The organism is Paenibacillus sp. USDA918EY (assembly GCF_009870825.1).
Lineage (GTDB): Bacteria > Bacillota > Bacilli > Paenibacillales > Paenibacillaceae > Paenibacillus_AQ > Paenibacillus_AQ albilobatus.
Window position 1 is genome coordinate 115,053 of sequence record NZ_WTWY01000014.1, and the last position, 44,459, is coordinate 159,511.

At 54.4% G+C, this 44,459-nt stretch carries 49 protein-coding genes and 1 pseudogene (1 of these 50 only partly in view); 39 read left to right on the forward strand and 11 right to left on the reverse strand.

All coding sequences use genetic code 11. The annotated features are described in order from the left end of the window. Positions 1–1,107 carry the 3' end of a glutamate synthase large subunit gene (gltB, locus tag GQY55_RS23130; RefSeq protein ID WP_160044277.1) on the forward strand. 3,492 nt of this gene lie to the left of the window's left edge, so 1,107 of the gene's 4,599 nt are visible here — the last part of the coding sequence; the start codon falls outside the window, past its left edge; its stop codon occupies positions 1,105–1,107. Between the two features lie 274 nt (positions 1,108–1,381). Beyond that, positions 1,382–1,567, forward strand: coding sequence for a hypothetical protein (locus GQY55_RS23135; protein ID WP_160044278.1), 186 nt, complete (start codon positions 1,382–1,384; stop codon positions 1,565–1,567). A 183-nt stretch (positions 1,568–1,750) separates the two neighbouring features. Here GQY55_RS23135 and GQY55_RS23140 read toward each other — a convergent pair whose 3' ends face one another. Further along, on the reverse strand, positions 1,751–2,119 hold the full coding sequence (locus GQY55_RS23140) for a helix-turn-helix domain-containing protein (RefSeq protein WP_160044279.1): 369 nt from the start codon (positions 2,117–2,119) through the stop codon (positions 1,751–1,753). A gap of 386 nt (positions 2,120–2,505) precedes the next feature. Between GQY55_RS23140 and GQY55_RS23145 the strand changes: the two genes are divergently transcribed. From GQY55_RS23145 to GQY55_RS23165, 5 genes are all read left to right on the forward strand, one after another. Beyond that, positions 2,506–2,934 carry a hypothetical protein gene (locus tag GQY55_RS23145; protein ID WP_160044280.1) on the forward strand — a complete coding sequence of 143 codons (429 nt, stop codon included), beginning with the start codon at positions 2,506–2,508 and terminating at the stop codon, positions 2,932–2,934. 246 nt (positions 2,935–3,180) lie between these two features. Then, on the forward strand, positions 3,181–3,870 hold the full coding sequence (locus GQY55_RS23150) for a sugar transferase (protein WP_160044281.1): 690 nt from the start codon (positions 3,181–3,183) through the stop codon (positions 3,868–3,870). 49 nt (positions 3,871–3,919) lie between these two features. Further along, positions 3,920–4,900, forward strand: a complete 981-nt coding sequence (locus GQY55_RS23155) for an LCP family glycopolymer transferase (protein WP_160044282.1) — start codon at positions 3,920–3,922, stop codon at positions 4,898–4,900. 426 nt (positions 4,901–5,326) lie between these two features. Next, entirely contained in the window at positions 5,327–6,238 is a 912-nt protein-coding gene (locus tag GQY55_RS23160; RefSeq protein ID WP_160044283.1) for an ABC transporter ATP-binding protein, read from the forward strand. Beyond that, complete coding sequence (locus GQY55_RS23165) at positions 6,231–7,013, forward strand: ABC transporter permease (RefSeq protein ID WP_160044284.1); 783 nt, start codon at positions 6,231–6,233, stop codon at positions 7,011–7,013. Before GQY55_RS23160 ends, GQY55_RS23165 begins: the two co-directional genes overlap by 8 nt. 128 nt (positions 7,014–7,141) lie before the next feature. Here the strand turns inward: GQY55_RS23165 and GQY55_RS23170 are convergent, their stop codons facing one another. Both GQY55_RS23170 and GQY55_RS23175 read right to left on the reverse strand, forming a co-directional pair. Then, on the reverse strand, positions 7,142–7,561 hold the full coding sequence (locus GQY55_RS23170; RefSeq protein WP_236575810.1) for a bactofilin family protein: 420 nt from the start codon (positions 7,559–7,561) through the stop codon (positions 7,142–7,144). A gap of 13 nt (positions 7,562–7,574) precedes the next feature. After that, the gene (locus GQY55_RS23175) at positions 7,575–8,585 is read right to left on the reverse strand and encodes a M23 family metallopeptidase (protein ID WP_160044286.1); all 1,011 of its coding nucleotides are present in this window, start codon (positions 8,583–8,585) and stop codon (positions 7,575–7,577) included. A gap of 204 nt (positions 8,586–8,789) precedes the next feature. On the opposite strand from GQY55_RS23175, the gene cls reads away from it, so the two are divergent. Then, positions 8,790–10,220: a cardiolipin synthase gene (cls, locus tag GQY55_RS23180; RefSeq protein ID WP_160044287.1), complete on the forward strand. Its 1,431-nt coding sequence runs from the start codon at positions 8,790–8,792 to the stop codon at positions 10,218–10,220. A gap of 15 nt (positions 10,221–10,235) precedes the next feature. On the opposite strand, the gene GQY55_RS23185 is transcribed toward cls, so the two are convergent. Continuing rightward, on the reverse strand, positions 10,236–10,559 hold the full coding sequence (locus GQY55_RS23185) for a YnfA family protein (RefSeq protein ID WP_160044288.1): 324 nt from the start codon (positions 10,557–10,559) through the stop codon (positions 10,236–10,238). A 142-nt stretch (positions 10,560–10,701) separates the two neighbouring features. Here GQY55_RS23185 and GQY55_RS23190 point away from each other — a divergent pair, with 142 nt between their 5' ends. Beyond that, the gene (locus tag GQY55_RS23190) at positions 10,702–11,625 is read left to right on the forward strand and encodes a YitT family protein (RefSeq protein WP_160044289.1); all 924 of its coding nucleotides are present in this window, start codon (positions 10,702–10,704) and stop codon (positions 11,623–11,625) included. A 22-nt stretch (positions 11,626–11,647) separates the two neighbouring features. Here GQY55_RS23190 and ligD read toward each other — a convergent pair whose 3' ends face one another. The 3 genes from ligD to ku all read right to left on the reverse strand — a co-directional run bounded on the left by ligD (position 11,648) and on the right by ku (position 14,666). Beyond that, positions 11,648–12,550, reverse strand: coding sequence for a non-homologous end-joining DNA ligase (gene ligD / locus GQY55_RS23195; protein ID WP_160044290.1), 903 nt, complete (start codon positions 12,548–12,550; stop codon positions 11,648–11,650). A gap of 232 nt (positions 12,551–12,782) precedes the next feature. Then, complete coding sequence (locus GQY55_RS23200; RefSeq protein ID WP_160044291.1) at positions 12,783–13,724, reverse strand: ATP-dependent DNA ligase; 942 nt, start codon at positions 13,722–13,724, stop codon at positions 12,783–12,785. A gap of 24 nt (positions 13,725–13,748) precedes the next feature. Then, positions 13,749–14,666: a non-homologous end joining protein Ku gene (gene ku / locus GQY55_RS23205; protein ID WP_160044292.1), complete on the reverse strand. Its 918-nt coding sequence runs from the start codon at positions 14,664–14,666 to the stop codon at positions 13,749–13,751. Between the two features lie 202 nt (positions 14,667–14,868). Here ku and GQY55_RS23210 point away from each other — a divergent pair, with 202 nt between their 5' ends. The 3 genes from GQY55_RS23210 (at position 14,869) to GQY55_RS23220 (ending at position 16,782) form a co-directional block, all read left to right on the forward strand. Beyond that, a complete protein-coding gene (locus tag GQY55_RS23210; protein ID WP_160044293.1) occupies positions 14,869–15,162 on the forward strand; it encodes a hypothetical protein in 294 nt (97 codons plus the stop codon). Between the two features lie 65 nt (positions 15,163–15,227). Beyond that, positions 15,228–15,410, forward strand: coding sequence for an H-type small acid-soluble spore protein (locus GQY55_RS23215; RefSeq protein WP_160044294.1), 183 nt, complete (start codon positions 15,228–15,230; stop codon positions 15,408–15,410). 292 nt (positions 15,411–15,702) lie between these two features. Continuing rightward, complete coding sequence (locus tag GQY55_RS23220; protein ID WP_236575811.1) at positions 15,703–16,782, forward strand: alpha/beta hydrolase family protein; 1,080 nt, start codon at positions 15,703–15,705, stop codon at positions 16,780–16,782. Between the two features lie 58 nt (positions 16,783–16,840). Here GQY55_RS23220 and GQY55_RS23225 read toward each other — a convergent pair whose 3' ends face one another. Continuing rightward, on the reverse strand, positions 16,841–17,383 hold the full coding sequence (locus GQY55_RS23225) for a GNAT family N-acetyltransferase (protein WP_160044295.1): 543 nt from the start codon (positions 17,381–17,383) through the stop codon (positions 16,841–16,843). Positions 17,384–17,655: 272 nt separating this feature from the next. Here GQY55_RS23225 and GQY55_RS23230 point away from each other — a divergent pair, with 272 nt between their 5' ends. The 14 genes and pseudogenes from GQY55_RS23230 to GQY55_RS23290 all read left to right on the forward strand — a co-directional run bounded on the left by GQY55_RS23230 (position 17,656) and on the right by GQY55_RS23290 (position 30,822). Continuing rightward, positions 17,656–18,534, forward strand: coding sequence for a LysR family transcriptional regulator (locus GQY55_RS23230; protein WP_160044296.1), 879 nt, complete (start codon positions 17,656–17,658; stop codon positions 18,532–18,534). 128 nt (positions 18,535–18,662) lie between these two features. Beyond that, the gene (locus GQY55_RS23235) at positions 18,663–19,505 is read left to right on the forward strand and encodes a transporter substrate-binding domain-containing protein (protein ID WP_160044297.1); all 843 of its coding nucleotides are present in this window, start codon (positions 18,663–18,665) and stop codon (positions 19,503–19,505) included. A gap of 43 nt (positions 19,506–19,548) precedes the next feature. Continuing rightward, on the forward strand, positions 19,549–20,334 hold the full coding sequence (locus GQY55_RS23240; protein ID WP_160044298.1) for an amino acid ABC transporter permease: 786 nt from the start codon (positions 19,549–19,551) through the stop codon (positions 20,332–20,334). Then, positions 20,331–21,041, forward strand: a complete 711-nt coding sequence (locus tag GQY55_RS23245; RefSeq protein ID WP_160044299.1) for an amino acid ABC transporter permease — start codon at positions 20,331–20,333, stop codon at positions 21,039–21,041. The genes GQY55_RS23240 and GQY55_RS23245 overlap by 4 nt, the downstream gene beginning before the upstream one ends. Continuing rightward, positions 21,038–21,790: an amino acid ABC transporter ATP-binding protein gene (locus tag GQY55_RS23250; protein WP_160044300.1), complete on the forward strand. Its 753-nt coding sequence runs from the start codon at positions 21,038–21,040 to the stop codon at positions 21,788–21,790. The genes GQY55_RS23245 and GQY55_RS23250 overlap by 4 nt, the downstream gene beginning before the upstream one ends. 12 nt (positions 21,791–21,802) lie before the next feature. Further along, positions 21,803–22,819, forward strand: a complete 1,017-nt coding sequence (locus GQY55_RS23255; RefSeq protein WP_160044301.1) for an LLM class flavin-dependent oxidoreductase — start codon at positions 21,803–21,805, stop codon at positions 22,817–22,819. 76 nt (positions 22,820–22,895) lie between these two features. After that, positions 22,896–24,077 carry a M20 peptidase aminoacylase family protein gene (locus GQY55_RS23260; protein ID WP_160044302.1) on the forward strand — a complete coding sequence of 394 codons (1,182 nt, stop codon included), beginning with the start codon at positions 22,896–22,898 and terminating at the stop codon, positions 24,075–24,077. 50 nt (positions 24,078–24,127) lie between these two features. Beyond that, positions 24,128–24,565 (forward strand): annotated as a pseudogene (locus tag GQY55_RS31985) (FAD-dependent oxidoreductase); the annotation flags it as partial. A 61-nt stretch (positions 24,566–24,626) separates the two neighbouring features. Next, positions 24,627–25,253, forward strand: a complete 627-nt coding sequence (locus tag GQY55_RS31990) for an FAD-dependent oxidoreductase (protein WP_306434058.1) — start codon at positions 24,627–24,629, stop codon at positions 25,251–25,253. After that, positions 25,254–25,733 (forward strand): DinB family protein, encoded by a 480-nt coding sequence (locus GQY55_RS23270; protein WP_160044303.1) that lies wholly within the window; start codon positions 25,254–25,256, stop codon positions 25,731–25,733. A 53-nt stretch (positions 25,734–25,786) separates the two neighbouring features. Next, complete coding sequence (locus tag GQY55_RS23275) at positions 25,787–27,124, forward strand: LLM class flavin-dependent oxidoreductase (RefSeq protein WP_160044304.1); 1,338 nt, start codon at positions 25,787–25,789, stop codon at positions 27,122–27,124. Positions 27,125–27,416: 292 nt separating this feature from the next. Further along, complete coding sequence (gene ssuE, locus GQY55_RS23280; RefSeq protein ID WP_160044305.1) at positions 27,417–27,989, forward strand: NADPH-dependent FMN reductase; 573 nt, start codon at positions 27,417–27,419, stop codon at positions 27,987–27,989. A 130-nt stretch (positions 27,990–28,119) separates the two neighbouring features. Continuing rightward, on the forward strand, positions 28,120–29,205 hold the full coding sequence (locus tag GQY55_RS23285) for an LLM class flavin-dependent oxidoreductase (RefSeq protein WP_160044306.1): 1,086 nt from the start codon (positions 28,120–28,122) through the stop codon (positions 29,203–29,205). Between the two features lie 783 nt (positions 29,206–29,988). Continuing rightward, positions 29,989–30,822 carry a DUF2785 domain-containing protein gene (locus GQY55_RS23290; RefSeq protein WP_160044307.1) on the forward strand — a complete coding sequence of 278 codons (834 nt, stop codon included), beginning with the start codon at positions 29,989–29,991 and terminating at the stop codon, positions 30,820–30,822. 90 nt (positions 30,823–30,912) lie between these two features. Here the strand turns inward: GQY55_RS23290 and GQY55_RS23295 are convergent, their stop codons facing one another. Further along, positions 30,913–31,650: an alpha/beta fold hydrolase gene (locus GQY55_RS23295; protein ID WP_160044308.1), complete on the reverse strand. Its 738-nt coding sequence runs from the start codon at positions 31,648–31,650 to the stop codon at positions 30,913–30,915. A 283-nt stretch (positions 31,651–31,933) separates the two neighbouring features. Between GQY55_RS23295 and tsaE the strand changes: the two genes are divergently transcribed. The 5 genes from tsaE to GQY55_RS31590 are packed head-to-tail and all read left to right on the forward strand — an operon-like array spanning position 31,934 to position 35,010. After that, positions 31,934–32,419 (forward strand): tRNA (adenosine(37)-N6)-threonylcarbamoyltransferase complex ATPase subunit type 1 TsaE, encoded by a 486-nt coding sequence (gene tsaE, locus GQY55_RS23300; RefSeq protein ID WP_160044329.1) that lies wholly within the window; start codon positions 31,934–31,936, stop codon positions 32,417–32,419. Next, entirely contained in the window at positions 32,416–33,186 is a 771-nt protein-coding gene (gene tsaB / locus GQY55_RS23305) for a tRNA (adenosine(37)-N6)-threonylcarbamoyltransferase complex dimerization subunit type 1 TsaB (protein WP_160044309.1), read from the forward strand. The genes tsaE and tsaB overlap by 4 nt, the downstream gene beginning before the upstream one ends. A gap of 20 nt (positions 33,187–33,206) precedes the next feature. Then, positions 33,207–33,719: a ribosomal protein S18-alanine N-acetyltransferase gene (gene rimI, locus GQY55_RS23310; RefSeq protein WP_160044310.1), complete on the forward strand. Its 513-nt coding sequence runs from the start codon at positions 33,207–33,209 to the stop codon at positions 33,717–33,719. Continuing rightward, on the forward strand, positions 33,719–34,765 hold the full coding sequence (tsaD, locus tag GQY55_RS23315; RefSeq protein ID WP_160044311.1) for a tRNA (adenosine(37)-N6)-threonylcarbamoyltransferase complex transferase subunit TsaD: 1,047 nt from the start codon (positions 33,719–33,721) through the stop codon (positions 34,763–34,765). Before rimI ends, tsaD begins: the two co-directional genes overlap by 1 nt. Positions 34,766–34,794: 29 nt before the next feature. After that, positions 34,795–35,010, forward strand: a complete 216-nt coding sequence (locus GQY55_RS31590; RefSeq protein WP_236575812.1) for a hypothetical protein — start codon at positions 34,795–34,797, stop codon at positions 35,008–35,010. Between the two features lie 456 nt (positions 35,011–35,466). Here the strand turns inward: GQY55_RS31590 and GQY55_RS23320 are convergent, their stop codons facing one another. Beyond that, positions 35,467–37,416 carry an ABC-F family ATP-binding cassette domain-containing protein gene (locus tag GQY55_RS23320; RefSeq protein ID WP_160044312.1) on the reverse strand — a complete coding sequence of 650 codons (1,950 nt, stop codon included), beginning with the start codon at positions 37,414–37,416 and terminating at the stop codon, positions 35,467–35,469. 236 nt (positions 37,417–37,652) lie between these two features. Between GQY55_RS23320 and GQY55_RS31850 the strand changes: the two genes are divergently transcribed. The 8 genes from GQY55_RS31850 (at position 37,653) to groL (ending at position 43,219) form a co-directional block, all read left to right on the forward strand. Then, positions 37,653–37,787: a hypothetical protein gene (locus tag GQY55_RS31850; RefSeq protein WP_268895058.1), complete on the forward strand. Its 135-nt coding sequence runs from the start codon at positions 37,653–37,655 to the stop codon at positions 37,785–37,787. 25 nt (positions 37,788–37,812) lie between these two features. Next, positions 37,813–38,466 (forward strand): 5-formyltetrahydrofolate cyclo-ligase, encoded by a 654-nt coding sequence (locus GQY55_RS23325; protein WP_236575814.1) that lies wholly within the window; start codon positions 37,813–37,815, stop codon positions 38,464–38,466. Further along, positions 38,447–38,920, forward strand: coding sequence for a cyclic pyranopterin monophosphate synthase MoaC (gene moaC, locus GQY55_RS23330; protein ID WP_160044314.1), 474 nt, complete (start codon positions 38,447–38,449; stop codon positions 38,918–38,920). Before GQY55_RS23325 ends, moaC begins: the two co-directional genes overlap by 20 nt. A gap of 194 nt (positions 38,921–39,114) precedes the next feature. Continuing rightward, entirely contained in the window at positions 39,115–39,600 is a 486-nt protein-coding gene (locus GQY55_RS23335; RefSeq protein WP_036709137.1) for a MogA/MoaB family molybdenum cofactor biosynthesis protein, read from the forward strand. A gap of 151 nt (positions 39,601–39,751) precedes the next feature. Next, positions 39,752–40,021 (forward strand): twin-arginine translocase TatA/TatE family subunit, encoded by a 270-nt coding sequence (locus GQY55_RS23340; RefSeq protein WP_160044330.1) that lies wholly within the window; start codon positions 39,752–39,754, stop codon positions 40,019–40,021. Between the two features lie 89 nt (positions 40,022–40,110). Then, positions 40,111–40,884 carry a twin-arginine translocase subunit TatC gene (gene tatC, locus GQY55_RS23345; RefSeq protein WP_160044315.1) on the forward strand — a complete coding sequence of 258 codons (774 nt, stop codon included), beginning with the start codon at positions 40,111–40,113 and terminating at the stop codon, positions 40,882–40,884. Positions 40,885–41,258: 374 nt separating this feature from the next. Next, positions 41,259–41,540: a co-chaperone GroES gene (gene groES / locus GQY55_RS23350; RefSeq protein ID WP_160044316.1), complete on the forward strand. Its 282-nt coding sequence runs from the start codon at positions 41,259–41,261 to the stop codon at positions 41,538–41,540. 59 nt (positions 41,541–41,599) lie between these two features. Continuing rightward, positions 41,600–43,219, forward strand: a complete 1,620-nt coding sequence (groL, locus tag GQY55_RS23355) for a chaperonin GroEL (RefSeq protein ID WP_160044317.1) — start codon at positions 41,600–41,602, stop codon at positions 43,217–43,219. A gap of 86 nt (positions 43,220–43,305) precedes the next feature. Here the strand turns inward: groL and GQY55_RS23360 are convergent, their stop codons facing one another. Then, positions 43,306–44,457, reverse strand: coding sequence for a tyrosine-type recombinase/integrase (locus GQY55_RS23360; protein WP_160044318.1), 1,152 nt, complete (start codon positions 44,455–44,457; stop codon positions 43,306–43,308). Positions 44,458–44,459 lie beyond the last annotated feature (2 nt).

The window sequence follows — 44,459 nt, forward strand, 5'->3', positions numbered from 1 at the left end:
GTCAACTTCATGAGATTTGTGGCCGAAGATCTGCGCGAGCTCATGGCTGAGCTCGGGTTCCGCACCGTTCAGGAAATGATCGGCCGGACCGACTGCCTCGATACCGAAGCCGCGAGCGACCACTGGAAACGGAGCGGCATCGATTTGTCGGCGCTGCTGCACACGCCGGAAATTCCGGAAAACAGCACGCGTTACAACAGCAAAAAGCAAAATCACGGCTTGGAGGAAACGCTGGATATGCGCGAGCTGCTCGCTCTCGCTGAGCCGGCGCTCGAAACCGGCACAGCGGTTCAAGGAACGCTTCCGATCACGAACGTGGACCGGGCCGTCGGCACGATTCTGGGCAGTGAAGTGACGCGGAAATACGGAGCGGCGGGCCTTCCGGAGGATACGATTTCGTTTACGTTTACGGGCACGGCGGGCCAGAGCTTCGGGGCGTTTGTTCCGAAAGGCATGACCTTGACGGTCGTGGGCGACGCCAACGACTATACGGGCAAAGGACTTTCCGGCGGCAAGCTGATCGTGAAGCCGTCCGACAAAGCGACCTTTAAAGCCGAAGAAAATATCATTATCGGCAACACCGCCTTTTACGGGGCGACCGGCGGAGAGGCGTACATCAACGGGATTGCCGGCGAACGTTTTGCCGTCCGCAACTCGGGGGCTTCGGTCGTCGTGGAAGGCGTGGGCGACCATGGATGCGAATATATGACGGGCGGGCGCGTGGTTGTGCTCGGCGGCACGGGACGCAACTTTGCGGCCGGTATGTCCGGCGGCATCGCCTACGTCTACGATCCGGAGAATACCTTCATCCAGCGCTGCAACCTGGAAATGGTGCTGCTGGAGCGGGTTGAGGAAGCCGAGGAAGAGGAAGAATTGAAGCGGCTGATTCAGAAGCACGTAACCTACACCGGCAGCGCCGCGGGGCAAAATGTGCTGGAAAACTGGAATCAATGCCTGCAGCAATTCGTGCGGGTCATTCCGAAAGATTACAAACGAATGACGCAGCATATCCGCAAGGTGCAGGAAAAAGGCCTGACCGGCGAAGCGGCGCTTATGGCGGCATTCGAAGCCAACATGCGCGAGCTTGCCAGAACCGGCAGTCAATAAGTCATAATATTTTCATGAACGTGTAGGCTTGGCCATCACCGGGTCTGTGATTTTGGCCCCGAAAGGGGACAGAGATCGCAGACCCATTTTTTTCGACAAAAATAGAACTGTATTTCCGAGACAAACTCTCCATCAGACGACAGCATCATGACCGGAGTTGGGATATAATAAAAAAGTCCTATCCTCTGTGGTCATTGCGACCTTCCTATCGAGGATAAGACGATGATCTGATCTTATAGCGAACAAATCGATGAGTGGAGCGAGGGTATCTTCGATGAGAGATGAGAAGGAGTTTGGTAGCGAAGCACGGACCGATGGCGAGCATCCGGCACAGATCCGTTTGGATATCCTTAAAGTGCTGGAGCAATGCGGGATACACCCCGACAACTGGCATCATTACTGTAAGCAGCAGAATCGTTTGGTAAGATCGGATTCCATCCGGTTCAATCCATCCGGTTAACGTCGCCTGCAGCTCCCCGGGTCCGTGACTCCATCAGCCATATCGTTCAAAACGTTGGATCTGCCTATTTGTCGTACAGAATCATGAAAAACGATTATAGAATCCCTCATCCATTATCTTTTAAAACGCATACATTCTATAATCTTGAAAACCTCAGCGGCCGGCGCTGAGGTCTTTTTCCGTTTATTTCATGGCGCGTTCCATCCGAACGAAAGCGATGAAACGTTTGGCTTCATCTTCCGTAAGGCTGCGGCCGTCGACGGTCAAATTAAAGCGCTCCAGCAAATCGGCATCGGAAAGCTCCAATTGATCCACAAACTCCCGAACTTCGGGGTCCATCACCAGCTTCGGCTGGTTCGTGCGGCCGATCAAATAATCGATAGACACCTCGAACTTGTCGGCAAGCTTGGTCAATATTTCAAAATCAGGTTTGCGGCGGTTCTTTTCATAATGGGAGAGTGCGGCTCTCGTAATGCCAATCGATTGGGCTAATTCCTCTTGAGTCCATCCTCTTTGATCCCGCAATTCTGCGATGCGATTCTCGTGATTCATGAATTAACCTCCTCTGATTGCCTACAAAATGCTGAATCCAAGCAACATAAAGTATCAAATATCTCCATTAAATATTGATCGCCGGGGCTGCCGGCTCATGTTCCTATGTCGATCGGCATGCATGTATGCATAAAAAAATCGTCGACCGAGCGCGACTTTTCGCGGATGAAAAGGCAGCATCAAGCATGATGATCGCAATTTTCCCGCTTTTGCCGCTGCTCTCTTTTCATTGATTTTCAATGGAAAAAGGGATTGACTAGTTACAAAATGTATCGTAAAGTAAAACTTGTGATTGATACTAAATGTATCCATTTGGAAACGAATTGTATCATTACGAAGTGTAGTTCGAAATTCTTATTTTTATACCGCAAGGCAGGGACGGTGCCATGAATATATTAACGGCGCACGGCATACATCTTCAAATGCATGTATCCATTCATCAGATCGCTGAAACTCCCGTCGTCTTGAACCGGTCCCGCCCGGTCGTATTATGGGAAGTGGAATCCCGGACCCTCGTGTTTATCAGCGATTTGGACTTTCCGCTTCTGCCGGAAATACGGCTTTGCTTCGACATTGCCTGCGAAGGGAAGCCGATCTGCCGAACGTACGGCAAGCTTCTCTGGAAAGAGGACAGCCTGTCGGATGCAAGGCTTTACGGGGTCCTTCTGGATCCCGATCAGCACGGGGAGGTGAACATGGCGAAACAAATCACCCGCACCGTCATGGGCGGCAGAGTCCGGCTGCAAAACTATGAACATTACACAGATTTCCTGGACAATAAGGGAAGCGGCCAAATCTTTGATGTATTTACATAGAAATGCTGCATGAAAGCGAAAGAAAAAATCCGCGTTTCGCGGAAAAAAGTATGAATGGGATAAAGTCATTTTACTATATTTATCAAAGCGCTGCATAGTGCTTTTGCCCGAAAACCCCCAATTAAATAAGCGAGGGATGGATCTTGAAGCGTATCATATATTTCGAACGAAACCATACCGTGATGGATAAAGCCACGTTTCCCCTAACCACTCTTCTGTCCGATGCCGCAGGCCGATAGGTCCTTCATGAATCAAATCAATCCGTTAAAAAACACGTTGGAAACCGGTCGTCAGTTCGATGTCATTCCGTTATTCGAAATAAAGAACAGAAATTGGTTTTGGTTCGTGAAACGAATGCAGGATATCGTCTTATCCCTTCTCGGGCTTATTTTGCTGTCTCCGCTTTTGCTGCTGGTGGCACTGATGATCAAGGCGGAGAGCCCGAAAGGAGCCGTCATTTTCGCCCAGACCCGCGTCGGAAAAAACGGGAAGCCGTTCAAAATGTACAAATTCCGCTCGATGGTTGCGGATGCCGAGGCGATGCTCGGGGATTTGATGGACAAAAACGAAATCAGCGGCGCGATGTTTAAAATCAAAAACGATCCGAGAGTTACCCGTATCGGGCGTTTGATCCGCAAGACCAGCCTGGATGAGCTGCCGCAGCTTGTCAACGTGCTGAAGGGGGACATGAGCCTGGTCGGACCCAGACCCCCGCTGCCGAGGGAAGTAGCCGATTATACCTCCTACGACATGATGAGGCTGCTCGTTGTGCCCGGCTGCACCGGATTATGGCAGATCAGCGGCAGAAACCACGTCGGGTTCCGGGAAATGGTGGAACTTGATCTGGAGTACATAAGGAATCAATCGTTTATAAAAGATATCGTCATTCTGTGCAAAACCGTAAAGGTGCTGTTCGGAGCCAACAATGCTTATTAATGAACCAAGGGCCGGGCGACAATCGCGTGGAAAGGAGGGGCTTTGATCGATGAAAAAATGGGTTCTCATCCTCTCTTCCGTGTCGATCGTCGCCGTTTTGGGGATCGCCGGGTATGCCGCGCACCTCTATCAATCGGTCAAAACGACCGCGCACAAAATCTATGAAAGCAGGGATGGACAGATCGAGCCGGTGCCGGTCGGCAAGGAAGGAAGCGGCGTTCGGAGCGCCGCGGCAGGGGCGAAATCCGCGGAACCGGCCGGTATCCCCCAGACCAAGACGGTTCCCTTCGACCTGAAGGATAAGAAGCCGTTTACCGTGCTTGTGCTGGGCGTCGATCAGCGCGAACACGATCGGGGAAGATCGGACGCGATGATTTTTTTGACGGTCAACCCGGCCAAGCAGAGCATCCTCATGTTTAACATTCCGCGGGATACGCGGACGGAAATCGTCGGTCACGGCACCGTGGACAAAATCAACCACGCTTACGCTTTTGGCGGCGTCAACATGTCGGTGAAGACCGTGGAACGTTTCCTCGATTATCCGGTGAACTACTACGTAAAGGTCAACATGGAAGGGTTCGCGCGGATCATTGACTCGCTTGGCGGCGTCGAGGTCGACAATCCTTTTGCTTTCTATTATGAAGGCCATCAGTTTGACAAAGGCGAGCTGCGTTTAAAAGGGGAAGAAGCTTTGCTGTATTCGAGAATGCGGTATGACGATCCGCGCGGCGATATGGGAAGAAACGCAAGGCAACGCCAAATATTGCAGCAGGTCATCAAAAATTCGCTGAACATCGCCACCGTAACCAAAATCGAATCGCTGCTGGACGAAGTGGCGGACAGCGTCAAAACCGACATTACGTTTGAGGATATGAAAACCTTTTTGACCGATTACAGAACGGATCTGAAAAAAATCGACCAGGTGGAAATCGGCGGCCAGGGGCAGCGGATCAAAGGCATTTGGTACTACCTGGTGAGCGATAAGGAAAGAAGCCGGATTCATCAATTGATCAAGGCGCATTTGGAGTAAGCCGAACGACGACCGGGATACGTCAATCCCGGCGTTTTTTTGTTTTTGGCGCAAGCGGCTTGACAGCAGGCGGCGATTGAGGTAGATTTCTGGTAATGATACATTTTGTAACTTTAACGTTTTAAAGTTGATACAATTGATTTTGGAGGCAATTCGTCGGGTAAATGTGGACTAGAGACCCAAGGAGAGGAAGGCGGTTCCATTGAAAAATCTGCAGTACGTCTATTGCTTGTGCTGTGAGAGTATCGTACCGGCATCGGGCACCATGGTTGTTTTCCGGACCGGATATTACCGGAGTACGATTCCTTTGGGCTGCTGTGAACATTGTCATTGCCAGGGGGAAAAAGAGAATAATTACCAATATATGGGGCATCTGCGTCACGGATGTGTTAAAATGGGGGGATAACCTACGAAGGAGTGAAGCGAATGCAGCTTGAACCGGTAGTTCGGCTGGAGGGGGTAACCAAGCGGGTTTCCTCCAGAACGCTGGTCGAAAACGTTACGCTCGACATTCCGCCCGGCCAGGTATACGGATTTTTGGGACCCAACGGCGCCGGAAAAACGACGACCATTCGGATGATGGTTGGTTTGACCTCCATCAGTCAAGGAGATATCAAAATATGCGGTTACAGCATTAAGGAGCATTTTGAGAAGGCTGTCGCCAATGTGGGAGCCATCGTTGAAAACCCGGAGATGTACAAGTTTTTGTCGGGATACCAAAATTTGCGCCATTTCGCGCGCATGATGAAGGGGATTACCGATGAACGAATCGAAGAGGTGGTCCGTCTCGTCGGCCTCGGCAACCGGATCCACGACAAGGTGCGGACGTATTCGCTGGGGATGCGGCAGCGTTTGGGGGTGGCCCAGGCGATACTGCACCGGCCGAAGCTGCTCATTTTGGACGAGCCTACCAACGGCCTTGACCCGCAAGGAATCCGGGAGCTCCGCGATTATTTGCGCCGCCTGTGCCGGGAGGAGGGGACGACCGTATTCGTCTCCAGCCATCTGCTGTCGGAAATGGAGCTGATGTGCGACAACGTGGCCATCATCCAAAACGGGCGGCTGATCGATGTCAGATCGCTTAAAAACGGCGGCGACAGCGGAGCGGAAGCGGCGGAAACGGGATTTACGGTAGATGACCCGGAGCGGGCGGCAGCGATTCTGCAAGGCGGCACCGTGCAGGGAAGCCTCCTCACCCTGAGGCTGACCCGCGATCAGATTCCCGAGGTGAACGCCCGGCTGGTTCAAGCGGGCATCAAGGTGTACGGCATACAAGCCGTGACCCGGTCGCTGGAAGATCAGTTCCTGGAAATGACGGGAGGCGATCCGATTGGGTAACTTTTTCAGCCTTGTGCGAAACGAAAACATGAAAATTTACCGGCGCGCCCGGACATGGGTCATGCTGGCCATTTTGGCGTTCTGCAACGCGATCCTGCCGATTCTTTTTTACATGGTCGATTCGGGCGGGCAAACCTCGCTTTGGGACAGCGTGATTTTGACCGTTTCGTTTACGTTTTATCTGTGCACGATTTTTTCGGTCATCGTCGCGGCGGATTCGGTCGCAGGGGAATTTTCCTGGGGGACGATCAAGCTGCTGCTGATCCGGCCGTGGAGCCGGTCCAAAATTTTGCTGTCCAAGTACATTTCGGTGATTCTGTTCAGCCTGCTTTGCACGCTGCTGCTTGCCGCGGTCGCGGTTTTGGCTTCAAGCGTCCTGTTCGGAAGCGGCGGGGAAAGCAACCTGATCGCACCGGATAGGAGCGGGCTTGTGTTTACGTTCCAATATCTCCTTTGCGATTACGTCAATTTGTTCATGACGGTGGCGATTGCGTTTATGATTTCGACCGTGTTCCGTGCCGGGGGCCTGTCCATCGGGCTGGCGCTGTTCATCATGTTCGCCAAGGGCATTTTTGCACGCTTGTTCAGCCCGGAACGTTACGAATGGGCGAAATACCTTTTGTTTACGCACATGGACCTTTCGGATTACCTGAAGTCGGATGTGGGACCGGGCGGGGTAACCCTTGGTTTTTCCCTGGCGGTGCTTGCCGCATATTATATTCTCTTTATGGCCGTTTCTTGGTACGTCTTCCACAAAAGGGACGTTGCCGCATAACAATCGAAAAGCCCGGCTTCAGCTGCGTGTGTTCATAAGCACACCCCGCTGCGGCGGGCTTTTTTTAATGATGGAAAATGACGTATAAGTTTCAAGCGTGAGGAGCTGACGCCGCGGCTCCGATGCCTTCAGCCCGCTTCCGACTCCAAAAGGTGTACCTCGCCTGCGCCCGCGGTATCCTGACGCTCGTCCTGCTTGGGTTCCATTTTGCTGGAACCGTTAAGAATTCCGCCTTCGGCGATGACAAGGGAAGCAGCGGCGAGCACGTTGCCGAACATTTGGCCGGTCGAAGTGATCGTCAGCCTGCCTTCCGCTTGCACGTCTCCATACACTTTTCCCGCAATGACGACTTCCCTTGCGCTGATGTCGGACCTGGCCTCGGCATGCTCGCCGACGGTGACGCAGGCGGTGCTTTCGATGACGCCGTTGAATTTCCCTTCGATGCGCACGTTGGCCTGGCAGGCCAGGGCGCCTTCAACCTCGGTGCCTCTCCCGATCAGCGAATCGGTGGGCGCGGTATTTTTTTTGGACGATTTCGATCTGCTCAACATAAAACCCTCCTTAATTGAACTCGGAACTTTCCGGACGGATGTACGGGAGCGGATTGACCGGTCTATCCTGTTTGACGACCTGGAAATGCAGATGGGGGCCGGTACTGCGGCCGGTCGAGCCGAGAAGGGCGATTTTGTCGCCTTTGTCGACCGATTCGCCTTCTTTGACCAGAACTTTGCTGAGGTGCATGTACCAGGTCTGCAGCCCGTTCGGGTGTTCGATCACGACATACCTGCCGCGCGCGCCGCTTTGGTCGGCGGTGGTCACCTTTCCCGCACCCGCCGCGTACACAGGCCCGCCGTTGTCCCCGGCGATGTCGATCCCGGCATGGAAGGCGGCTTTGCCCGTGAAGGGATCGGTCCGGTAGCCGAAGCTCGACGTCATCACACGGGACTCGGTCGGCCATAACGTCGGATTGCCCGCGATCAGCCGCTGCGTTTCCTGTGCCTTTTGCAGCGTATCGGGGACCGTGCTTTCCATCGTTTTCAGCAGCTCCTGAATTTCCTGAAAGTCGTCTTTCGTCTCCTGGGCCAGATCCAGCATCTCATTATCGTGCACGGCAATAAACTCGCCCCCGATATGCTGCGAAGCATCCCAGGACAGGGAAGACGCTTTATCCGCGGAATCGCCCGTAATCATGCCGGTGCCGTGTTTTTCGATAAACTGCTGAAGCTGCTGCTCCAATTCGTCCACGCGCTGCATCTTAAGCTGCATATCTTTGGCCTGCGTCGACAGCTTGATGATTTCGTTTTGCAGCCGTTCGATGGATTGCTCGCGGCTGTTCACCGAGCTTTGAAGCTGGAGGCTCTTTGCGTTTTCCAGGGAGACCTTCTGCTCCAATTGGGAAATGACCTGGGAGGAGTGGGCTTGCAGGGCAAGGATGAGACCGGACAATGAGAGAACTGCGGCGGCGGGCACGGCCATCAACAGCGGCTTGGACAGATGGATCTGCTTCACCGAATGCTGGGCGTCCCGCATGACCAGGAGTGTCATACGTCGGTTGGCGGATGCACTTTTCATGGCAGCTCCTTTCCGTATCGTCATGATACTTGTCTTATAATCTATGTATTCGGGAGAGGCGCCAAACATGTCTAAAATGTCACCTTTTTCCTCTTGCCCGCCCGGCCGCCATGGGGCCGCGTTTTTGAATAAAGAGGGTTCGGTTTGGTCAATGATGGATAAGTAACCGATTCAAGCGCAGGTTTTGGGGAAGGAGGGGGTTCTATGGTATGGTTGCTGCTCGTATTTATCGTTTTTATTTTTCAAATGGCGACGATCCTGCTGCTGGAGTTCCGCAATCCTTCCAAAACGGTTGCCTGGATGTTCATCTTATTTTGCTGCCCGATGATCGGTTTCGTCGTTTATTATTTCGTGGCTCGCGATTACAAAGCCCGCAAACGGCTGCGAACCCGGGGTTCGCAATTGTTCAGGCAAATCCGGGCGTTGATTTGGAGCAGGGCCGTTACGGTTAAAGGTATCGAAGAGATGCATAACCCCGAGTTCCGGCATCAGGAGCGGCTGTTCAATTTGCTGTCACGCCTGTCGGAGAGTCCGATTACGGGCTGCAACAGAAGCCGGGTGCTGACCGATGGCGAAGCAACGTTCGGCGCGATGCTGAAGGCGATGGAAGCCGCCAAAGACCACATCCACATTGAGTTTTATATTTTCAGGCATGATGAGATCGGAACGCGATTCCAGGAGATCATGATCCGGAAAGCGAAGGAAGGCGTCAAAGTGCGGTTCATGTGCGACGGTCTGGGCAGCTGCAAGCTGAAGCGGGAATTCGTGGACAAGCTGAAGGAGGCGGGAGTGGAGTTTTATTTGTTCCTTCCGCCGCTGCTCGCCTTTCTGGACCGGCGCATCAACTACCGGAACCACCGGAAAATCATCGTGGTGGACGGCGTCAAGGGATTCGTGGGCGGCATCAACGTCGGGGACGATTATTTGGGCAAATACCCGAAAATGGGCTATTGGAGGGATACGCATCTGGAGATCGAAGGGGACGCCGTTTATTTTTTGCAAAACGTGTTTTTGAACGACTGGCAGCTGGCTTCCGGGGAGAAAATCGCCGACCCCGCGCTGTTTCCGGAGCATCATTGCGGCGGGGACGAGCAGATCCAAATCGTCAGCAGCGGTCCGGACCAAGCGTGGAACGCCATTCAGGAGTTTTGTTTTACGGCCATTTCCGTTGCGAAAAAAAGAATCTGGATCGCCTCGCCGTATTTCATTCCGGACCCGGGCATTTACGAAGGGCTGAAAACCGCCGCCGTCAGCGGCGTCGATGTGCGGATCATGATTCCGTGGAGAGCCGACTCCAGGCTGGTGCATCTGGCTTCGCTGTCCTACGTGGAGGAGCTGCTGCTCGCAGGCGTCCGTTTTTTTCAATACCAAAAAGGCTTCATCCATGCCAAAGTGCTGATCGTCGACGATTTGCTGGCTTCGGTCGGCACCGCCAATATGGACATGCGCAGCTTTTTTTGCAATTTCGAGCTGACCGCGGCGCTGTATGAGCAGTCGGCCATCGACAGGCTCACGGTTGATTTTGAGAAGGATATGAAGGTATGCCGGGAAATGACGAAAAGGGAGTTTCAGCGCAGACCCTTTCTGCATAAAAAAGCGGAGATGCTGTGCCGCATACTGTCCCCGCTTCTATAATGCCCCATTCGCCTTTCAGGAGCGGGGAGCCCACAGGATAACGGATACGCCGACCAAGCAAAGCGCCGCTCCGATCCAATCGTAGAGATCCGGGGTGTTTTTGTCGATGCCCCAGCCCCAGAGCAGGGCAAGGATGATAAAGACGCCTCCGTATGCGGCATACACGCGCCCGAAGGAAGGGAAGTGCTGCAGCGTCGGAATGATGCCGTACAATATGAGCACGGCCGCGCCGACAAGCCCGTACCACCAAGGTTTGGATTCCCGGATCCAAAGCCATACCAGATAACCTCCGCCGATTTCCGCCAGTCCGGCTGCCAAAAACAAAAATAGTGATCTCATGACAGAAAATCTCCCATTCACGTTAATACTTAGCTTAAAACTATGATATAATATATAAGAAGAATATTCATGAAAAACTCGACGGGGGAGCGTTCGGTTTTATTCATAATCATACCAAATTGATAAGAATCGGGGGAATTCGATGGCTGGAACTTCTAACACCCAAACCGCGGAACACGCCAAAATTCCGCATGGAAAGCAGCAACCGTTAAACGCACCGACTTCTAAACTCAAGGTTTTATCCCGGATCATCGTCATGCTCATCGGGGCCGGGCTGGTCTCGGTCGCGCTTGAAATTTTTCTCGTCAACAACAACATTATCGATGGCGGAATTACCGGCATCTCCATTATGTTGTCCCACCTCTTTCATTTGCCGCTTGGCATCTTTCTGACGTTACTCAATCTTCCTTTCCTGTTTCTCGGTTATAAGCAAATCGGCAAAACCTTTGCGTTTTCAACGCTGGCAGCCGTTCTCGTCATGTCGGTCGGCACCGCTTTGCTTGCGCCCGTCAAGCCGATTACTTTCGATCCGCTGCTTGCCGCCATCTTCGGCGGGGTGATTCTCGGAGCCGGCGTAGGCCTTGTTATCCGTGCAGGGGGTTCGACGGACGGCAGTGAAATCGTCGCGATCCTCCTTAACAAAAAAACGCCGTTTTCCGTCGGCGAGATCATCATGTTCATCAACGTGTTTATTCTGACGAGCGCGGGTTTCGTGTTCGGCTGGAACAACGCCATGTACTCGCTGATCGCCTATTTCATCGCCTTTAAAGTGATTGATATCACCAACGAAGGCATCGACCAATCGAAATCGGTATGGATCATCAGCGACAAATACAAAGAGATTGGCGATGCGCTGACCCAACGCCTCGGCCGCGGCGTAACTTACCTTGAGGGCGAAGGAGCCTACTCCGGGGACAGTAAAAAGGTCATTTTCGTCGTCATTACCCGCCTTGAGGAAGCCAAGCTCAAGTCCATCGTCGGGGATTGGGACCCGGACGCCTTTCTTGCGGTTGGTAATATCCATGACGTTAAGGGCGGCAGGTTCAAGAAAAAAGATATCCATTAGCGGCATTCAGAAGCCCGGAAGTTTATCTTCCGGGCTTTGTTGCGTTCAGATGGCGGAGAACCTGCTCCACCGGCTGCGGCGGAAGGGCGGCGATGAGATCGCCGGTTTCCTGCAGCCGCTCCTCGATGTTCAGCAGGTGGAAATCGAGCGGCGACACGTTGCTGTCGACCTCTTCCCAATAAAGCGGCGTGGATACGGTCGCGCCGGGACGTGCGCGCGGAGTGTACGGAGCGGCAAGCGTTTTGCCGTGATAATGCTGCAAATAATCGAAATAAATTTTGTCTTCGCGGTTTTTTTTCAGCCGCTCCAATGTAAACAAGTCCGGATGTTTTTCCGTGACAAACCGGCCGACGAAATGGCCGATGACCCGGAGCTCGTCGAAAGTGATGCCTTGATTGATCGGCACGATAATTTGGATGCCGGTGGCGCCGGAGGTTTTGGGCACGGAAGCAAGTCCCAGCGAGTTCAGCACTTTGCCGACGATGGAGGCGGCCTCCATAATCCTCGGTTCCTCCTCGAGCGACGGGTCCAGGTCGATCATCCATTCGCAGGGAAGGGCGCTCCCAGCATAATGAAGGGAAGGATGGAATTCCAAGGCGGCCAGGTTGCCAAGCCAGAGCAGCTCGGGCAGCCCGTTCAGCAAAATGTAATGGATGCCGTCCTGCTCGGCTGTTTTTACGAAGTCCGGGAGCGGATCGGGGGCGTTTTTTTGGTAAAAAAATTCGCCGGGAACGCCGTGAGGATAACGGATCGTCGTCAGCAGCCGATTTCGGCAGTAACGCAGCAGATAAGGAGCCAGCGCCGCCAACTTTTGCAAATACATCGCTTTGGTGATGCCCATCTCGGGCCAGAGCGGCTTGTCCGGGTTCGTGATGGGAATGTCATGGCCTTCAATGTTGATGGAGCCTTTAATCGTTCGCGGCATGGGTGTACCTCCGTAAAAAGTTTGTTGCCGGGTGTCCCTTTGAACCGCCCGATTGTTATACGTTTAGAAACCGGCGCCCGGGAAAAGAGGTGTCCTTTGAAACGATGAATGAGGACTGAAATAAGAGAATAGCTTGCGACAAAGGTAAGGCAGCGATTCATGTGGTGTTTTCCACGGAACGTTTTCTCCCTGCGCCATGAAGACGGTATTTCGCCGAAGATTTCATCGCCTCTTACTGATTCAGCCTGCAGTCTTCGGGCGCGGCGTCGACAAAAGCCTGGATGCTCGGCTGCCGCAGCGTTCCGTAAGCCGTCCATTCCAAAAAATTGACTTTGACGACCCACTCGGGGCGGATCCATACCGCCCCTTTGTGGCGTTCCGGCAGGTTGGCAAAGGGGCGCTCTTTCAGCGTCATGCCGGCTGCTTCCTCCGTGATTCTCCGCCAATCCGCTACGCCCAGCTTTCCGGTTCCCGCGTGGCCGATGTAAATCAACCGCCCCTCTTCATCGTAAAGCCCGAGGAGCAGCGCGTTGACGATCCGGTCGCGGTACGTGACGCCCGCAACGACGGCGTTCAGGTCCATAATATTTTTTAGCTTTTGCCACCGCTTGTCTTTGCCGTCGACCGCATACGCGCTGTTTAAGTCTTTGACCACGATGCCTTCGAGCCGGTGCTGGCGCGAGATGTCGCGAAGCAGGGGGAGATCGGCGTAGCTTGGCACCGGCTGGACATGGGGGCCCGGAACCAGCATCTCTTCGAGCAAAGCCTGCCGCTCGCGCAGCGGCTGCGACGTCACCCATTCCCCGTTGCAGTACAAGATGTCAAAGACCATGTACACGATCGGAATTTGCCGAACACGGGCGCGAATCTGCTGCTCCTGGCGAAGGCCGTCCCGTTTCATCACCTGATGAAACGATGGCACGCCGCCCGTCAAAGCGATGATCTCTCCATCCAGAATGACCGATTCCGCTTTGCAGTAAACGGATGTATCCCACAGTTCGGGGTACTGGCGCGTGCGGTTGTTTCCTTTGCGGTTGATCAACTCGGTTTCCTCACCGTCGTTGTATACGAGCATGCGCACGCCGTCCCATTTGATCTGGGCGATCCATTTGTCCCCGGAAGGAAGAACGTCGGTCATGATCGGTTCGAACGGCTTTACCGGGGCGAACTTCATCTTTTTTCCTCCATGTTGTTTCGATTACGATACCGTTTCGTTTTTCTTTGCCGTTTTGCGCCGTTTCGGTTTGGGTCCTTCGGCCCCTGCGGCTTGTTTGTCTTCCGCGGCCGCCGTTTTGGTTTTGGCTTTGGCCGGTTTTTTGGCCTTGCCGGGATCGGTCGGCGTGATGGACGGCTTGGCCGCCTCGATGCTGGCTTGCAGGGCGGCCATCAGGTCGATGACGTTCGTTTCCTGCTTGGCCGGCGCAATCTTGATTTCTTCGCCCGTGACTTTATGCTCGATGAGTTCAAGCAGGCGGGCACGGTAATCATCCGTATATTTTTCCGGATCGAAAGGCGTCGAGAGCTGGTCGATCAGCATTTGGGCCATGCCAAGCTCCTTTTCGTTGACGGTGATGTTTTCAGGCAAATTCGGCACCTGCGTAACAGGTCGGATTTCATCGGGATAAAACATCGTTTCGATCGCTAGGCAGTTCTCAAGCACCCGAATGGCGGCCAAACTGCTTTTGGAACGGATGGAAATTTTGGCGATGCCGATTTTTCCGCTCTGGTGCATCGCTTCCTTCAGCAGCTGATAGGCGTTGCCTCCCGCTTGGTCCGGGGCAAGGTAATACGTTTTTTGAAAATAGATCGGGTCGATTTCGGACAAATCCACAAAGTCCAAAATGGCGATGCTTTTATTCGCCTGCTCGGCGATTTGTTCCAGCTCGTCCTTTTCGAACAAAACGAATTTGCCTTTTTCGTATTCGTAGCCTTTGGAAATTTCCTCCCACTCCACCTCTTTTTCGCAGACCGGACATTTGCGGACATAGGACAGCGGGCTGCCGCATTCCTTATGCACGTACCTCATCGAAATGTCCTTGTCTTCCGTCGCCGAAAACATTTTGACGGGTACGTGAACCAGTCCGAAGCTGATGGCTCCTTTCCAAACCGTATGCATGATCGTCACCTCTCCTTTATTATTTCATTCCATGGTTGTGCAGCGTTCTTCGTTCCTTATAGTATGGGTATTTTTAGCCGAATCTATGACATCGCGGATGAAAGAAAAGAAGAAGTTTTAACCGTAAATTACATGCTTTTTCATGAACGGGGCATAATAAGGGGAGCGCAATCCATTTTTACGTTTCAGGAGGCAGCAAATAATGCATGAACATGAGGATGAGTCCCGGCGCCGCGATTCGGCGGCTACCGGCCGTTACGACGAAGAGTCCCGCAAATTGGAGTCGGCCAGCTATACGCAAAGCAGCAATGACGCGGATTGGGAACGGATGACGTCGAAGGATCCGGAGGTAACCCATGAAACCCACATGTTCGACATCGACCGCATGGTGAACGAGGGCCTCGGCGGCGGCAATATTACGGCGGATAACGGGTATATCGGCGACAGCACGACCGATGCGATGGTTCCCGAGGTCCGTTCCGACGAAGACGCATAAGCACGTTTTTCCTATTGGCATGGGCATGGATTTCAATTTCAATCATCGAAAGGATGGAACGAAAAATGGACGTCAAGCGTGCCATGGAAATTTACACCGACAAAGAGCACACGTTCGAAGTGAAGCTGGAAGGACAGCCGGTATGGATTGAAAACGTCGACGAGGTAAACGGCATGGCGACGGTGCAGGTCGGAGCCCGCCCGACCAACACGCAAACCGTTAAAGTGGAGCGTTTGCAGGAAAGTTAAAGGCAGGAAGCAAAGAAGCCCGAGTGTCCCTTGAGCAGGGAATTCGGGTTCTTTTGCGTGCAAAATGGCGGCGGGAGCTTTACGGTTCGTTTCAGGCTTTTGATAGGATCGGCTTCAATTTCATAGTTTAACAGATGCCGGCGAAGGATTGGTCATTGATCCGGCCAAAAGCTTCTGATAAAATCTACCCGATTAAAGCCTTAAAGCAAGCCGAAAACTTCGATGAGCGGGCATCAGGGATACGAGAGGCTGGATAAGAGACTTAGGTTCCGGAAAGGTGCTGAAGCTGATGATGTCTGGAAACGATATACCGAAGGTTCAGAGCAATGAAGGCGACGCCGGCAGATGGAACCTGGATCCATATTTGAATCGGCTGGCCGAAGAGGCGGGAGCCGACATGGCCTTTCGTCCGGGAGCGGATTGGCCGAGCTGGAGGGAAGGGCTGAAAGAGCGGGTCACTTCTCTTTTGGGCGGTTTTCCCGAGCGCGCTGCGCTGGAGCCTGTCGTGTTGGAACGGACGGTGCTTGCCGACCATATTCGCGAGCGGATTGAAATCACGACTTATGAAGGGCTGCGCATGCCGATCTACGTGCTGCTTCCACTGGATGCAGAATCCAACCCTAGGCCTGTCGTCATGGCCTTGCACGGCCACGGCTACGGCAGCCGGGAAATCGTCGGCCTGGAACCGGACGGCGCGGAACGGAGCGGGCCGCCGGGCTTGCACAAGGATTTTGCGCTGGAGCTTGCAAGACGCGGGTTCGTGGTCGCGGCCCCGGAGCTTCTCGGCTTTGGCGACCGCAGGCTGGCGGAGGATCTGGAGGGCGACCCGAAAAAAAGCTCCTGCCATCTTCTTGCCCTGCATCTGCTGATGTCCGGCCGGACGCTTGCCGGGTATCGCGTGTATGAAACGATGCGGGCGATCGATTACATGCAGACAAGGACGGAAGCAGATCCGGATCGGATCGGGTGCATGGGCATATCCGGGGGAGGTCTCGTCGCTTCGTTTGCGTCCGCATTGGATGAGCGGATCGGGGCTGCGGTCGTGAGCGGATACGCCAATACGTTCGAGGACAGCATTTTGACCCGAAGCCACTGCATCGACAATTACGTCCCCGGCATCATGCGGGAGGCGCGGATGGCCGACGTGATCGGCTTGATTGCGCCGAGGGCGCTCCTGCTGGAAGCGGGAAGCGAAGACCGCGTGTTCCCGCTCGAGGGAGCGAAACGCGCTTACGCTGCGCTTCAACAAATTTATGAAGCGGCCGGGGCCAAGGATCGGCTGGAAGCGGACTTTTTTGCCGGAGGGCATGAAATTAGCGGCCGCATCGCCTATGAATGGCTTGCGCGGCAGCTTGGAAACGCCGAAAAGTAATCGTCGGTTAAAGGAGATGCCGTCATCGCCGGGCGGTCATCTCCTTTTTCTCGTTGCCCTATACCACTCGATCGAGCAAGGAGGTCGAATGCAAGTCGAGCCGGTAGCCTTTCACGAGCGTCTCCCCGTTCCGAATATCCGTTTCGTAAGCCCGTTTAAAACCCAAGCGCTCATACAGCTGAATGGCGGAAGCCATCATGTCCGAGGTATGCAAATGAAGGGCCGAAGCGTCAAGCAAAACCGCTCTGTGCGCGGCTTCACGAATGAGGAGCGTGGCGATCCCGCGTCCGCGGTAAGCGGGCGAAACGGCCAACAGCCGAATGATCGGCGACTCAATGCCCAATTCGGGTTTGCCGTAGGCTGCCTCCGAAGATAAAAACAATTGCGCGCTGCCGACGATTTCGCCGTCAAGCACGGCAACGAGCCGGGCATACGGACCGTTTCCGTAAACGGAGTTTCGGATCGAATCCCGGTATTCCTCCCAGCGGGGCTGCGGAAGATCGAAGGCGTATTGCTGGTAAGCTTCGAGCATGACCTGCGCGATTTTTTTTCGCTCCGATTCCTTTGCGTCGCGGATGATGATTTCTGGTGCTGCCGTCATAAGAATCACTCCTCTTCTTCTTTTTTCTCTAATTTGTTGACCAGTATAACGCTAAAATCCGAGTAAACATATATGAAATAACAAATTTCAATGTTCTTATTAAAAAAATCAATGGTACGGGTTGGGGTGAAGTTTCGATGTTCAACCTTCATATAAGGATTGACAATAAAATTCCAACTCCCTAAGATAAGAATAATTTATGGAAATGCTGCTGTTGTAAAACCATGTAAGTTTATGTGAATAATAAGTATTTGCATTTGGAGGTGGACTTTTTGAATATCGAAAATATCGAAGCCTTTGTCTACATCAATCACTACGGCAGTTTCAACAAGGCGGCGGACGTCCTTTTTTTGTCGCAGCCTACCGTGACCGCACGGATTCAGTCGCTGGAGCGCGAGCTGGACTGCAAGCTTTTTGACCGGTTCGGAAAACAGATCCATCTCACGGATAAAGGCAAGCAGTTTCTCCCCTACGCCCAGCAAATCCTTCAGACGTATCAAAAAGGCAAACACCAACTCCACTCCAAACGGATCGTGCCCAATGAATTGCGGATCGGGTGCACCGTGTCGGTATCCAATTACTTGATGCCGTATCTGTTAACGCAGCTGAGCGAAAGGTTTGCGGACATCAAATTCAAAATAACGACGGCCACGACGGATGAGCTTGCCGGCAAGCTGTCTTCGGGAGAGCTGGATTTGGCCTTTGTGCGCAAGCTGATGAATCCCGCCTTTCAGTCCTATTCCTTTTTCGAGGACCCGATCCGTTTGTACGTCTATAAGGAACACCCGCTTGCGACAGCAGGAAGGGCATCGATCCGGGACATCCGGCATGAAAAGCTGATCTTTTTCGAATGCGGCTCGCTTGACTGGCTGCGGATCCACCGCGTGTTCGAAAGCTTGGAGCAGCCCCCGGGCATCGTGTATCAGGTCGACAATTCCGAAACGGCCAAGAAGCTTGTGCTGCGCAGGGCCGGAATTTGCTTCCTGCCCGGGCTGTGCGTTCAGCAGGAGGTCGAAGCCGGGCTGCTCGTGCCCGTGGACATTACCGAAACGGCCGGAATCGCCTTGCAAACGAACCTGATCACGTTAACCGGCGAGCATACGGAATTTGCGGAAGCGCTTCTGGAATGGGGCGGTCGCCCATCGGATTAAGGATTTGCATCGTTGAATAGAAAAACTCTATTAGACGCGTGCGGCAAATCGCGGTAAAGTTAGTGTCAACCAATTCATACTAAACAGATTGGAATTCATTAAATTAGATGGAAAAAGGGGATGAGATCATGCGAAAAACATGGACATTGGCCGCTTTGCTGCTGCTTGCGGGGGTGATGGCCGGTTGCGGGAACGGTGCCGGGAAAACGGCGGATCCGGCGAAAGAAGGCACCGCCAACGCCTCCTCGGGGTCGGTCAAAAAAATCGTCGTCGGCACCGGGACGAATTTTCCGAAAGTGTGCTTTATCGACGAAAACGGCAAGCTGACCGGCTTTGACGTCGAACTGGTCAGGGAAATCGATAAGCGATTGCCGCAATACGAGTTCGAACTGCAAACCCAGGAATTCGCCAACCTCCTCCTCAGCCTGGAGACGAAAAAAATAGATTTTGTCGCGCACGAGATGGAAAAAAATCCGGAGCGCGAACAAAAATATCTGTTCAACAAAGAGCCTTACGCCCACTGGAGAAACAAAATCCTCGTAGCCAAGGACAATGACTCCATCCATTCGCTGGACGATTTGAAAGGCAAGAAAGTGCTGACCGGGGCGACAAGCGCCGAGGCGCAAATTTTAGAAAACTACAACAAGAAAAACAACAACGCGATCAACATCGTGTATCAAAGCGGAGCCGCGCGGGATTCGGTGAGCCAGATCACCAGCGGACGCGTCGAAGCCACGATCGGCGCCGATTTCTCGCTGCCGCTGATCGACCCGCAGGGCAAGCTGAAGACGACCGGGGACGATTTGTCCGAAGCCGACATTCTTTTCGTATTCCGCAAGGATGATCCGGAGTCGCAGAAGCTGGCCGACGACATTGACGGCGCCATCAAGGAATTGAAGACGGACGGCACGTTAGGCAAACTCAGCAAGCAGTGGCTGGGCGACGACTTTACGGCCGATTCCAAGCAATAAGCCACGCAGCGAATCGAACAAATCGTAAGGGAGGAGGGGACTCATGGGAGCGCCGTTTGATTACACGTATATTTTCGGGTATTTTCCAAAGCTGCTGTCGACGCTGGGCATCACCCTGCTGATCGTGGCAGGTTCGCTTCTGGCGGGGATCGTCGTCTCGTTTCTCATCGCCCTTCCCCGCCTGTACCGGATTCCGGTGCTGAACGGCCTCGCCAGGGTATACGTCTCCTTTTTCCGCGGGACGCCGATCTTGATCCAGCTGTTCCTGTTTTATTACGGCCTTCCCGAAATGCTGAAGCTGGTTCATATCGACATGTCCAAAGCTCCGGTGCTCGTATTCGTCATTTTGACTTACGGCCTTCATACCGGCGCATTTATGTCCGAAACGATCCGGGCTTCGGTGACGGCGGTGGACCGGGGACAGGTGGAGGCGGCGTATGCCGTCGGGATGAAGGGGTATCAGGCGTTCAGCCGGATCGTGCTGCCGCAGGCGCTGGCGATTGCGGTTCCGGTGTTTTCGAACCTTGTCATCGCACTGCTCAAGGACACGTCGCTGGCGTTCACTTTGGGCGTGATGGAAATGACGGGCAAAGCGGAGACGCTGGGCGCGCTGACGCAGCATTTTGTCGAAGCCTACATTTCGCTCGCACTGATTTATCTGGCCGTCAGCCTGACGCTGGAGAAGCTGCTGCGGATCGCGGAGCGCCGTTTGCTGCGGCATGAGCTGCCCGATCCTGCGGGGCAAAGACGGTTCCGGCTGCAAAGGAAACGCGGTTACCGGCGGCTGATCGCCGACATCGGTTCGGGCAAAGGAGGAGCGGAAGCATGAAAATCGATCCTTCATTCATTTGGACGGCTTTTACCCAACTGCTGCCGTCGATTCCCACGACGCTGGCGATTACGGCCGTATCCGTTTCATGCGGGTTTATTATCGGCCTGATCGCCGCGCTGCTTCGGATCTACAAAATCCCCGTCCTGGGGCAAATCGCATCCGGTTACGTGACCTTTATCCGGGGAACCCCGATGCTCACCCATCTGCTGCTGATCTATTTCGGGCTGCCGATGCTGCTGGACGCCGTGTCCGTGCGGTTCGGGTGGGGATTCAAATCCACCTCCATCCCGATGATCGGCTTTGCTTTCATTTCCTTTTCGATTACGGCGGGGGCCTACATGTCGGAAGTGATCCGCTCCGGACTGCTTGCCGTGAGCCGGGGGCAATTGGAAGCGGCCTACTCGATCGGGATGACGACGCCGCAGGCGCTGCGGCGGATCATCTTTCCGCAAGCCCTTGGGGCGAGCCTGCCGAATTTGTCCAATTCGGTCATCGGGATGCTGCACGGCTCCACGCTTGCTTTTGCCGTATCCGTGGTGGAAATCAACGCGAAGGCGCAAATCGTCGCATCGACCAATTGGAAGTTTTTCGAGGCGTATTTGGCGGCGGCCGTCATCTTCTGGGGACTGACGCTTTTGATCGAAAGGCTGACCGCGGTCATCGAGAAACGGATCAATCTATACAATCGGGGGGGAGTAGCATGATTAAGCTGGCCCATATCGCCAAGTCTTTCGGGCGCCATCAGGTGTTGAAGGACATCAATCTGACCGTGCAAAAAGGCGAGGTGGTCGTCATTCTCGGCCCCAGCGGCTCCGGGAAAACGACGCTCCTGCGCTGCGTGAACGCGCTGGAGAAGCCAAATGACGGCGAGATCAAGATCGGCGATTACACCTTCGACTGCAAGCGTGCCGGCAAAAAAGACGTCTATCGGCTCCGCCAAAAATCGGCGATGGTGTTTCAGCAATACAATCTGTTCAAACATAAAACCGCGCTGGAAAACGTGATGGAAGGCCTTGTCATCGTCAAAAAGCTGCCGAAAGAAGAAGCGAAAGCCCGCAGCATCGCGGTGTTGGAAAAGGTAGGGCTCGGCGGCAAGCTGGATGCTTATCCGAGCCAGCTTTCCGGGGGACAACAGCAGCGCGTGGGGATCGCCCGGGCGCTGGCGCTCGAACCCGAAGTCATCCTGTTCGACGAACCGACATCGGCGCTCGATCCGGAGCTTGTCGGCGAAGTGCTGGCGGTCATCCGGAAAATTGCAAAGGAAGGCATCACGATGATCGTCGTCACGCACGAGATGGGGTTTGCCAGGGACGTGGCGAATCACGTGGTGTTTATGGACGGGGGCGTCATCGTCGAGGAGGGCACCCCGTCGGAGCTTTTCAACCATCCCCAAGAGGAGCGGACGAAACAATTCCTTAAACGGATCACTCCGGAATTGAACTATAGCATTTAGGAGGACAAAACAATGGCGATTACGATAAGCGTTCTCGATCAAAGCCCGATTTACCCGGGGGAAACGGGGGCCGAAGCCTTGGCCCGCACGGTGCTGCTGGCGCAGACATCGGAGAGGCTCGGATTCCGGCGTTTCTGGGTGTCGGAGCATCATGATTCCGAGCAGCTGGCGGGCTCTTCCCCGGAGGTGCTGATCTCCTATCTGCTGGCCAAAACGGACCGCATCCGCATCGGATCGGGCGGCGTCATGCTGCAGCATTACAGCCCGTACAAGGTGGCCGAAAATTTCAACGTGCTGTCCTCCCTGGCGCCGGGGCGCGTCGATCTCGGCATCGGGCGGGCGCCGGGCGGTTTGCCCCGCAGCACGCAGGCGCTGCAGCGCGGAAATGCCGATGCCGCATCGTTGACGGAGAAAATCGTCGAGCTGGACGGGTATGTGCACAACCGCCTCGCTCCGGACCATCCTTTGACCGGGCTGAAGGCTTCTCCGCTGCCGGAGCAGCCTCCTGAAATATATGTGCTGGGCGCCAGCGTCGGCAGCGCGGAAATCGCGGCGAACCTTGGTTTGCCGTACGTGTTCTCTTTGTTTATCAACGGGGACGAGAACGTTGCACTTGAGGCAGTCCGGACATACCGGGAGGGATTTAACGCCGAGCGCGGCGCGCAGCCGCAGGCGATCATTGCGCTTGCGGTGGCCGTGGCCGATACGGAGGAGGAAGCGGAGAGCCTCGTCTCTTCCCAGAAGCTGGTGAAAATCCACCTCGCCAGCGGCAAAACGCTTACGCTCGGCACCCGCGAGCAAGCGGAAGAATTCGGCCGGCAGGCAAACGAAGAATATACGATCGAAGAGCAGGAGCCGTTTATTACTAAAGGTACGAAGGCATCCGTCCGTGAAAAGCTTGAGGCGCTTCAACGTTCATCCGGCGTGGATGAGTTCATTGTGACAAGCAATATCGCCCCGTTCGAAAAGCGGCTCCGGTCGTTCGAACTGCTGAGCGAGGCGCTGAACGAGGCCGTGGCGGAGGTGTAAAGGGCACGCACGACACGTCCGGAATCACCTGCATAAACGGTTTCAAAGGATCTGCATTTTACAGGAGGTGGGGGAGATGACAGGCCACAAACTGGAGCCGGTGCCCGAAACCGGCTATGACAAATTCATAAGCATGCGCCGCCATTTGCACCGGTATCCGGAGCTGTCGAATGAGGAGTTCGAAACGACGAAATCGATCCGGACATGGCTTGCGGAAGCGGATATCCGGATCCTGGACTACCCCTTGGCGACAGGGGTCGTGGCCGAGGTCGGCGGCCGAAAGCCCGGACCTCTCATCGCGCTGCGGGCGGATATCGACGCGCTGCCGGTTCGGGAGGAGACGGGGCTGCCCTTCGCATCCGCGATTCCCGGCAAAATGCATGCCTGCGGGCATGATTTCCACACCGCGGTGTTAATCGGGACGGCGTATGCCCTGAAAGAAAAGGAAAACGAGCTGCGGGGAACGGTCAGGCTGATTTTTCAGCCTGCCGAGGAAAAGGCGAAGGGAGCCAAGCAGGTGATCGACAGCGGCGCGCTTGAAGGAGTGCAGGCCATTTTCGGCATGCATAACAAGCCGGATTTGCCGGTCGGAACCGTCGGCATCAAAAGCGGGCCGCTCATGGCCGCCGCCGACGGCTTTACCGTCAAAATCGAAGGGAAAGGCTCCCACGCGGCGGTTCCGGAAGCCGGGCTTGATCCGATCGTTACGGCCGCCCATGTCATTACGGCGCTCCAGTCCATCGTGAGCCGGAACGTCAGCGCCCTGCAGAGCGCAGTGATCAGCGTGACTCAGCTTCACAGCGGAACGTCCTGGAACGTGATCCCGGATCAAGCGGTGCTGGAAGGAACGATCCGGACGTTCGACGAGTCGGTGCGCGGGCAGGTGCTGGAGCGTTTCGGCCGGGTGGTCGAAGGCGTCACGGCCGCTCTGGGCGCGAGTGCCGGCGTGCGCTGGATTGAAGGTCCGCCCCCGGTAAACAACGACGAAGCGCTTGCGAGGCTGGGCATCGAAGCTGCGGCCGCGGCCGGACTCCATGCGATAGAGCCTTCGCCGTCGCCGGCAGGCGAAGATTTTGCCGTATATCAGCGGAAAATTCCGGGATTATTCGTATTTATGGGGACGGCGGGAACGCAGGAGTGGCATCATCCGGCTTTTACGCTTGATGAAGCCGCGATTCCGGTCAGCATCCGTTTCTTTACGGAACTGGCCGAACACGCTTTGGAACGGCTTCGTCCCACCGGAGGTGAACGGCGATAGCAACGATCAAAAGCTACGATGTCATCATCGTCGGAGCGGGTTCCATGGGCATGAGCGCCGGATATCATCTCGCCAGGCGGGGCGTGCGGACGCTGTTGAGCGACGCCTTCGACCCGCCGCACCGCGAAGGCAGCCATCATGGGGAACCGCGGCTGATCCGCCATGCCTACGGCGGCCACCCGGTATATACGGAGCTTGCCGTTCGTGCCCACCGGCTGTGGAATGAGCTTGAGGATCAGGTCGAAACCCAACTGCTGGTGCAGTCCGGGGTGTTGAATATCGCGGATCCGGAGCTGCATTCCTTTCAAGGCCGCCTGGCGGAAGCCGCCAAACATAATGTTCCCGCGATCAAGCTGGATGCGGACGAAATCCGCAAGCGCTGGCCCGGTTTTGCGATCCCGGACCATTTCGAGGCGATGTATGAGCCCGCGGCAGGGTACCTCCGCAGCGAAGCGTGCGTTGATGCCTATAAAAGGCTGGCATTAGCGTACGGAGCCGAGCTGCTGACGCATTCCGCCGTTTCCGGCATCACGGCCCGAAGAGGCCAGCGTGGCGGTCCATACCCGGAACGGCAAATTTCACGGAGCGAAAGCCATTTTGACCGCAGGGGCATGGTTCGGCACATTGGCGCCGTTTGTTTCGATTCCCGTGAAGGCCGTGCGCAAGGCGGTCGGCTGGTTCGAAACCGCGGGATCGGACTACAGGGCCGGGAGATTCCCGGGATTTACGCTGCATACGCAGGAGGGCGGATTTTACGGTTTCCCCGATATCGGCGGGGAAGGGCTGAAAATCGGGCGCCACGACACCGGGCGGGAATGGAAGCCCGGCGAGCCTTTTCCTCCTTTCGGAAGCCTCCCGGAAGACGAAGCCGATTTGCGCGTTGCGCTCGGGAAATATATGCCCGGAGCATCCGGGCGTCTCCTGCAAGGCGCGGTCTGCAAATACGAGCTTTCGCCGGATGAGGGGTTCATCATCGACCGGCACCCCCATTATCCGCATATTGTGGTCGCCGGGGGATTTTCCGGACACGGATTTAAGTTTTCGAGCGCCGTCGGCGAAATATGCGCGCAGCTGGCGATGGACGAGGAGCCGCCATACGGCCTCGATCCGTTCGCGCTTACGCGTTTCGCCGGGCAGGCGGAACCTGCGGCAAGCCTAGCACAAGGAGGAGATTAAATGAGCGGAATTGATTTGGATGCTTTTATCCATACGCATGGCCAGTTGCTGGCCGAAGTTCGGGACTTGAGCGAGGAACGGGCGAAATGGAAGCCCGCCCCGCAAATCTGGAGCGTGCAGGAAGTCGTTTCGCATCTGGTTGATCACAGCTTCGTCATTTCGTTCCGCATCCGGGACATTTTGGCCGGAACGGCTGCTCGGCTGCCGGCTTTTGATCAGGATGCCTGGGTGAGCGGCCAACGCTCGAACGAAGGGCGGTTGTCCGATATTTTGGATGCTTTTCAGGCGATTTTGGAGTATAACAGCCTGTTGATCGGACGTTTAAGTGAGGAAGAGCTGGAGAAATCCGGAATCAATTTTAAAGGGGAACCCGTCAGCGTCAAGGCCATCGTCCAAGGTTTTATCCGCCATGTCCATGGCCATCTTGGACAAATCGAGCGGATCAAGCAGGCGTCGGCTTTGGCACTTGGAAATGCATAAGGATCAACGCATCCGAATCGTATAAGTACATTTTCGAAAAGGAGGAACAAATCATGGCAAAGCAAAAACGGTTGAAGCTGGGGGCGCTCCTGCACGGCGTCGGCGGAGGCACGTCGCTCTGGAGGCATCCGGACGTCGACGCGGGCGCAAGCGTTAATTTCGAGCTGTACAAAAGCTGGGTCCGCAAGGCGGAAGAGGGCAAGCTGGACCTGATTTTTATCGCGGACGGCTTATACATTACCGAAAAGTCGATTCCCCACTTTCTGAACCGCTTTGAGCCGATCACCCTCCTGAGCGCGCTTGCGGCCGTCAGCACGAATATCGGGCTTGTCGGCACGTTGTCGACATCGTACAGCGAGCCGTTTACGGTGGCGCGCCAGTTCGGGTCGCTCGACGTCATCAGCGGCGGCCGGGCGGGCTGGAACGTGGTTACGTCCCCGCTGGAAGGATCCGCGCTGAATTACGGCAAAAAGGAACATCCGGAGCATGACAAACGTTACCGGATTGCCACGGAGTTTCTGGAAGTCGCTCGGGGGCTGTGGGATTCCTGGGAAGACGACGCGTTCGTGCGGAACAAGGAAACGGGAGTATTCTTCGACCGGGACAAAATGCATGAATTGAACCATGAAGGCGAGTTTTTCTCCGTCAAAGGACCGCTGAATATAGCCCGTTCCAAGCAAGGGGGCCCGGTCATCTTCCAGGCAGGCGCATCGGAGGTAGGCAAAAACTATGCCGCGAAGGAAGCGGACGCCATCTTTTCGGGAGCCGAGAATTTGGAGGAGGCGCTGCGGTTTGCGCAGGACGTTAAAGCCCGCGCCGCAGCCTTCGGCCGGAACCCGGACGACGTGCTGATTTTCCCCGGCATCGGCCCGATTATCGGCCGCACGGAAGAAGAGGCGGAACGCAAATACCAGGAGGTGGCGGGCCTCGTGACGATCGAAAATGCGCTTGATTACCTGGGGCGGTTTTTCGAGCATCACGACTTTTCGCAATATCCGCTGGATGAGCCGTTTCCGGAGCTTGGGGATCTCGGCAAAAACAGTTTTCAGAGCGGCACGGACAAAATCAAAAGGGATGCCAAGGAAAAAGGGCTCACGCTCCGGCAGGTGGCGCTTCAATCCGCAACGCCGCGCGGCAACTTCATCGGAACCGCGGAGCAGGTGGCCGACCGCATTCAGGCATGGTTCGAGGCGGGAGCCGCCGACGGATTTATGATCACGTCCGCCGTGCCGCGCGGGCTGGAAGATTTCGTGGATCAGGTGGTGCCGATCCTGCAGGAGCGCGGATTGTTCAGAACCGAATACGAAAGCGATACGCTCCGGGGCAATCTCGGACTTCGGGTGCCGGAAAACCGGTATACCATGGCGAAAGCGGAAGCTGTACGTTCCTGAACCGGATTCCGTGACGTGTGTGTTATCGAACAAACCGTGTGAAATGATGGCGTATGCCTGAACACTTCATGAGGAGCAGTCGTGAGGTTCTCCCCGCCAAGTCTGGCAGGAGAGGATTTCGACTGGTGTTTAGACCGGGTTTTCGGAGCGTTCGCCTTTATCGTCTGCGGCAATGCAGCCAGGGGTATTACTTATGCCATCCACCAGCCCGGCTTGATCTCTGGATGAGAGCAATCTTGCAAGGTGTACGTATTTTGGCGAAATTAGCCGTTCAACCATAAGGAGGATGAAAATGACAAAAATCGCTTTGATTGCAGGCAGCCCATCGCAGAGCTCCCGGTTATTCGGAATGACGCAATATGTGGTGGATCGTCTCGCGCTGGCCGGTTTTGACGTCGAATTGATTTCCGCAGCCGAGCTTCCGGCTGAAGATCTGCTTCACGCGAACTTTAACAGCCCTGCCATCCGGCAGGCGCTTGCAGCCGTGGAACAGTCCGCCGCCGTCATTATTGCCAGTCCCGTATTTAAAGCCTCATATTCGGGTGCGCTGAAGACCGTTCTGGACCTCGTGCCGCAGAAAGGATTCCAGGGCAAAGTGGTTCTGCCGCTTTTCATCGGCGGCACGATCGCCCACCTGCTGGCCGTCGACTATGCGTTGAAGCCGGTCGTGGCCGCGCTTGGAGGCACGAATATACTGGGCGGCGTGTTTGCCGTCGATGGGTGGATCACCCGCGCGGAGCATGGCGGTTTCGAACTGGAAGGGCAGCTGCGGGAGCGTCTGGACAGCGCTGTTAACGAACTGGTCCTCGAACTCCGGCATGTTGCGGCGGTTCCCGATCGTAACAGGCAAGAGCAAGCGGTCTAAGGGATGCTGAGGCCATCCCGTTTTACAATCACACCATGTTTATGCGGTAGTGTCCTGTGAAAGAGAAGCTTGAACCGGGGCGGCAAGGCGGGCGGGGGGATAAAATCGTATTAAAGGAGGCTTTCATGTCTTGAAAGTGGCATTATTCAGTTTAATGATGAATCTCCCCAATGCGGTTACGGGCGAGTCCTGGACGGCGCAACAGAAATTCCGCAACGTCATCCGCCAGGCAGTCCTTGCCGAGAGGCTCGGGTTTGACGCCTATGGCGTAGGCGAACGGCATGGCGCTCCGTTTCTGTCTTCATCCCCGCCGGTCGTATTAACGGCCATCGCGGCTCAAACGTCGCGTATCCGCCTGCTGACTACGGTAACCGTGCTCAGCATTCTTGACCCGGTGCGGGTTGCCGAGGATTATGCGACGCTGGATCACCTATCCGGAGGCCGGCTGGAAATGATTATCGGGAAAGGCAATGATCCAAGGCATTATCAGCTGTTTGGCATCACCGAGGAGGAGCAGTGGGAGTCCTTGGCGGAGCGCTATCGGCTGTTGAAGAGGCTGTGGTCGGAGGAAAAAGTAACCTGGGAAGGCAAGTATCGTCCGCCTTTGGAGCAGGTGACGACTTATCCGAGGCCTTGCCAGAAGTCCATCCCGGTATGGCATGGCAGCGCGTCCAGCACGCTCTCGACGGAGTTGGCGGCGCAGTTCGGAGAGCCGATCTTCTCTTCGAACTCTTTCCATCCGCAGGCCAAGTACAAAGCGCTGATCGACCATTACCGCGAGCGGCTCGCCCATTACGGGCATGATCCGGCACGCGCCGTCGTCGGGGCAGGTTCGGGTAGCCTCTATCTGGGCAGCACGGCCGAGGAGGCGATCCGCCGCTATAGACCGTACTACAGCGCATTCAGCGTAACGGAATCTGCGAAGCACAACAAGTCTCCTTTTACCAGCCTGGAGGATGTGATTGCCAATGGTCCGGCGCTTATTGGCAGCTCCGAGCAGGTCATCGAGAAGATTTTGAATTACCATGAAGCCTTTGGCCATCAAGTGCTAAGCATCAGCGTCGACGGATTGACGGAATCGGAGCAGGAGGAGCAGCTGCAGCGTTTTGCCGAGGAAGTGCTGCCCGTACTGAAGCAAGAGATTCCGAGTACCATTTGGGAAAACGATCCTGTATGGTCCCACGAAAACAAAGCAGCCATTCATCGAATTCATTGAATGGCTGCTTTGTTGTGAATAAAAAACCATACGCTACGCGTGTCCGCATTTGACTACCAGACTATTATCGTAAAACCTAAAGGGGCTTGTTTATATTAAAATAGTGACGCTTGTAACCCTTCAACTCTGATTTGCAACTATAGAAATCTGAAATCCGGAAATTTTATTATATTAATTACAGAAGTGAAGTTTTTATTCATTGCAACCGTACTGTATATCACCGCACATCCTCTGGATTCCCAATTGCTCCGGCTATTAAAGAAAAAGCAATCGCGCATGCGAAGGAAGTCGCCAAACGTTTTTAATAGAAGGTTTAAAAGCTGTTGAAGTTTTTCGACAGGCTGAAGACCCGCGATCTGCGGGTCTTTTAGTCATTTTTCTTCCAACGATCGAATGATGCGCTGATTATGAACTGATCGTCTCGTGAAAAAGAAAATAAGCAGGAACCAAGGCCAATATATAAGCGAGGCTAGCGGGTAGGCGATACTGAGCGGGAGCCGCGACAAGACGGCAAACCATAGGAGAGTCGCCAGTCCGTACAGGCCAAGCCCGCACCATATATGGACCGAGGCAATAAGTTTCTCCCAGTTGAGGCCTTATATAACAACATGCAAACGAGAAAGTTGGATTCTATAATGAAAAAGTTGCTGACCTGGTATTTGTGGGTATCATCAACGGATCAATTTTTGAAGTTCCAAGGGATAAAGAATGTTAGAATATTTGGTAATGGATTGAGAGAAACAAACGGTATAACCCTAAACGATGAAGATGGGAGAATGGGAGATGGGCTCGGAAACGCTATTGAAAAAAGAACTCTTGCGCCTGCGGCCGAAAGGGGAGGGGAGCAACCCGGATTGCCCGCAGCCGGAGGCTTTCATCCCCGAGATGTTAAGGCACATAGGAAGCACCGATCCGGAGCTGAGGGATGATTTGATCTACGGAACGATCTGCCGCTGGACGAAGCAGGGAAAAATTTCACCGGCGGCGATGCGCACGCTTTTACGGACCGCAATGGATGACAACCATCTTTTTTACGGAATTGGGGAAAAGGGGACGGATTCCGTGTTTACCCGTTCTTTTTCGGCCCTTATTCTACCCGTTGCCGTTTACATGCATAAGCAAAATCCTTTTCTATCGGAAGACGAGCTGCACGACATGAAAACGAAAATCATTCGATATTTGGCCTTGGAAGAGGATTTGCGGGGATATGTGGAGGGGAAAGGCTGGGCCCATGCCGCTGCGCACGCTGCGGACGGGCTGGAGCCGTTGGCGGGATTGCAATCGATGACAGGCACGGATTTGCTGGGGATGCTGGACGCGATCCGCAATAAAGTTTGTATCGGCAGTTACCTGTATATGAACGATGAGGATGAACGTTTTGCAAATGCAGCCGCGGCCGTATTCATGCGCGAAATCGTGGCGGACGATGATATCGCAGGCTGGATTCACCAGATGGCCGATGTCCCTACGGGCGGCAGTATGACGGAGAGCGAGACGTTGCGGGCCAATACGAAGCTCTTTTTGCGAAGCCTGTATTTCAAAATGCTGAAAGAGCAGCGATTGCTAAAGTTTGCGCACTACTTATTGGAACGATTGAACGCAAGGAACAACTATTAATATGAAAAAACATATGTCGCTAAACTTCTTTTACCTTTTGGCAGCGAGATCCGCGTCTTGCGGCGATGGCATCGGAGCTGCCGGATTATTTCAGGATCGTGGAAGCTCGTCCAAGAACCGAAGAAGAATAGCGGACAGCTGGTCAGGCTGACTCAACATAGGCAGATGTCCCGTAGGCAGAGTGGTCGTTTGGCAGCCGGGAAGGTTCCGGATCATCCGGTCCTGCAGCTTCGTCGGGAGCTCCCGATCTTGGTCAAGCCTCACGTAAAGCGCTGGAATTCCGGCAGGCCAATGGGCATGAATTTTATCGGTATAGATGCGCAGGGGCTCCGGCGTAAATTGCTTTGCGATTTCTGCCGCCTGCTCCGCCGGAAGACCGCTGCACAAACCTTGACGAATCGCCTGCTCCGGCGGCATCGTTCCGAACGCGCGCATCAAAGCTCTCATAAGGATTCGTTTGGCCGGCGGAAATACGGAAAGAAAGGAGCCGCCGTCCGAAGGGATCGCCGCCCCTACGGCCGCCAACCCGGCCACCTGAGGCCGGCGCTCCTCGGCAATCCGCAAAGCGGGGACGCCCCCGAGCGAATGGGCGACAAGGATAAATCGCTTTACTCCCCAATGATCGATCTGGTCGTTGATTTCCGCGATGTAGTCATGAAGCGACAGCTTTTTTCTTATATCGCCTTCGGTTTGGCGAAACGGAAAATCGATCGACAAGCAGGGAACCGGAAGCCGATCGATGACCTGATTCCAGATGCTGCCGTTTAATCCGGCGCCGTGAATGAATACAAATCCGGTTTGAGAGCCCGGGTCATCGAATTTTTGCATAAAAAATCCTCCTAAGTGCATTGTGTTTGGACGCCGGCGAGAGATTGCCAAGACTTTGGCTTATTCGTCGAATCCGGTTTTTTCGCTGCTAAAACTTTCCCGGCAGTCCTTTGTTCTCATTATATGACTGCTTCCCTGACAAAACCGGTCAGTGAAGTTCGGATGGATAAGAAAGACGAATGCGGTTCCGCCCGTTCTTGCGGCAGCGGATGCAGACCGATATAATTAAGGACAAGTTCATGTAAGGAATTGAAACCGAAGGTGGGTCAACGTATTGGAACAGATTCAGAACGGGAAACCGTTTGTGTATACCTCTCTTCGTCCGGAGGATACCGAGAGGTTGGCGGCATGGCTGGCGAAAACGGCTGTTCCCGGAACGGTGATCGGTTTGGACGGGGATTTGGGAGCGGGGAAGACCGCTTTTTCGCAATTTTTTGCCAAGCATTTGGGCGTGAAGGGGGTCGTCAACAGCCCGACCTTTACGATCATTAAAGAATACGAAGGGCGCCTGCCTTTCTACCATATGGACGTATACCGGGTATCGTTGGAAGAAGCGGAGGACCTGGGGCTGGACGAATATTTTTACGGCAGTGGGGTAAGCCTCGTGGAATGGTCGCAGATCGTGCGCGAATTGCTGCCCGAGCGGCATTTGCATCTGTATATCGAAACGACCGGCGAGACGGCGCGGAAAATTACGGTTCAAGGCTTTGGGGAGCCATATGAAGCATGGTGCGAAAGCCTGAAACAGAATGGGGTCTTTACAGAATGAATCAACCACAATCACAGCCGCTGAAGCGGTTTTTGGCGTTGGACACGTCGACGGCATGCCTTGCTTTGGCGGTGATGGAAAACGATAAAGTGCTGCACGCGATCAAAGCTGCGGGAGAACGCAACCATTCGGTACACCTGCTGCCCCTCATTCAAAAGGGGCTGGCGGAAGCCGGGGTGGCCGCTTCGGGGATCGACGGAATCGCCGTAGGCATCGGGCCGGGTTCTTATACAGGGACGCGCATTGCGGTGACGGCCGCCAAAACGTTGGCCTGGGCTTGGAACGTTCCCGTCGCGGGAATTTCCAGCCTGCATGCCCTTGCATGGAGCGGCCACGTCACGGCGACAGGCGCAGACCAGGGAGAGAACTGGGTGATTCCGCTAATGGACGCCCGGCGCGGACAAGCCTACACCGCATGGTTCCGCGCCAAAGGCGGAGAGATGCCGGTTCGGCTCAAAGAAGATGCCATCCGCCTGATGGAAGACTGGGCGGATGAAATCGGCCGGGCATGGAAAGACATGCCGGCAGAGGAACGGCCGGACGGCGTCTGGTTTGTCGGGGACGCCGGAAAACATGAAGCCGCCATCGAACGTTTGCGTGACGTCATGGAGGATCGGCTTCATACGGCCGCATGCGATATGGAAGGGGAACCGGTAGGCCGCTTGGGGGCAGACCGGCTGATGCAAGGAGCGACGGACAACGTGCACGCTCTCGTGCCGAATTATACGCAGCTGGCAGAAGCTGAGAAGCTCCTGCGGAAGCCGTGAAGGGAGTATGTCGAGTAGTCATGGAGCAGGAGTTGTTTCCGAATCAAGAAGGTTTGTCCTTTCGCCAAATGGCGCTGAACGACATTCCGGACGTCATGGTGATCGAGCACGAATCGTTTACGCTCCCCTGGACGGAGGAAGCGTTCCGAAACGAGCTGACCCAGAACCATTTTGCGCGGTATATGATCATGCAATATTTGGGCCAGCCCGTAGGTTATGCCGGCATGTGGACGGTCATCGACGAAGCGCATGTGACGAACATCGCCGTTCTCCGGGCATACCGCGGGCGCAAATGGGGGGAACGTTTGCTGCGCGAGCTGATGAAAACCGCGTCGGATCTGGGGATGCGGCGAATGACGCTCGAAGTCAGAGTGTCGAATGAAGTGGCGCAGAATTTATATCGCAAACTGGGATTTAAGCCTGCAGGGCTCCGCAAAGGTTATTATTCGGACAACCAGGAAGACGCCCTGATCATGTGGGCGGAGTTGCCCGAGCGCGGCGGCGCGTGGGAAGTTGGGAAGGAAGCGAACTGATGAGTGAATATCATAACGAGCATGAATCCTGCTTAATATTGGCGGTGGAAACAAGCTGCGACGAGACCTCCGTGGCCGTCGTGAAGGACGGAAAAGAGGTTCTCAGCAACCTGATCGCAAGCCAGGTCGAAACCCATAAAGCTTTTGGCGGCGTCGTGCCGGAGGTGGCTTCGCGGAAGCATGTCGAGAACATTACGCTGATGCTGGAAGAGGCGGTGCGCAAAGCCGGCATAAGCCTTCAGGATCTGTCGGCCATCGCCGTCACGCAGGGACCGGGGCTGGTCGGAGCCCTTCTGGTCGGTGTCGTTGCCGCGACCAGCCTGGCGATGGCGCTGAACAAGCCGCTGATCGGCACCCATCATATTGCCGGACATATTTACGCCAACCGCCTCGTGGCGGACATGGAATATCCCTGCATGGCGCTGGTCGTTTCGGGAGGGCACACCGAGCTTGTGTACATGAAGTCCGAAGGGCATTTTGAGGTCATCGGACGCACACGCGACGATGCCGTCGGCGAGGCTTACGACAAAGTCGCCCGGGCGATCGGTTATCCGTATCCCGGGGGGCCTCACGTGGACCGTCTTGCCCTGGAGGCGGAGGAAGCGGTGGAACTTCCGCGGGTATGGCTCGAACCCGAGTCGTACGACTTCAGTTTCAGCGGCCTGAAATCGGCGGTGCTGAATGTCGTGAACCAGCGCAAAATGCGCGGGGAGCCTATCATGGAAAGCGCCATCGCCCGCGGATTCCAGGAATCGGTCGTTGAGGTGCTGGTCACGAAGGCGATTCGGGCCGTGAGAGCCTACAATGCCAAACAGCTGCTGCTTTGCGGCGGCGTCGCCGCCAACCGCGGGCTGCGGAGGGAGCTGGAGCGGCAGTGCCGCGAGGAAGGCATCGAGCTCATCATTCCGCCGTTCGAATATTGCACCGACAATGCGGCCATGATTGGCGCCGCTGCATATTTGAAGTGGAAAAAGCGGCAGTTCGCCGGTCTGGACCTGAGGGCCATGCCGCAATTCTCGCTGGAAGAGTGGTCGGGCCAGGAATAATCATCGTCGGCGATGATCAGCCGCTGCTGATGGCGGGCCAGTCGCTCGGCCGTCCGGCTCAGCCGTATCAGCTCGGCGATGTCCAGGTCGCAGCCGGCAGCGTTTCGCACCGGATGGCGGCGGTCACGGTCGAACGCAATGGAAAGACCTGCCGCGGCACGGCCGTCTACCATGACATCGTCGTGGGTGCAAGGCCTGGCCTATGCGGCTGGCTGCAACAGCGCGGTGCAGTCGGCGGCGGATGAAGACCGGCGGCAAGCAGCGTTATAACGAAGCGGTTCAAAGCCCGTGCTTGGCTTCAAGCGCGGGCTTTTTCTTTTTCCTACAGCATTCGACAAAGTTTTTGTCAAGTTGTGGACAAGGTTATCCACATATTCGAGGAAATTTGTGTACAAACACGCGATGCTGGTGAAAACCGTCGATTCAAAAGGGGTTTGAAAACGTGGATAGGATTTTCAATTGTAGAATGGAAAACCTGTGGATAATGTGGACAAATTGGTGGATAAAAGTGGATATTTGATCAAGAGGATGAATTTAATCAATAAAAAATGGCCCCATGGGCCATTTTTTAAACAAAGTTATGCACTTTTTATGTGGATAAGCATGTGTATAAGAGGATGGGTGCCAAAATAAAAAAGTTTTGTGAATTTGACAAATTTCTTTTTGTTGATCTCGAAGTCCTAAACCGTTAGTCCTGCATATTATTCGGCGGCAAGCATCTCCCATTCGGCAAAAGCTTCATCCAGCTCTTTTTTCTTGGCCTCTTGATCCTGCTGGTGTTTTTGGAGCGCGATGTAATCCTGGTACACCTCGGGTTTCGTCATCTCGGCCTCCAGCCCCGAAATTTCGGATTCAAGCTGCTGGATCCGTTCCTCGAGCGCCGCGATTTTGCGCTGCCGGTTCCGTTCCTCGCGTTTGGCCTGCTTGTCGGCTTCGAAGGAATGGACGCCGGATTTGGCTTCGGGTTCGGCAGCATTCTCCTGTTTTTGCGCCCGGGGGCCTGCAGCTTCCAGCGCCTCTTGGGACAATTCCTCAAGTTCCTGCTTTTTGGCTGTATAATCGTCATAATTCCCCAGGAAATGTTCCACCCCTTGCGGGTGCAGCTCGATGATCCGTTCGGCCATCTTGTTCAGGAAATACCGGTCGTGCGAAATGAACAGGAGCGTGCCTTCGTAATCGATGAGGGCCGACTCCAGCACCTCTTTGCTGAACAGATCCAAATGGTTTGTCGGTTCGTCGAGGATAAGCATGTTGGCTTCGAGCAGCATCAGCTTGGCCAGCGCAACCCGCGCTTTTTCGCCGCCGCTGAGCGAAGCGACTTTTTTCAGGACGTCCTCGCCGCTGAAGAGAAAGTTGCCGAGTACGGTCCGGATGCGGGCTTCCTCCATATGCGGATAGTGGCTCCAAAGCTCCTCCAGCACCGTATTGGACGGGTTCAGGTTTGTCTGTTCCTGGTCGTAATAACCGATTTTCACTTTGGTTCCCCACTGGATCGTGCCCGCCGCCGGGCGTTCGCTTCCGGTCAGGCATTTGAGCAGCGTCGATTTGCCGATGCCGTTCGGGCCGATCAACGCGACGGTTTCACCGCGGTGCAGGTCGAACGAGACGTTCTCGAAGAGACGATGCGGCGGCGTAAAGGAGACGGCAAGGTCTTTGACCTGAAGCACGTCTTTGCCCGACATATATTCGACGTCGAAGGAAAAGCTGGCTTTTTTCAAATCGCCGAGCGGTTTGTCCAGCCGCTCTATTTTTTCGAGCGCTTTTCGCCGGCTCTGGGCCCGTTTGGTGGTCGATGCCCGGACGATGTTTTTTTGAATAAACTCCTCCATGCGCGCGATTTCATCCTGCTGCTTCTCGTATTGCTTCATGGCCGATTCGTATTCGGCCGCCTTCAAATCGATATAACGGCTGTAATTGCCGGTGTAACGCTTCGATTGATGCCGTTCGATTTCCACGATGGACGTCACGAGCCGGTCGAGGAAGTATCGGTCATGCGATACGACAAGCAAAGCGCCGGAATAGGAGCGCAAATAATCCTCGAGCCACGTCAGCGTGGCGATGTCCAGATGGTTGGTCGGTTCGTCCAGCATGAGCAGGTCCGGAGCCTGAAGCAGGATCCGCGCAAGCGCAAGACGCGTTTTTTGCCCGCCGCTCAAGGTCGAGATTTTGGTGTCCGGCGCAAAACCTCCGAAACCCATGCCGTGCAATACGGACCGGATGCGCGTTTCCATTTCGTACCCGCCATGGTCCTTGAACCAGTCGGATCGCGCAGCATAACGATCAAGAAGCTCCTGATATTTTTTCGGTTGTTCCATCAGGGCAGGATCGGCAATCTGTTCTTCCATGAGCCGGAGCTCTTTTTCCGTTTCGGTCAAATGGGCGAACACGTTCATCATTTCTTCCCAAATGTTGCGGTCCGATTGCAGTCCGCTGTTTTGGGCAAGATAACCGATGGTTGTTTCCTTCGCTTTGAAAATTTGTCCCCCGTCATAGGACATCTCGCCGGCAAGGATTTGAAGCAGCGTCGATTTGCCGGCGCCGTTGACGCCGACCAGCCCCACGCGATCCCTTTCCTGAATCTGCAAATTGATTCCATCGAGTACGGGCTCCACGCCGTACAATTTTTTGATTCCACTTGCTTGAAGCAGCATAAGCTGTAAACCTCCGTCTATATGCGATCTATTGCTTGTTTGCTTGGATTTTGCTCCCGCCTTGAACGCGATCTGCTTTGAATGCATTGCGTCCGCGGGCGTTTTTTTTCGAATTGCTTCATATAATAAACAGTTTACATGAAATATGAAGAATTCGCGACATGGGGGAAGGACTTCGGGGTTACCTTGGCGAAAATGGAGCAACAGTGGTAAACTAAGAGCAAAATGAACGCAAAATGGATCAAACGGTTGAACCGGATGCCGGAGGCGGATCGAAAGCGGTGTGCGATTTTATGCGGATGGCGACGGCACAGGTTGAGCATTTTGCGGCACTGAAAATTGAAATGCAATTGCAAACTACTGAAAAATAGGATAAAAGGAAGGCGGCTGTTGGACGTGGTGAACGGGGAAAACGGCACGATGGGGCAGCAGAAGACCCGGCTCCGCTCACGTATGTCCGGGATACGCGGCGGCATTCCGCAGGATCGGCATCGAAGCATGTCGGCACAGGCCTGCATCCATGCCGCCGATTGGCTGATGAGAGAGCAGATCCGAAGCATGCTCATTTACGTGCCTTTCCGCAGCGAGCTGGATACGAGACCGCTTGTCGAGGAGGCATGGCGGGCAGGCATTGAGGTCTACGTGCCGCGATGCCTTCAGGAAAACCGTTCGATGACGCTCCATCGGCTGAAGCGCTGGGACGAGCTGCAGTCCGGGGCCTACGGCATCATGGAGCCCGATCCTCTGCACTCTCCGGCTGAACCGGATGCCTTCGTGCCCGGGGCGGTCATTATGCCGGGATTGGCTTTTGACATGCATGGCGGAAGACTGGGTTACGGGGGCGGTTATTATGATCGGCTGCATGAACGCTTTTCGGCGAAAGGCGGCAAATGGAGCAAGCGGCCAAAATGGGCCGGCATCGGGTTTGGCGAGCAGGTGGTCGAACGGGTTCCGATGGAACGAACGGATGCGCGTCTTCAGGTTCTAATCACGGAACAAGGCGTACATGAAATGAACGGGGAGGCTGAAGATGGAACTGACGCATTTTAACGAACAGGGCAGAGCCAAAATGGTCGATGTTTCGGACAAGGAGGTTACGAGCAGAACGGCGGTTGCGCAAACCGCGGTGAAGATGGCGCCGGAGACGCTTGCCCGGATCAAGGAAGGCAAAATCGGCAAAGGCGACGTGCTTGCGGTCGCTTCCGTCGCCGGCGTGATGGCCGCCAAAAAAACGTCCGACTGGATACCGATGTGCCATCCGCTGCCGCTGACGGGCATCGATATCCATTTTTCCGACAACGGCATCGATGAATTATATATAGAAGGAACCGTCAAAACGACCGGGAAGACCGGCGTCGAAATGGAAGCCCTGACGGCGGTATCCGCCGCGGCCTTGACCGTCTACGATATGTGCAAGGCGCTGCAAAAGGATATGGTGATCGGGCCGACGCTGCTGAAATCCAAAACCGGCGGGAAAAGCGGCGATTATAAGCTCGAACCTTAGGAAGTTCGGCGGCCCCGGACCCGTCCAATGCCGGAACGTTGTTCGATGAACCGGGCCGCCGCCGGCAAACTCCGGAGTTATGGAATATTCAATTTTGGGGTCCCCGCAAAATACCTGAACGGGCTGCAATGCCAAAGCCTATTTTTGTGCGGATTTTAGAAACATAATAGATGAGCAGGAGGAGGGGTGATCTTATGGTGTGGAAAACTGCGATCTTGACGGCAAGCGACAAAGGATCAAGAGGTGAGCGTGAAGATACAAGCGCCCAGGTCATCCGGGAGCTGGTGGAGGAGGAACTCGGCGGGGAGATTGTGGAGTACCGCATCGTCCCTGACGAACAGGATGAGATTATCGCATCGCTCATTGAACTCACGGATTATTTTCAGGCGGATTTGGTACTGACGACCGGAGGGACGGAGCTGGCGATCAGAGACGTCACCCCGGAAGCGACAAGAAGGGTCATCGAACGCGAAGTGCCGGGGATGGCGGAAGCGATGAGAGCGACCGTCATGCAGAAAAACCGCGCGGCGATGTTGTTCAGAGGCATTGTCGGCATCCGCGGCCGGACGCTGATCGTCAATTTGCCGGGAACGCCGAAAGGCGTGCACGAAAACCTGGCGGCGATTATGGACCAACTTCCGGAGGCGCTGCTGATGGTGACGGGGCAATTCCGGCAGTAAGCCGGGGCCTGGCGCTCTATTCCAAAATTGTTCACACTTATTTGATATTGTTGCGATTTGAGTTATGGTATGATGTCTTTGTGGCAAAATTATGTCCAATTTTGACGTTGTTAGTTTATGGATTTAGGACAGAGAGGAGAATCTCGATATGCTGAGCAGTATTGGCGTACCTGGAATTATATTGCTGGTGATCTTGGCCTTGCTGTTGTTCGGGCCGAACAAGCTTCCCGAGCTCGGACGCGCGGTGGGACGCACCTTCCGGGAATTCAAGGACGGTGCCCGCGATATCATTGCCGAGGATGACGAATCTTCCCGCAAAAACGAACAAGCCAAACCGCTGGCTGCCGCTTCTAGCGAGGCGCAAGCCGATGCAACCGTAACTTCCCAAAGCACTGCAGACAACAAACGTCTTCCCGAATAGGTTTTAGGAAAGAGGACTTTGGAATCCCTTCCATCCGGGGAGGGATTTTGTTTTGTCCGCAGGCGCTAAGAAGAGAGGACGGTGACCGTATGTCTGATAAACAGGTGGAAATGTCGATTGTCGAACATCTCGGGGAGCTGCGCAGGCGGATCATATACATTTTGGCGGTTCTGCTGCTTGGCCTTGTCATCGGCCTTGTCTGCGCCAATCCCATCTACAAATATTTGATCAGCGTGGACTCGGCGAAGGATTTTCAGCTTCATGCGTTTGCATTTTGGGACGGCATCGGCATGTACATGAAAATCGCCATGGTCGTCGCGCTTGTCCTGACCATCCCGTTTACGGCCTACCAGGTGTGGGCTTTTGTCAGCCCGGGGCTTCGGGAGATCGAGCGCAAAGCGGCGCTGCGGTACGTTCCGTACGTGTTTATATTGTTCCTGCTCGGCATCGCCTTTGGCTATTACGTGGTGTTCCCGATGGCGCTGGGCTTTACGACGACAATCACCAAAAACATGGGATTAACCGAAACGTACGGCATTTCCCAATATTTCAATTTCATGTTTACCCTGGTCGTGCCGATTGCGCTGCTCTTTGAGCTGCCGCTCATCGTCATGTTTTTGACCAAGCTGAGGATTTTGAATCCGCGGAGGCTGCGGAAGATGCGGAAGGTGTCTTATTTTGCGCTGGTGTTCATCGCCGTGGTCATTACGCCGCCGGACTTCATCTCGGATTTTCTGGTGACGATTCCGCTGCTCCTGCTGTACGAGTTCAGCGTGTATTTGTCGTCGGTGGTGTACCGGAAGCAGCTTGCGGCCGACGAGGCGATCGAAGCGCGGTACAAGCAGGCGGAAGATCCGGAATAATCATAACATTTGAAACAGAAAGGGCGTTCTTCTCCGACGGGGGAAGCAGGCTCTTTTTTTGTTGCCGGAATCTTTGGAAACAGACCTGAAATTTTCGGAACGGCGCTTTCGTTTTGCAGGCATATTTTCAAATGGGGTGGATAGAATGATGGAGTATGGGCGAAAGGCGCTCGGACCCGTCAAGGACAAGCCTGGCGGCAGCCGTTTGAAAAAGTGCGGATTTCTTTGAAAAATGAATCCAGAGGACTTGAAATCTGAGCTCAAGTTGAGTATCATAAAAGTGGTTGTTAGCACTAGACCCTGTCGAGTGCTAATACATACCGACAACAACGCCGTTACAGAAACACAACATATTAACAAGGAGGCTATTTTTCATGATCAAACCTTTAGGTGACCGCGTATTGGTAGAACCGATCGCACAAGAGGAAACGACTTCATTCGGGATTGTCCTTCCGGACGCTGCAAAAGAAAAGCCGCAAGAAGGCAAAATTATCGCTGTTGGCGGCGGAGCAGTTAAAGACGGAGTTCGCGTTCCTTTGGAAGTAAAAGAAGGCGACCGCGTCCTGTTCTCCAAATATGCCGGAACAGAAATCAAATACGAAGGTAAAGAATATCTGATTATGAAAGAAAGCGACATTCATGCAATCGTAGGCTAACGGCCTGAACATAGCATTAACGAAATACAACAATATATTTGTGGGAGGTTTTTATCAACATGGCAAAAGATATCCGTTTCAGTGAAGACGCGCGCCGCGCGATGCTGCGTGGGGTAGACGCTTTGGCGAATGCCGTAAAAGTGACGCTTGGACCTAAAGGCCGCAACGTCGTTCTCGAGAAAAAATTCGGAAGCCCGCTCATCACCAATGACGGCGTGACGATCGCAAAAGAAATCGAACTGGAAGACGCTTTTGAAAACATGGGCGCTCAGCTCGTTAAAGAAGTAGCTACCAAAACAAACGACGTTGCCGGTGACGGTACAACGACTGCAACGGTTCTGGCTCAAGCGATGATCCGCGAAGGCCTGAAAAACGTAACGGCAGGCGCTAACCCGATGGTCGTTCGCAAAGGTATCGACAAAGCGGTCAAAGCGGCTGTAGCCGAACTGAAAAACATCGCAACTCCTGTGAACGACAACCAAAAAATCGCCCAAGTCGCCGCGATCTCCGCTGCCGACGAAGAAGTGGGCCAACTGATCGCCGAAGCGATGGAAAAAGTGGGCAACGACGGCGTTATCACCGTCGAAGAATCCCGCGGATTCAACACGGAAATGGAAGTCGTGGAAGGCATGCAGTTCGACCGCGGTTATGTATCTCCATACATGATCACCGACACGGACAAAATGGAAGCCGTTCTGGACAATCCATACATCCTGATCACGGACAAAAAGATCTCCACGACCCAAGAAATTTTGCCGCTGCTTGAAAAAATCGTTCAACAAGGCAGACCGCTCGTGATCATCGCCGAAGACATCGAAGGCGAAGCTCAAGCGATGCTCGTCCTGAACAAACTGCGCGGAACGTTCAACGCCGTTGCCGTAAAAGCTCCTGGCTTCGGCGACCGTCGCGAAGCGATGCTGCAGGATATCGCTGCCCTGACCGGCGGCCAAGTGATCACCGAAAAACTCGGTCTCGACCTGAAGAGCGCTTCGATCGAGCAGCTGGGTAACGCACGTCAAGTGCGCGTAACGAAAGAAAACACGACGATCGTGGACGGAAGCGGCGACAAAGCCGACATCACGGCTCGCGTGAACCAAATCCGTGCGCAGCTGGAAGAAACGACTTCCGAGTTCGACAAAGAAAAACTGCAAGAACGTCTGGCTAAATTGGCTGGCGGCGTAGCGGTCATCAAAGTCGGCGCTGCAACCGAAACTGAATTGAAAGAGCGCAAACTGCGCATCGAAGACGCCCTGAACGCAACCCGCGCCGCGGTTGAAGAAGGTATCGTTTCCGGTGGCGGTACGGCTCTCGTGAACGTATACAACGCTGTTGCTGCCGTTGAAGTTTCCGGCGACGAAAAAACCGGCGTGAACATCGTGCTCCGCGCTCTGGAAGAGCCAATCCGCACGATCGCCGCTAACGCCGGCCAAGAAGGTTCCGTCATCGTGGAACGCCTGAAAAACGAAAAAGTGGGCGTAGGTTACAACGCCGCTACCGACGAGTGGGTAAACATGTTCGAAGCCGGTATCGTCGACCCTGCGAAAGTAACGCGTTCCGCTCTGCAAAACGCAGCTTCCGTAGCGGCTATGTTCCTGACTACCGAAGCGGTGATTGCCGACAAGCCAGAACCGGAAAAACCAGCTATGCCTGACATGGGCGGCATGGGCGGCATGATGTAAAAGGGGATGTAAAGCCTTGATTTATAAGGGTTTTGGAATGTGGGGAAGGCCATTTCCCCACATTTTCCCCACATAAGGTAACATGTCTAGAGGCTTCTCATGAGTTCGGCGAACTTTTGGGAAGCCTCTTTTTTCATTGTCTTTGTTACATGCATATAGACGTGGCGGGTCGTGTCATCATCTTTATGGCCGAGACGTTCCATGATCTCGGTTAATCCGACTCCAGCTTCAGCGAGTAGTGAGGTATGCGTATGCCGTAGAGAGTGGGGGGTTAATTTTTCGTTCAATCCAGCGAGTTTCAGCAGCCGGCGCATACGGTTTTCAATAGTCTTGATGAACTCGGGATAGCCCGCATTTAAGGCGTCTGTTTTGGCTATTACAAAGCCTTTGTCATGATATGTCGACCGATATTTCATCATGATTTCCTTTTGCTTCTTGCGGTGCTGTTTAAGCTCCTCGAAAACGAATGGATCCATGTCGATTTTGCGCTTTGACGTTTTGGTTTTAGGAGTGAGCAACTGATATTCCCGCGTACGGTTGGAAGGATTATAATAAGTTTTTGTAATGCTGATCGTATGCTCGTCCTCATCCAGATCAGACCAACGAAGCGCGCATAATTCACCGGCACGCATTCCGCTGTACGCTAGTATCAGGAATATGACATAATCTTGCCCCAATCCTTTCCGTTTGGCTGTATTGAGGAATTTGGCTAGTTGTTCCTTTTCTAAATACTTCGGAACCTCTTCTTCTTGCTCTATTTCCTCGACTGTTTTCTGTGCTCGAGGCAGCTTAGCGTATTGAGTTGGGTCATTTTTTATGATGTCGAGCTCTACCGCTTTGCTGAATATCATCCTGCCTGTAGAATGAACGCCTGAAATCGTGTTGTATGACAAGCCTTTCTTCTTACCCTCCGGGTTCTGTAAATCATTAAGGGCATCCTGGTACATCTTCTTTGTGATATCCTTCATCTTCTTGTGCTCGAAGTATTTCATTAGCCGGCCTGACTCGTGTTTTCGAACCCGGAGAGTGCTTACTTTTACGGTAGAACTGTACGTTTCTATCCAGGTATTGACGAACTCCTTGAACGTGACATTCTTCTCCTGAACAAAAGTTCCTTCTTCAATCTCTGTTATCAGAGCTGCAGCAGCCTTTTCAGCCTCTCGCTTTGTCTTAAATCCACTTAACTCCTTTTGTTTTCGCTTGTTGGTGACGGGATCGCGGCCAATATCAACAGTCACCG

Coding starts and splice junctions, on each gene's coding strand:
- GQY55_RS23235 (WP_160044297.1), top strand. CDS start 18,663: ATGCGAAAAACATGGACATTGGCCGCTTTGCTGCTGCTTGCGGGGGTG.
- GQY55_RS23295 (WP_160044308.1), bottom strand. CDS start 31,650: ATGCAAAAATTCGATGACCCGGGCTCTCAAACCGGATTTGTATTCATT.
- moaC (WP_160044314.1), top strand. CDS start 38,447: ATGGAACTGACGCATTTTAACGAACAGGGCAGAGCCAAAATGGTCGAT.
- GQY55_RS23190 (WP_160044289.1), top strand. CDS start 10,702: ATGGCTGGAACTTCTAACACCCAAACCGCGGAACACGCCAAAATTCCG.
- GQY55_RS23220 (WP_236575811.1), top strand. CDS start 15,703: ATGTCTGGAAACGATATACCGAAGGTTCAGAGCAATGAAGGCGACGCC.
- tsaB (WP_160044309.1), top strand. CDS start 32,416: ATGAATCAACCACAATCACAGCCGCTGAAGCGGTTTTTGGCGTTGGAC.
- GQY55_RS23260 (WP_160044302.1), top strand. CDS start 22,896: ATGACAGGCCACAAACTGGAGCCGGTGCCCGAAACCGGCTATGACAAA.
- GQY55_RS23185 (WP_160044288.1), bottom strand. CDS start 10,559: ATGAGATCACTATTTTTGTTTTTGGCAGCCGGACTGGCGGAAATCGGC.
- GQY55_RS23215 (WP_160044294.1), top strand. CDS start 15,228: ATGGACGTCAAGCGTGCCATGGAAATTTACACCGACAAAGAGCACACG.
- cls (WP_160044287.1), top strand. CDS start 8,790: ATGGTATGGTTGCTGCTCGTATTTATCGTTTTTATTTTTCAAATGGCG.
- GQY55_RS23135 (WP_160044278.1), top strand. CDS start 1,382: ATGAGAGATGAGAAGGAGTTTGGTAGCGAAGCACGGACCGATGGCGAG.
- ligD (WP_160044290.1), bottom strand. CDS start 12,550: ATGCCGCGAACGATTAAAGGCTCCATCAACATTGAAGGCCATGACATT.
- tatC (WP_160044315.1), top strand. CDS start 40,111: ATGTCTGATAAACAGGTGGAAATGTCGATTGTCGAACATCTCGGGGAG.
- GQY55_RS23155 (WP_160044282.1), top strand. CDS start 3,920: ATGAAAAAATGGGTTCTCATCCTCTCTTCCGTGTCGATCGTCGCCGTT.
- groES (WP_160044316.1), top strand. CDS start 41,259: ATGATCAAACCTTTAGGTGACCGCGTATTGGTAGAACCGATCGCACAA.
- rimI (WP_160044310.1), top strand. CDS start 33,207: ATGGAGCAGGAGTTGTTTCCGAATCAAGAAGGTTTGTCCTTTCGCCAA.
- GQY55_RS23250 (WP_160044300.1), top strand. CDS start 21,038: ATGATTAAGCTGGCCCATATCGCCAAGTCTTTCGGGCGCCATCAGGTG.
- ssuE (WP_160044305.1), top strand. CDS start 27,417: ATGACAAAAATCGCTTTGATTGCAGGCAGCCCATCGCAGAGCTCCCGG.
- GQY55_RS23210 (WP_160044293.1), top strand. CDS start 14,869: ATGCATGAACATGAGGATGAGTCCCGGCGCCGCGATTCGGCGGCTACC.
- groL (WP_160044317.1), top strand. CDS start 41,600: ATGGCAAAAGATATCCGTTTCAGTGAAGACGCGCGCCGCGCGATGCTG.
- GQY55_RS23200 (WP_160044291.1), bottom strand. CDS start 13,724: ATGAAGTTCGCCCCGGTAAAGCCGTTCGAACCGATCATGACCGACGTT.
- GQY55_RS31590 (WP_236575812.1), top strand. CDS start 34,795: ATGGCGGGCCAGTCGCTCGGCCGTCCGGCTCAGCCGTATCAGCTCGGC.
- GQY55_RS23270 (WP_160044303.1), top strand. CDS start 25,254: ATGAGCGGAATTGATTTGGATGCTTTTATCCATACGCATGGCCAGTTG.
- GQY55_RS23255 (WP_160044301.1), top strand. CDS start 21,803: ATGGCGATTACGATAAGCGTTCTCGATCAAAGCCCGATTTACCCGGGG.
- GQY55_RS23335 (WP_036709137.1), top strand. CDS start 39,115: ATGGTGTGGAAAACTGCGATCTTGACGGCAAGCGACAAAGGATCAAGA.
- GQY55_RS23160 (WP_160044283.1), top strand. CDS start 5,327: ATGCAGCTTGAACCGGTAGTTCGGCTGGAGGGGGTAACCAAGCGGGTT.
- GQY55_RS31850 (WP_268895058.1), top strand. CDS start 37,653: ATGGATCAAACGGTTGAACCGGATGCCGGAGGCGGATCGAAAGCGGTG.
- ku (WP_160044292.1), bottom strand. CDS start 14,666: ATGCATACGGTTTGGAAAGGAGCCATCAGCTTCGGACTGGTTCACGTA.
- GQY55_RS23140 (WP_160044279.1), bottom strand. CDS start 2,119: ATGAATCACGAGAATCGCATCGCAGAATTGCGGGATCAAAGAGGATGG.
- GQY55_RS23290 (WP_160044307.1), top strand. CDS start 29,989: ATGGGCTCGGAAACGCTATTGAAAAAAGAACTCTTGCGCCTGCGGCCG.
- GQY55_RS23240 (WP_160044298.1), top strand. CDS start 19,549: ATGGGAGCGCCGTTTGATTACACGTATATTTTCGGGTATTTTCCAAAG.
- GQY55_RS23175 (WP_160044286.1), bottom strand. CDS start 8,585: ATGAAAAGTGCATCCGCCAACCGACGTATGACACTCCTGGTCATGCGG.
- GQY55_RS23320 (WP_160044312.1), bottom strand. CDS start 37,416: ATGCTGCTTCAAGCAAGTGGAATCAAAAAATTGTACGGCGTGGAGCCC.
- tsaD (WP_160044311.1), top strand. CDS start 33,719: ATGAGTGAATATCATAACGAGCATGAATCCTGCTTAATATTGGCGGTG.
- GQY55_RS23245 (WP_160044299.1), top strand. CDS start 20,331: ATGAAAATCGATCCTTCATTCATTTGGACGGCTTTTACCCAACTGCTG.
- GQY55_RS23150 (WP_160044281.1), top strand. CDS start 3,181: ATGAATCAAATCAATCCGTTAAAAAACACGTTGGAAACCGGTCGTCAG.
- GQY55_RS23275 (WP_160044304.1), top strand. CDS start 25,787: ATGGCAAAGCAAAAACGGTTGAAGCTGGGGGCGCTCCTGCACGGCGTC.
- GQY55_RS23225 (WP_160044295.1), bottom strand. CDS start 17,383: ATGACGGCAGCACCAGAAATCATCATCCGCGACGCAAAGGAATCGGAG.
- GQY55_RS23145 (WP_160044280.1), top strand. CDS start 2,506: ATGAATATATTAACGGCGCACGGCATACATCTTCAAATGCATGTATCC.